This window comes from Pseudomonas sp. 43(2021) (assembly GCF_017490805.1).
Taxonomy (GTDB): domain Bacteria; phylum Pseudomonadota; class Gammaproteobacteria; order Pseudomonadales; family Pseudomonadaceae; genus Aquipseudomonas.
The window spans coordinates 1-57671 of the sequence record NZ_JAFGYJ010000018.1; the positions used below are offsets into that span (position 1 = coordinate 1).

The following is a 57671-nucleotide window of genomic DNA, read 5'->3' on the forward strand; positions in this document are numbered from 1 at the left end:
ATCCAGAGCATTTTTGTAGTTGTGCTTTGGTCGATTTTTATCCACTTAGGTGGGGGATGACAAAAAAGTAATCCTTATGCTGATTATTAGCCTGGGTTCTAATCGGATTCTTGCAGTGCCTGTTCCGGCCTCTTCGCGGGTAAACCCGCTCCCACAGGGGACCCACAGGTTTTGAGTGCTGCGCAGTACCTGTGGGAGCGGGTTTACCCGCGAAGAGGCCAGTACAGGCAGTAAAGATCTCAGCCCATCTCCACCCGCAGCTGCTCGATCCGCTGGTCCTTCTCCACCCACAACTGGTTCACCCAGGCCTGCACGGTCTGGCGGAACTCGGGATCATTCTCGTAATCCCCCGACCACAGCACCGGGTCAAGCTCCCGTACGCGAATGTCGATAATCACCCGGTTGATGGTGCCATTGAGCAAGTCCCAGAACCCCGGTGCCTTGTTGCCGGGGTACACGATGGTGACGTCCAGCAAGGCATCCAGCTGCTCCCCCAAAGCCGCCAGCACGAACGCCACGCCACCAGCCTTGGGCTTGAGCAGGTAGCGATACGGCGACTGCTGCTGCTGACGCTTGGCTTCGGTAAACCGCGTGCCTTCCAGGTAGTTCACCACAGTCACCGGCTGACGCTTGAACAGTTCACAAGCCGCCTTGGTGATTTCCAGGTCCTTGCCCTTCAGCTCCGGGTGCTTCTCCAGGAAGGCCTTGCTGTAGCGCTTCATGAACGGGTAATCCAGCCCCCACCAGGCCAGGCCCAGCAGCGGCACCCAGATCAGCTCCTTCTTCAGGAAGAACTTGAAGAACGGTGTACGGCGGTTGAGGCTCTCGATGAGTGCCGGAATATCGACCCAGGTCTGGTGGTTGCTGACGGCCAGGTACGAAGTGTCCTTGCGCAGGTTCTCGACGCCGCGGATATCCCACTGGGTAGGGATGCACAAGGCAAAGATGGCTTTGTCGATCTCCGACCAGGTCTCGGCCACCCACATCACCGCCCACGAGGCATAGTCACGCCCACGCCCCGGCAGCACCAGTTTGAGCAGGGCGAAGACCAGCAGCGGGCAGATCAACACCAAGGTGTTGAGCAGCAGCAGGGTAGTTGTGAGGATGCCGGTCAGCAGGCGACGCATAAAGAGACTCTTGTTGTGGGAGATAAACGGTTGGCAATGATAAGCAGGGCCGTGGCCTACGCCAAATTTCCAATGCCCTTCGGCAGGGACAAATGTTTCACATTATGTTGGTTAGGCTTGTGACAGCGAACCTATCCTGCCAGTGCAGTCTAAGCACTGACCTTTCTCAAGGAAGCCTGCCTGTGAAACCTCTGCTTGCCCTGTTGTCGTTGCTGGCGCTGCCGGTGATGGCCGCCGAACCCACTATCTACGGCCGTTACGAGAACATAGCCCTGCCCGAACTGGGCGAAACCCTGAAAGCCAAGATGGACACCGGTGCCTTCACCGCGTCGCTGTCGGCCAAGGATATCGAGCTGTTCACCCGCGATGGCGACGAGTGGGTACGCTTCCGCCTGGCGACCAAGGACTCGGACGGCAAGGTTTACGAGCACAAGGTCTCGCGCATCAGCAAGATCAAGGGCCGTGCCGATGAAGAGGAGGAAGGCGATGCGCCGGAAATCTCCAAACGCCCGGTGGTCGACCTGGAGCTGTGTCTGGGGGACGTGAAGCGCACCGTGGAGGTCAACCTGGTGGACCGCAGCAGCTTCAACTACCCGCTGCTGGTGGGCTCCAAAGCGCTGCGCGAGTTCAAGGCGGCGGTCAACCCGGCCAAGAAGTTTACCGCTGGCAAGCCTGACTGCTGATTTCGGCTGGCTTTACTGGCCCTTTCGCGGGCAAGCCCGCTCCCACAGGTATCGCGCAAGTCTAAAGCTGTGCGCCGTATCTGTGGGAGCTGGCTTGCCGGCGATGGCGGCCTTTCAGGCTACTGGAGAGGTAGCGACCATCGATGGCCGCTTGACCACCTCGGCATACCACGCCGCCAACCCAGGCTGGCGCTCACGCCAGCCGAACTCCGGCTGGCGCAAATCCAGGTACCCAAGCGCGCAGGCCACGCCAATCGCCGCCAGGTCGAACCCGGACATCAACTCGGGCAAATGCTCCTGCTCCAGGTTGGCCAGGCTACGGCGAATCTTGTCGCCCTGCGCCTGCAACCAGCCATCCCAGCGTTTCTCCTCGGGCCGCAGGAAGCTTTCATAGCGCGACAACACCGCCGCATCCATGATCGCATCAGCCTGCGACACCAGCGTCATGCGCCGCCAGCGCGCCGAGCCTTCGCGCGGCAGCAGCGGCAGGCCGACGTGCTGCAGGTCGAGGTATTCGCAGATCACCCGGCTGTCGTGCAGTATCGTGCCGTCTGCCAGGCGCAGGGCCGGGATCTTGCCGATCGGGTTGTCCTGGTTCAGTTGCGGGTCGCCGCTGATCGGGCTGATGTTCACCGGCTGCAGCTGCACACGCTCAAGCTGGCCGGTCTCGTGCAACACCACCATCACCTTGCGCACGAATGGTGAAAATGGCGAGTGGAACAGGGTCATCGTGCTCATGCGTCAGTTACCCTGCAGGCTTGGTGGCAGGCACACGCCGGTACCGCCGATGCCGCAGTAGCCGTCCGGGTTCTTGGCCAGGTACTGCTGGTGGTAGGCCTCGGCGAAGTATACGGTCGGTGCCTGGTCGATCTCGGTGGTGATCTCGCCGAAGCCGGCCTTGGTCAGCTCAGCCTGGAACGCGTCGCGGCTGGCCTTGGCCTGTTCCAGCTGTTCAGGGCTGGTGCAGTAGATGGCCGAGCGGTACTGGGTGCCGATGTCGTTGCCCTGGCGCATGCCCTGGGTCGGGTTGTGCAGTTCCCAGAACATCGCCAGCAGCTCGCGGTAGCTGACCTTGTCCTTGTCGAATACCACCAGCACCACTTCGGTATGGCCGGTCAGGCCCGAGCAGACTTCCTCGTAGGTGGGGTGGGGGGTGAAGCCGCCGGCGTAGCCGACCACCGTGCTGACCACGCCTTCACGCTGCCAGAAGCGGCGTTCGGCACCCCAGAAGCAACCCAGGCCGAAGATGGCGAAGTCGATGGCGCCCTCGAAGAAGGGCCCGAGCAGTGGCGTGTCTTTGAAGACATAATGGAACTCGGGCAGGCTCATTGGCGTTTCGCGGCCAGGCAGGGCCTGTTCCGCGGTAGGCATGACGTTTTTGTTCACCAGGATTTCCGAACGCAGGACCATGGCCGTTCCTCTGTAGATCTTTGAGATGGGGGCTGGGGCATTCGCGGGTAAACCCGCTCCCACAGGTCCTGCACAGATTTCGAATATTGTGGTGTACCTGTGGGAGCGGGTTTACCCGCGAAGGGGCCCGTATGAGCGCTATAGTGCCCGAGGTTTATGCGGCTGTCAGGCCACAGGACCACGCGGGTAGCGCTTCAGTCGTTCGGCCAGCTCCCGCCCCGGGATCGGCCGGTCGAACAGGTAGCCCTGGCCCACGTCACAGCGGTGCCGGCGCAGGAACGCCAGTTGCTCCGGCGTCTCGATACCCTCGGCCACCACTTTCAGCTTGAGGTTGTGGGCCATGGCCACCACCGCCGAGGTGATTTCCATGTCGTCCTGGTTGTCCGGGATTTCATTGATGAAGCTGCGGTCGATCTTGAGGATGTCGATCGGAAACTTCTTCAGGTAGCTCAGCGACGAATAACCGGTGCCGAAGTCGTCCATGGCCAGGGTCAGGCCCAAGTCCTTCAGCTCATCCAGCTGGCGGTGGGTATCTTCGGTGGCCTCCAGCAGCAGGCCTTCAGTCAGTTCCAGCTCCAGCAGGTGCGGGGGCAGGGCTTCTTCCTTGAGAATGGTGCTGATCGACGCCACCAGGTCCGGGTCGGAGAACTGCTTGGGCGACAGGTTGATGGCCACATGCAGGTTGCCCATGCCGGCCTCGCGCAGCTGCTGGCTCATGCGGCACGACTGGCGTACCACCCATTTGCCGATGGGGATGATCAGGCCGGTCTCTTCCGCCACGCTGATGAACTGGTCCGGGCGGATCATGCCGCGCTCGGGGTGGTTCCAGCGCAGCAGTGCTTCCAGCCCCAGCAGGCGGCCGCTGCGCAGGCACAGCTTGGGCTGGTAGAACACCTCCAGCTCGTTCTGGGTCAGGGCACGACGCAGGTTGTTCTCGACGAACAGCTTGTAGCTGGCTTCGGCATTGAGCACTTCGGTAAACACCTGCACCTGGTGCTTGCCGTTGGCCTTGGCCTTGTGCAGCGCGAGGCCGGCGTTCTTCATCAGGCTGGCCGGGTCGGCACCGTGCAGTGGCGCGCAGGCCAGGCCCACCGAGGCGGTGACGTTGATCAGCTGGTTATCGACGAACATCGGCTTGTCGAGGGTGCGCAGCAATTGCTGGGCGACGCCCTGGCCATCTTCCAGGCTGGTGTCGTCGAGCAGCACGGCGAACTCGTTACTGGCAAAGCGCGCCAGGATACCGCCGGTGTGCAAGCTGTTGCGCAGGCGCCGGGCCAGGCTGATCAGCAGCTTGTCGCCGGTCTGGTGGCCGAGGCTGTCGTTGATGCGCTTGAAGTTGTCGATGTCCACCAGCAGCAGGCACATCGAGTTCTCACCATCGCGGGCAAAGCGCTCGTCCAGGCTGCGGATGAACGCCGGGCGGTTGCCCAGGTTGGTCAGGTTGTCGGTGTAGGCCAGGCGCTCGATGCGCTGCTGGGCCAGCTTGGTCTGGGTGACGTCTTCGTAGATGCCGATATAGTGGGTCAGCTCACGGTTGTCGCCGTAGACCTTGGAAATCGACAACTGGCCCCAGTAGGGCTCGAGGTTCTTGCGCCGGCTCTTGAACTCGCCCTGCCAGCTGTTGCCCATGGCCAGGCTCGACGGCGAGTCGAACAGCAGCTCGCTCAGGTTTTCCAGCGCCGGCAGCTCGCCCAGGTGGCGGCCTTGCACTTCCTCGGTGCTGTACTGGGTGATGGCGGTAAAGCTGGGGTTGACGTACTCCACCACGCCGTCGCGGTTGACCAGCAGGAAGGCGTTGGCGCTCTGCTCGACGGCACGCTGGAACAGGTGCAGGGCGCTGGCGGCGGTGCGCCGGTTGTGGTTGGTGATGACCTGGGCGAACTGGTCGGCCAGCTCGCCGGCAAAGGCGATTTCGTCCGATTGCCAGGCCCGTGTCTGGCCGGTCTGCTCCAGGCACAGCACGCCGACTACCTGACCATCGACGCGAATACTGGCATCCAGCATCGCCTTGTTTTCCGGGTACAGGCTTTGTGCCAGGGCGCGGGTGCGCGGGTCGTGGCCGGCATTGTGAGCGTCGATGGCGCGGCTGGCGTGCAGCGCGTCGAGGTAGTCGGGGAAGCGGCTGGCATCGATGGCTTTGGGCTGGCGGTACTCCTGCGCTTCCCGGTACCAGGCGGTGATCGGCTCCAGGCGCTGGTCTTCCAGGTGCCAGATGCTGGCAATATCGACCTTGTAGATCTCGCAGGCGCTGCGGGTAATCAGCTGGGCGGCTTCCCGCAGCGAGTTACCGGCGCTGTAGCGCTGACGGGCCAGGCGCAGGATCAGGTCCTGCTGGCCGCGTACCCGTTCCAGATGCTCGAATTGTTCCTGCTGCGCGCGCTGGTTCAGTTGCAGTGCCAGTTGCAGGCGGTTGTTGCGCGACTCCAGGTCGCTGGCACCGGCCTCGCCGGTATCCTCGGGCTGCTCGTCGAACACGCTCAGGTAGCCGCGTAACAGGTGGCGGTTGTGCTGCTTGTAGGCTTCACCAGCTTCCAGCAGGCGTAGCGATGCAGCTGGCGTGTGCAGGGTGTAGCGCACGCGGTAGTAGCCGCGCTGGGCCAGTTGCAACTGGATCTCGTCGTGCAGCCGGTAGCGGGCCTCGGGCTCCATCAGGCTGGCATAGGGCGCGTCTACCAGGGCGCACAGGTCGCTGGCGTGCAGGCCGAACTGGCGCTCGCAGGCCGGGTCGAGGTAGAGCATGGACCAGGTGGCTTCGTTGAGCCTTTCGAAACGCAGCATGCCGAGCCGCGAGGGCACGGGTAACTGCGTGACGACCTCGGCCACCACACGGCTGGTGGCATCGGGTTGGCTTTTCATCGAAGACTCGCTTGAAGAGGTGACGCTGCTTTGGGGCGGCGGCGGATCTGGCAAGGTTGCATCATGTCCCGGGGGCTGGCAAGCAGCCATGCGTGATGCTGTGGACGGGTTATCGGCAAATCTTGGATCGCCTTGAGATTTTTGGCGTCTGGGCGGTCGAGCGCCGCCCGCGCGGCGCATCGCGAGCAAGCTCGCTCCTACATCTGTTTCGGGCCAGTCATGCCTGTGACAGGCGCGCGCGACCGCCTTGCTTCTACGACGCGATATCGAGCCATACGCCAAGGGTTCGCGCGCAAATCCCACAGGAAAAATTGGCCAGAAACAGATGTAGGAGCGAGCTTGCTCGCGATGCGCCGCGCGGGGGCGCTCGATTTCGCAGGCGCCAAACCTCTATCGGCAGGTAAAAAAAAGCCCCGCCAATCGACGGGGTTGAGGTACGAGCGTGGCAGCTCGAAAGGGTACTGCCCCTCGCAAGGAGGGGCAGTGTGCTGCCTTACAGCAGCATGGTGCGGATATCGCCCAGCACGTCGCCCAGGCGCTTGGTGAAGCGTGCGGCGGCAGCGCCGTTGATCACACGGTGATCGTAGGACAGCGACAGCGGCAGCATCAGCTTCGGCTGGAAGGCCTTGCCATCCCAGACCGGCTGCATGGTCGCCTTGGAGACGCCCAGGATAGCCACCTCCGGCGCGTTGACGATCGGCGTGAAGCCGGTGCCGCCAATGTGGCCGAGGCTGGAGATGGTGAAGCAGGCGCCTTGCATCTCGTCGGCCGACAGCTTCTTGGTGCGGGCTTTTTCGGCCAGCGCAGCCGCTTCGGCAGCCAGTTGCAGCAGGCTCTTCTGGTCGACGTTCTTGATCACAGGGACCAGCAGGCCGTCCGGAGTGTCCACGGCGAAGCCGATGTGCACGTACTTCTTGCGGATGATGGCCTTGCCGCTTGGCGCCAGCGAGCTGTTGAAGTCCGGCAGTTCCTTGAGCAGGAAGGCGCAGGCCTTGAGCAGCAGTGGCAGCACGGTCAGCTTGACGCCAGCCTTCTCGGCCACGGCCTTCTGCGCAACGCGGAAGGCCTCCAGCTCGGTGATGTCGGCGGAGTCGAACTGGGTGACGTGCGGCACGTTCAGCCAGCTGCGGTGCAGGTTGGCAGCACCGACCTGCATCAGGCGGGTCAGGGCCACTTCTTCCACTTCGCCGAACTTGCTGAAGTCCACGGCAGGGATCGGCGGGATGCCGGCGCCACCGGTTGCACCGGCGGCTGCCGGAGCTTCCTTGGCCTTCTGCATCATCGCCTTGACGTAGACCTGCACGTCTTCTTTGAGGATGCGGCCGTGCGGACCGGTCGCGGCAACCGCGCCCAGGTCGACACCGAATTCACGAGCCAGCTGACGAACCGCCGGGCCGGCGTGAACCTTGGCATTGCTGCCGGCAGCCGGTGCGCTGGCAACCGGTGCAGGAGCAGCAGCCGGGGCTGCAGCGGCAGGTGCGGCGGCCGGAGCAGCCTCAGCCTTGGCCGGGGCAGCAGCAGCGGCAGGTGCCGGAGCGGCAGCCGGCGCAGCGCCTGCAACTTTCAGCTTGAAGATCAGGTCGCCAGTGCCGACTTCGTCTTCCAGCTTGCACAGGACTTCTTCGACCACGCCGGCAGCCGGCGACGGGATTTCCATGGAGGCCTTGTCGGACTCCAGGGTAATCAGCGACTGGTCGGCTTCGACGGTGTCGCCGACCTTGACCAGCACTTCGATGATCTTGGCCTTGCCCGACGAACCGATGTCCGGTACGTGGATGTCCTGCACGCTGGCGGCAGCCGGCGCTGCTGCCGGCGCAGGGGCAGCTTCGGCGGCAGGCGCTGGTGCAGCAGCTGGAGCCGGAGCGGCAGCCGGGGCCTCAGGGGCCGCAGCAGCGGCGCCCTCGGCTTCCAGAACCAGCAGCTCGTCGCCTTCTTTCAGGCGGTCGCCCAGCTTGACCTTCAGTTCCTTGATGACGCCGGCTTTCGGGGCCGGGATCTCCATGGAGGCCTTGTCGGACTCCAGGGTCAGCAGGCTCTGGTCAGCCTCGATACGATCACCGACCTTGACGAACAGCTCGATGATTTCACCTTCACCGCTGCCGATGTCAGGTACGCGAATGAGTTCGCTCACTTAAAAATACTCCTCAGCAGTCCAGTGGGTTGCGCTTGTCCGGGTCGATACCGAACTTGACGATAGCGTCTGCAACAACCTTGGGTTCGATCTCGCCACGGTCAGCCAGGGCTTCCAGGGCAGCCAGCACCACGAAGTGACGGTCGACTTCGAAGAAGTGACGCAGCTTCTTGCGGCTGTCGCTGCGACCGTAACCGTCGGTACCCAGGACCTTGAATTCTTTGCTCGGCACCCACTGGCGAATCTGCTCGGCGAACAGCTTCATGTAGTCGGTGGAGGCGATGACCGGGCCCTTGCGACCGGTCAGGCACTGCTCGACGTAGGTCTGCTGTGGCTTCTGGCCAGGCTTCAGGCGGTTGGCGCGTTCCACGGCCAGGCCGTCGCGACGCAGTTCGTTGAAGCTGGTGACGCTCCACACGTCGGCACCGACGTTGAACTCTTCACGCAGGATCTTCGCCGCTTCGCGGACTTCGCGCAGGATGGTGCCGGAGCCCATCAGCTGCACGTGGTGCGCGGCTTCGCGGGTGTCTTCTTCCAGCAGGTACATGCCCTTGATGATGCCTTCCTCGACACCGGCCGGCATGGCTGGCTGCTGGTAGGATTCGTTCATCACGGTGATGTAGTAGAAGATGTCCTGCTGCTCTTCGGTCATCTTCTTCATGCCGTCCTGGATGATCACCGCCAGCTCGTAGCCGTAGGTCGGATCGTAGGTGCGGCAGTTCGGGATGGTGCCCGCCATCATGTGGCTGTGACCGTCTTCGTGCTGCAGGCCTTCACCGTTGAGGGTGGTACGGCCGGCGGTACCGCCGATCAGGAAGCCACGGGTGCGGCTGTCGCCAGCGGCCCAGGCCAGGTCGCCAATGCGCTGGAAGCCGAACATCGAGTAGAAGATGTAGAACGGCAGCATCGGCTGGTTGTGGCAGCTGTACGAGGTACCAGCAGCGATGAACGACGACATGGCGCCGGCTTCGTTGATGCCTTCCTCGAGGATCTGGCCCTTCTTGTCTTCGCGGTAGAACATCACCTGGTCTTTATCGACTGGCTCGTAGAGCTGGCCGACCGACGAGTAGATGCCCAGCTGGCGGAACATGCCTTCCATACCGAAGGTACGGGCTTCGTCCGGGATGATCGGGACGATGCGCTGGCCGATTTCCTTGTCCTTGACCAGCTGCGCCAGAATACGCACGAAGGCCATGGTGGTGGAGATTTCGCGGTCGCCCGAGCCGTCCAGGATCGCTTTCAGCGTTTCCAGTGGCGGGGTCGGTACGCTGAAGCTCTTGGCGCGGCGCTGTGGCACGAAACCGCCCAGGGCAGCACGGCGCTCGGCCAGGTACTTGGCTTCGGCAGAACCTTCTTCCGGCTTGAAGAACGGCAGGTTCTCCAGGTCGGCATCCTTGACCGGGATGTCGAAGCGGTCACGGAAGTGACGCAGGCTGTCGACGTCGACCTTCTTGGTGTTGTGTGCGGTGTTCTTGGCTTCGCCGGCACCGGTACCGTAACCCTTGATGGTCTTGGCCAGGATGACGGTAGGCTGGTCCTTGTGGTTGACCGCCTGGTGGTACGCCGCGTAGACCTTGTACGGGTCGTGGCCGCCACGGTTGAGCTTCCAGATCTCTTCGTCGGACAGGTCTTCGACCATGGCCTTGAGCTCTGGGGTGTTGAAGAAGTTCTCACGAACGTACGCGCCGTCTTTGGCTTTGTAGTTCTGGTACTCGCCGTCGATGACTTCGTCCATGCGGCGCTGCAGGGCACCGTTGGTGTCCTTGGCGAACAGTGGGTCCCAGAAGCGGCCCCAGACGACCTTGTTGACGTTCCAGCCACCGCCACGGAACACGCCTTCGAGTTCCTGGATGATCTTGCCGTTGCCGCGAACCGGGCCGTCGAGGCGCTGCAGGTTGCAGTTGATGACGAAGATCAGGTTGTCCAGCTTCTCGCGGCCGGCCAGGGCGATTGCGCCCAGGGATTCCGGCTCGTCGCACTCGCCGTCGCCCATGAAGCACCAGACCTTCTGCTTGCCGGCCGGGATGAAGCCGCGGGCTTCCAGGTACTTCATGAAGCGTGCCTGGTAGATGGCCTGGATCGGGCCCAGACCCATCGATACGGTCGGGAACTGCCAGAAGTCAGGCATCAGCCATGGGTGCGGGTACGAAGACAGGCCGTTGCCGTCCACTTCCTGACGGAAGTTGTTCATCTGGTCTTCGCTGATGCGGCCTTCCATGAAGGCACGGGCGTAGACGCCTGGCGAGGCGTGGCCCTGGAAGAAGATCAGGTCGCCGCCGTGTTCTTCGGTCGGTGCCTGGAAGAAGTAGTTGAAGCCGATGTCGTACAGGGTGGCGCTGGAGGCGAAGCTGGAGATGTGTCCGCCCAGGTCCGAGTCTTTCAGGTTGGTACGCATGACCATGGCCAGGGCGTTCCAACGCACCATCGAGCGAATGCGGCGTTCCATGAACAGGTCGCCAGGCATGCGTGCTTCGTGGGTGACAGGGATGGTGTTGCGGTATGGCGTGGTGATCGCATACGGCAGCTGGGAGCCACTACGGGTGGCCAGCTCGCCCATACGGGTCATCAGGTAATGAGCGCGGTCTTCGCCTTCTTTGTCGAGGACCGACTCCAGGGCATCCAGCCATTCCTGGGTTTCGATTGGATCGAGGTCTTGCATGGCTTGCTCCAGGGCGGAAAGGCAACCAGAATCGATTGCCTGAAGTTGCGACTGGCCTTATGGGCAGACGTCGTGAATTCTTGGATTACCGGGGTGTCCTCCGGCGCCGTGTAGTTTTACTACATTTGCTTTCGCATTTCATGCTTTTACACGACACGGGTAGTAGTAAAACTACATTTGTGCGACGTTTCGTCGCATGCTGGCTTGTGAGGAAAAACGTTCATGTTGGTTGGCGTTGTGTCGCGAGCGGGTAATTCTTGATGGTTGTTGCCATTTTTTCGTTCATTTCAGCTATTTCCAACTTTTGTACGACAGTCCAACCGTGGTCCGGCTTCCCCTTGGCCGCTTCTTCCCCTCTATTTCACGCCGATCAAGGATAGACCATGCGCCTACCTTTGCCGTCCGATCTGCCCGCTACCCTGCAACCACTGGTCGCGCGCAACCAGCAATTCATCAGCGATGCCGTGGCTGCCCACCCGGAACTCGACCTGCAGGCCTGGAGCCCGCTGCACCGGCAACAGTTCGACCAGGTTGCCGCCGCCAGTGACTTCGTGCTCGGCCTGGCCCGGCGCGAGCCGGCCATGTTGTTCGGCCTGCTGGCCAGTGGCGAGCTGGACCGGCGTTACGCCGCAGGCGAACTGCGCGGTCACATCGCGGCAGCCGCCCAGGCGGCGCAGAGCGAGGACGAGCTGGCACGCAACCTGCGCCGCGAGCGCAACCGCCAGCAGATGCGCATCATCTGGCGCGACATCACCCGCCAGGCCGCGCTGGGCGAAACCTGCCGCGACCTGTCCGATCTGGCCGATGCCGCCATCGACGAAGCCTACCAATGGCTGTACCCGCGCCACTGTCAGCAGTTCGGTACGCCTGTCGGCAACCGCAGCGGCCAGCCGCAGCACATGGTGGTGCTGGGCATGGGCAAGCTGGGCGCGGTGGAGCTGAACCTGTCGTCGGACATCGACCTGATCTTCGCCTTCCCCGAAGGCGGCGAAACCGAAGGGGTGAAGCGCTCGCTGGACAACCAGGAGTTCTTCACCCGCCTGGGCCAGCGCCTGATCAAGGCACTGGACCCGGTCACCGTCGACGGCTTCGTGTTCCGTGTCGACATGCGCCTGCGCCCGTACGGCTCGGCCGGCGCGCTGGTGCTCAGCTTCAATGCCCTGGAGCAGTACTACCAGGACCAGGGCCGTGACTGGGAACGCTACGCGATGATCAAGGCGCGGGTGGTGGCCGGTGATCAGGCGGCCGGTGCGCAGTTGCAGGAGATGCTGCGGCCGTTCGTGTACCGCCGTTACCTGGACTTTTCCGCGATCGAAGCGCTGCGCACCATGAAGCAGCTGATCCAGCAGGAAGTGCGGCGCAAGGGCATGGCCGACAACATCAAGCTGGGTGCCGGGGGCATTCGCGAGGTGGAGTTCATCGCCCAGGCCTTCCAGCTGATCCACGGCGGGCGCGACCTCAGCTTGCAGCAGCGGCCTTTGCTGAAAGTGCTGGCCACCCTTGAAGGCCAGGGCTACCTGCCACCGGCCGTGGTTGCCGAACTGCGCGAAGGTTATGAATTCCTGCGTTATGCCGAGCACGCCATCCAGGCCATTGCCGACCGTCAGACGCAGATGCTGCCGGACAGTGAGACCGATCAGGCGCGGGTGGCTTACATGCTCGGTTATGCCGACTGGCAAAGCTTCCATGACCAGCTGACGCACTGGCGTGGCCGCATTGACTGGCACTTCCGCCAGGTGATCGCCGACCCGGATGATGAAGACGGCGAGGGCGAACTGGTGGTGGGGGGCGAATGGTCGCCGCTGTGGGAGCAGGCGCAGGATGAAGATGCCGCTGGCCGCCAGCTGCAAGAGGCCGGTTTCCAGCAGCCCGCCGAAGCCCTGCGGCGCCTGGCCGCGCTGCGCTCCAGCCCGCAGCTGCGTTCCATGCAACGGATCGGGCGTGAACGCCTGGACGCCTTTATCCCAAGGCTGCTGGCCCAGGCTGTGGAACATGACAACCCCGACCTGGTGCTCGAGCGCGTGCTGCCGCTGGTCGAGGCCGTGGCACGGCGTTCTGCCTATCTGGTGTTGCTCACCGAAAACCCCGGCGCCTTGCGCCGCCTGCTGACCCTGTGCGCCGCCAGCCCGTGGATTGCCGAGCAGATTGCCCGTTACCCGCTGCTGCTCGACGAACTGCTCAACGAAGGCCGCCTGTTCAGCCCGCCACTGGCGCCGGAGTTGGCCAGCGAGCTGCGCGAGCGCCTGACGCGCATTCCCGAGGACGACCTGGAACAGCAAATGGAGGCGCTGCGCCACTTCAAGCTGGCCCACAGCCTGCGCGTGGCCGCCTCGGAAATCAGCGGCAACCTGCCGTTGATGAAAGTCAGCGACTACCTGACCTGGCTGGCCGAAGCCATCCTCGACCAGGTGCTGGCCCTGGCCTGGCGCCAGACCGTGGCTCGCCACGGGCAGCCCAAGCGTAGCGACGGCAGCCTGTGTGACCCAGGCTTCATCATCATCGGCTACGGCAAGGTGGGCGGCCTGGAGCTGGGCCACGGTTCTGACCTGGACCTGGTATTCATCCACGATGGCGACCCGCAGGCGGAAACCGACGGCGCCAAGCCCATCGACAGTGCGCAGTTCTTCACCCGGCTGGGCCAGCGCATCATTCACCTGCTGGCCACTCAGACCAACTCGGGCCAGCTGTATGACGTGGACATGCGCCTGCGCCCGTCGGGGGCCTCGGGCCTGCTGGTGAGCTCGCTGGGCGCGTTCGAGCGCTACCAGCAGAACGAAGCCTGGACCTGGGAGCATCAGGCCCTGGTGCGCGCCCGGGTACTGGTGGGCTGCAAGCAGGTGGGCGCTGCATTCGAAGGCGTGCGCGCCAAGGTGCTGGGCCAGGCCCGCGACCTGGAAAAGCTGCGCAGCGAAGTGAGCGAAATGCGCGCCAAGATGCGCGATAACCTCGGCACCAAGGCTACCGCTGCCGGTACCGCGGCCAATGCCTTCGAGGCCGGTGTACCGTTCGATATCAAGCAGGATGCGGGCGGTATCGTCGATATCGAATTTATGGTGCAATACGCCGCTTTGGCCTGGTCTCACGACCATCCGGCCATACTTCGATGGACCGATAACATCCGCATTCTGGAAGAGCTGGAGCAGGCAGGGTTGATGCCGGCCAGTGACGCGGTGCTGTTGCGTGAAGTGTACAAGGCGTTCCGCTCGGCCTCGCACCGCCAGGCCCTGCAAAAGCAGGCCGGGGTGATCGATGCGGCGCAGTTTGCCGATGAGCGCCGCGAAGTGCGGCGGATCTGGGGTGAACTGGGCCTTACCTGAAGGCCCCGCCAACCCTGTGGGAGCGGGTTCACCCGCGAAGAAGGCCACGCGTTGCCTGGCACCGGCTTCGCCGGTGTTCGCGGGTAAACCCGCTCCCACAGGGTCTGCAATCAGCGACGGATATGCCTGAGTGGTACACTGTCCGCCACATAGCCTGAATATAAAGAGGGGAGGCCAGGCTGTACCGCAGCCTGCAGCCTCCCCGAGCGTTTCTGGACTAAGCATGAGAATACTGATCATTGGCCCCAGCTGGGTCGGCGACATGGTGATGGCGCAGACCCTGTTCCAGTGCCTGAAACAGCAGCACCCCGACTGCGTGATCGATGTGCTGGCCCCCGAGTGGAGCCGGCCGATCCTCGAACGCATGCCCGAGGTCCGTCAGGCCCTGAGCTTCCCGCTCGGCCACGGCGCGCTGGAACTGGCCACGCGGCGACGCATCGGCAAGTCCCTGGCCGGCCAGTACGACCAGGCCATCCTGCTGCCCAACTCGCTGAAGTCGGCGCTGGTGCCGTTCTTCGCCGGTATCCCCAAGCGTACTGGCTGGCGCGGCGAAATGCGCTTCGGCCTGCTCAACGACGTGCGCAAGCTGGACAAGGCCCGCTACCCGCTGATGATCGAGCGCTTCATGGCCCTGGCCTACGCGCCCGGCGCCGAGCTGCCGCAGCCGTACCCGCGCCCCAGCCTGCAGATCGAAGCGCAAAGCCGTGATGCTGCCCTGGCCAAGTTCGGCCTGGAGCTGGACCGCCCGGTGCTGGCGCTGTGCCCCGGTGCCGAGTTCGGCGAGGCCAAGCGCTGGCCGGCCGAGCACTACGCCACCGTGGCCGATGCGATGATCCGCCAGGGCTGGCAGGTGTGGTTGTTCGGCTCGAAGAACGATCACCCGGTCGGTGAGCAGATCCGTGATCGGCTGATCCCGGGCTTGCGTGAAGAATCGTCCAACCTGGCCGGCGAAACCTCGCTGGCCGAGGCCATCGACCTGATGTCCTGCGCCCATGCCGTGGTGTCCAACGACTCCGGGCTGATGCACGTGGCCGCCGCGCTGAACCGCCCGCTGGTGGCGGTGTACGGCTCGACCTCGCCAGGCTTCACCCCGCCGCTGGCCGAGCACGTGGAGGTGGTGCGCACCGGCATCGAGTGCAGCCCGTGCTTCGACCGCACCTGCCGCTTCGGCCACTACAACTGCCTGCGCCTGCTGGAACCGGGCAAAGTCATTGCCGCCCTGCACAGCCTGAGCGGGCCGGACCTGATCGATACCGTGGCCGAGGTCGACTAAGTGCGGGTACTGATCATCAAGACTTCGTCGCTGGGTGATGTGATCCACACCTTGCCGGCGCTTACCGATGCCGCCCACGCTATCCCGGGCATCCGCTTCGACTGGGTGGTGGAAGAAGGCTTCGCGGAAATCCCCGGCTGGCACCCGGCGGTCGACCAGGTGATCCCGGTGGCCATCCGCCGCTGGCGCAAGAACCTCTGGCAAACCATCAAGAGTGGCGAGTGGAAGGCGTTCAAGCAGCGAGTACGCGAGCGCAAGTACGACCTGGTGATCGACGCCCAGGGCCTGGTCAAGTCGGCCTGGCTGACCCGCTACGTGAAGGCGCCGGTAGCTGGCCTGGACCGCTACTCGGCCCGTGAAGGCTGGGCCAGCCGCTTCTATGACCGGCGCTTGTCGGTTGCCACCGGGCAGCATGCGGTGGAGCGGGTGCGCCAGCTGTTCGCCATGGCCCTGGCCTACGACCTGCCGGAAGGCATCGGCAACTACGGCCTCGACCTCGAGCGCCTGCAATTACCGCCAGCCGCCCCCTATGTGGTGTTCCTGCATGGCACCACCTGGGCGACCAAGCACTGGCCCGAAGCCTACTGGCGCGAACTGGCCGAACGCATGGGCCGGCGCAAGCTGGAGGTGCGCCTGCCGTGGGGTAACCCGGCCGAAAAGGCTCGGGCCGAGCGCATCGCCCAGGGCTTGAACAATTGCCAGGTACTCCCCAAATTGAACCTTGCCGGCGTCGCTCGCGTGTTGGCGGCGGCAAAAGCCTGCGTGGCGGTCGATACCGGCCTTGGCCACCTGGCGGCGGCACTCGATGTGCCCACCATTTCGCTGTTCGGCCCGACCAACCCGGGCCTGACCGGCGCCTACGGACGGACCCAGATACACCAGGCCAGTGACTGGCCCTGCGCGCCCTGCCTGCAGAAGAAGTGCACCTACAAACCGAGCGCCGACGACCTGCGCCGGTTCGATCTCAAACGCGAGTGGCCGCTGTGCTTCACTCGCCTGAATCCCGAGCATGTGGCGAGCCGCTTGAGCGCGTTGCTGCTGGCTGAGGATGTCCGTTGATGCAACTGGCTTTCGTGCTTTACAAGTATTTCCCCTTCGGCGGGCTGCAGCGCGATTTCATGCGCATTGCCCTGGAATGCCAGAAGCGGGGCCACCAGATTCGCGTGTACACGCTGATCTGGGAGGGTGACATTCCGCCGGGCTTCGAAGTGCTGGTGGCGCCGGTGAAGGCGATTTTCAACCACCGCCGCAACGAGAAGCTCAGCGCCTGGATGGCCGCCGACCTGGCCAAGCGCCCGGTCGACCGCCTGATCGGCTTCAACAAGATGCCCGGGCTGGACGTTTACTACGCCGCCGACGGCTGTTTCGAGGACAAGGCGCAGACCCTGCGTGGCGGCCTGTACCGCCGCTGGGGCCGCTACCGGCACTTTGCCGAGTACGAACGTGCGGTGTTCGCCAAGGACGCCCATACCGAAGTACTGATGATTTCCGAAGTGCAGCAGCCGCTGTTCATCAAGCACTACGGCACCCCTGTGGAACGTTTCCACTTGCTGCCACCGGGCATTTCCCAGGACCGCCGCGCGCCGGCCAACGCCGGCGAAATCCGCGCCGAGTTCCGCAAGGAATTCAACCTGGGCGATGACGACCTGCTGCTGGTGCAGATTGGCTCGGGCTTCAAGACCAAGGGCGTGGACCGCAGCCTCAAGGCCCTGGCCGCACTGCCATCGGCCCTGCGCAAGCGCACCAGGCTGATGGTGATCGGCCAGGATGACCCCAAGGTGTTCCAGCTGCAAAGCGCTACCTTGGGCCTGGGCGAGCAGGTGCAGTTCCTCAAGGGCCGCAGCGACATCCCGCGCTTCCTGCTGGGTGCCGACTTGCTGATTCACCCGGCGTACAACGAGAACACCGGCACGGTGCTGCTCGAAGCGCTGGTGGCTGGCCTGCCGGTGCTGGTCTCCAAGGTGTGTGGCTACGCCCACTACATTGCCGAGGCCGACAGCGGCCTGGTGCTGGACGAGCCGTTCGAGCAGGAACAACTCAATGGCTATCTGCAGCGTATGCTCGAAGACCAGCAGGCCCGCGCCAGCTGGTCGCGCAACGGCCTGGCGTTTGCTGAAACCGCCGATCTGTACAGCATGCCGCAACATGCTGCCGACGTGATCCTGGGGCAGGAGTCTGCATGAAGCTGATACTGGCCGAACCGTTCAAGCGCCTGTGGGCCGGGCGTGATGCCTTCGACGCCGTGGAGGCGTTGCAAGGCGAGGTCTATCGCGAGCTGGAAGGGCGTCGCACGCTACGCACCGAGGTCGCTGGCGAGGGCTTCTTCGTCAAGATCCACCGCGGCATCGGCTGGGGTGAGATCTTCAAGAACCTGCTAACCGCCAAGCTACCGGTGCTCGGCGCCGGCCAGGAATGGCAGGCCATCCAGCGCCTGCACCAGGTTGGCGTGCCGACCATGACTGCCGTCGCCTATGGCGAGCGGGGCAGCAACCCGGCCGCTCAACACTCGTTCATCATCACTGAGGAACTGGCGCCGACCATCAGCCTGGAAGACTTCAGCATCGACTGGGTCAGGCAGCCACCCGAGCCACGCCTGAAGCGTGCGCTGATCGCCGAGGTGGCGAAGATGACCGGCGGCATGCACCGCGCCGGGGTCAACCACCGCGACTGCTACATCTGCCATTTCCTGCTGCACACCGACCGCCCGGTGACGGCGGAAGATTTCAAACTGTCGGTGATCGACCTGCACCGCGCGCAGACCCGGGCGAAAATCAGCCGCCGCTGGCGCGACAAGGACCTGGCCGCGCTGTACTTCTCGGCGCTGGATATTGGCCTGACCCAACGCGACAAGCTGCGCTTCCTGCGCGGCTACTTCCAGCGCCCGCTGCGGCAGATCCTGAAAGAGGAAGCCGCGCTGCTCGCCTGGCTGGAGCGCAAGGCGCAGAAACTCTACGACCGCAAGCAACGCTATGGGGATGCACTCTGATGGCGGGGTGGACACTGGCGCCGGGCTACGAACACCTGGCGGCGGACTTCGGCAGCCTCGATGCGGTATTTGCCCTGCAAGGCGAACGCCTGACCCGCGACCCGCTCAGCGAGGTGGTGCGGATCACGCGTGAGGGGGTCAATTACTACGTCAAGCGCTACACCGGGGCCGGCAAGCACATGCGGCGCTACCTGGGGCGGCCGCGAATCAAGGCCGAATGGCAGAACCTCAAGCAGTTCCACAAGTGGGGCATCCCCACGGCCGAGGTGGTGGCCTGGGGCCTGGAGCGCAATGGCCTGGCCTTTGGCCGGGGCGCGATGATCACCCGCGAACTGCCGCGCACCGAAGACCTGTCGGCACTGGCCGAGCGCAACGATGCACGCCTGGCCGACCGTGCCTGGGTCGGGCATGTCAGCAGCCAGCTGGCGCGCCACACCCGGATCATGCACCAGCACCATTTCGCCCATAACGACCTGAAGTGGCGCAACCTGCTGGTCGACGATCAGGGCACGCTATTCTTCATCGACTGCCCCACCGGCGATTTCTGGCGCGGCTTCATGTGGCGGCACCGGATGATCAAGGACCTGGCCTGCCTGGACAAAGTGGCCAAATACCACCTGTCGGCAACCCAGCGTCTGCGTTTCTACCTGCAATACCGCGGCCGCGACCGGTTGAATGTGCGTGACAAGAAGCGCATTCGCCAGGTGGTGGGCTTTTTCGAGGGAAGGGAATGACCGATTACCTGGCCAGCGCGGACCTCGCGCTGCTCAAACGCCATGGCCTGGACGACTTCGAGGCGCTGTGGGCGCTGCAACTGGATGCCGTGGACGAACCGAACACCGGTCGCGGTGGCTGGAGCAGCGTGTTTCGCCTGGAGCTCGAAGGCAAGGGCTACTACCTCAAGCGCCAGAGCGACTACCTGACCCGTACCCTGCACCGGCCGTTCGGCGAGCCGACCTTCGCCCGCGAATTCCGCAACATCAGCCGTTACCAGAAGCTGCACATTCCGGCGTTGCAGGCGGTGTTCTACGGCGAGCGCAAGCAAGGCGGCACGCACCGGGCGATCCTGATGACCCGCGCCCTGGACGAATGGGCCGACCTCGACAGCCTGCTGGCCCGGTGGCCACAACTGAGCGATGCTGAACGCAACGGCGTGCTGCAGGCCTGCGGCCAGCTGGCGCGCACCCTGCACAGTGCCGGCCAGGTGCATGGCTGCTTCTACCCCAAGCACATCTTCCTGCGCCAGCGCCGCGATGGCTGGGACGCGCAACTGATCGACCTGGAAAAGACCCGACCCCTGCTGTTCGGCATGCGTGACCGCCTCAAGGACCTGGAGCCGCTGCTGCGTCGCGCCCCGGCCTGGAGCGAAGGCGATGTGCGTACATTGCTGGCCAGCTACCTGGCGCAGCCGGCCGATGGCACGCTGGTCGATACCTGGCTGCAACGCCTGACGCAACGCCGTCGTGAAAAAGAGGCCCGCTGATGCGTTTGTTTGAATTGAAAGAGGCCGGGCGCAACCCCTCGTTGCCCCTGAGCATCACCCTGGCCGATGCCGCCGGCACGGCTGACCTGCAATTGCTCAGCCTGCTGCGCGTGCTGCCGGGCCAGCGCTATGTGGGCGCCGGCGTTTGGCGCGGGACCCCAGTGCTGGCCAAGCTGCTGGTCGGTGGTAACGCTGCCCGGCATTTCCAGCGCGAACTGCAAGGCGTGAAGCTGCTGGCCGAGCAGGGCCTGACCACGCCGAAGCTGTTGGCCGACGGCCTCAAGGAAGGCGAAGGCGGCTGGCTGTTGTTCGAGTTCCTCGACGGTGCCGAAAGCCTGGCCGATGCCTGGGCGGCAGTGGAAAACCTGCCGGTGCTTGCCGACGAGCAGCACCTGGTGCTGGGCGAAGCGCTCACTGCGGTGGCGCACATGCATGCCCAGGGCCTGTGGCAGGAAGACCTGCACCTGGACAACCTGCTGCGCCACGGCGGCAAGCTGTACCTGATCGACGGCGCCGGGATCAAGGCCGAAACACCTGGGCAGCAGCTGTCGCGCCCGCGTGTGCTGGAAAACCTTGGGGTGTTCTTCGCCCAGCTACCCAAGCGCCTGGAGCCGTTCATCGAAGAACTGCTGGTGCACTACCTGCTGGCCAACGCCGAGCATGCGTTGCCGCTGGAAGCCTTGCAGAAGCAGGTGGACAAGGTGCGCAGCTGGCGCCAGAGGGACTACCTGGAAAAGGCTGGCCGTGAATGCAGCCTGTTCAGTGTCGAGCGCAGCCTTTCCGGCCTGCGGGCGATCCGCCGCAACGAGGTCGAAGCCATGCTGCCGGTGCTGGAGCAGGCCGACGCATTGATCGACCAGGGCCACCTGTACAAGACCGGTGGTGCGGCCAGTGTGGCGCGCATCGAGGTTGGCGGGCGCACGCTGGTGCTCAAGCGTTACAACATCAAGAACACCGCACATTGGTTCAAACGCTTCTGGCGCCCGAGCCGTGCCTGGCATTCATGGATCGAAGGCCACCGCCTGGAATTCCTCGACATCGCCACGCCGCGTCCGCTGGCAGTGCTGGAGCAGCGGGTGATGGGTTTGCGCAGCCGTGCCTACCTGGTCACCGAGTATGTCGATGGCCCGGACCTGGCCGAGTGCTTCGCACCCTACGTGGACAACGGTGATGCGCCCGAGGAGCAGGTGGATGCCTTGGTGCATGTGATGCAGCAACTGATTCGCGAGCGCATCAGCCATGGCGACTTCAAGGGCCACAACCTGTTCTGGCACAACGGCCAGTGGTCACTGATCGACCTCGATGCCATGTGCCAGCACGCCACCCAGCTCAGCTTCGCCCCGGCCTACGCCCGTGACCGGGCGCGGCTGCTGCGCAACTGGCCGAGTGGCAGTGCCTTGCATCAGCGGCTGGACCGGTTGCTGCCCAAGCTGGCCGAGTAGTCCGCCGGCAGTGCCAGCCAGTCGCTGCTGCGGCCGGGTTGGCGCACGCGGATGCGCCACTGGCCATCCTGCTGGCGCAGCACGGCCCAGGCCTTGACCGTGCTCAGGGCCTGCCCGGCGATTTGCAGGTGATAGTGGCCGGCCAGCAGATGCCGGCGCACCGGCAGCTGATTGTCGGCCAACTGCAGGTAGAGCTGGCCGTTGGCGTCGAACAGGTCTGCTTCACTTTCGACTGGCACACCTTCGCGCGGTGGGGCCAGGCGGCAGTCCGCTAACAACTGCTCGATGTCGGGCAAGCCGTCGTACCAGAGCACGGGCGAATCGACCACCCAGGAACCGTCGGCCAGGCGTTTGACTGGCAGCTGTACGTAGGCGTCAGGCTGTCGCGGGTCGAGTGCACGCCAGCGCTGGCCGTCGAAATGGACGTTGTACACCCGGCCTTGGCTGTCCTTCACGAAGTACCGATCGGGCCCGGGTGTGGCACTGATGTACTCATAGACCTGTTCGCCATGTACCCCCTCTATCCGGTAGCGCAGCTTGGCCAGGTCGACGGTTGCCGCATGGGTTTGTGGCAATGGCCTGGGCGGTTGTGGCGGCAAACCACGAAGGGCCCGGCGCATCAAGGTAGAGCCGGCAAAACTGTTGAGACCGTCGCTGGCATGGCTGAGCGCCGCGATGGCGTGGTGCAGGGTTGCCTCATGGTCGTTCTTTTCCATGGCCTCGAAGCCGTCCCATATGGAAATGCCCATGCGTCCGAACGCCAGCGCCGACATGGCAGGTGCCGGCAGTACCAGGCTGACCAGGTCGAGTATGAGGCGTAGCGTGGCCAGGCCGAACTCGCCCAGCACTTCTCGATTGCTGCGGCTGTTGGTGTCCGCCTCGGCGATCAAGGCATGTACCTCTGCCCGGTAAAGGGCATTGAACAGATTGCCGGGGATGATCGGCCTTTGCACATGCGGCCCCAGGCGCCCCTTGCTGAACAGCGTTTCAAGGCGCCTGGCATCGGCGCCAGGGGCGCGCTGGATGAAATACTGTTGCAGTGCGGGGTTGCCACGCACTGCCCGCAGCATGTCGCGGGCATTGCGGAATTCGCGCCAGGCACGCCGGTCTGGTGCATCCGGCGTGTAGATCACCAGCGAAGGTTGATTGGGGCTTTCGGCATTGAGCAGCAGCACGCCTTGCAGCGTATGCCCGTCCACAACCAGCTGGCGAACGACGATGTGCTGCCCGTCGATGGGCGGGCGGCTGCTGCTGTCGGGGTAGTCGACAACTGCCTTGGCCCAGTGGTAACCCTGCTCCTGCTGGCCGGGCAGGAAGTGCCCGACGTAGCGAGCCTTGGCCGCCTCGGCGCGCATGCGTGCCCGGTTGATGTTGCCGTGGGCCTCCATTCGCCAGTTGGCCGATGGGGAGTCCAGCAGGTGTGTGCGCAGGTAGCGCTCATAGCCGCTGCCGGCATCGAGCTTGCGCACCAGTGTCCTGACCTGTTCGGGGGACAGGTTCGCCAGTGGGGCGCCAGTGTCGTCGTGTACCCGGGCCGTCAGCCAGTAATCCACGTCGAACCAGCTGATGTTGAGCAAGGCCAGTTCGTCCAGGCGGTAAGTGACCGCCACCATTTCGACGGTGTCGCCCACTTGCGGGCGGGCGGCGGCGGCGATGTAGCTGGACGGTGACAGGGGATTGAGCAAAGGCCCGCGCCGACGAGCCAGGGTGACACTGATGCAGATGCGCTGCGGCGGTATGCTGATGGCCAGTGTTCGTGCCAGCTGTTTGGCGAGCCGCGCACGCACCCAGGCCTGCAAGTGGTGGCGTTCGCGAAACTGGTCCAGGGTCAGCAGCCCTGGTGCGGCGGCCTGGGTGATAGCCCCGGCCAGTTCCTGCATGGTTTGCATGATATGCGCCAGGCCTTGTGGGGGCGTATTGCGCAGCCATGCTGGCAGGTGCTTTTCGAGCAGCAGGGCGTAACGTGTAGCCAGGGCGTGCTTGCTGCTCATCAAGCCGGTGAGCGACTGCTGGCTGGCCAGCGTTGCTCCGAGCTTGTCCAGGTCAGGTAGCTGGGCATGTTGCCATGCGGCTTGCCAGGCCAGTGTCAGCCGCTGGTGCTGGCAGTCTGTCAGGTCGCGTACCTGCTGCGCCACCAGATCGTCGGCAAACCACTCATAGCGCAAGCGGTCGGCTTGCATCAGCCATTGCTGGTCCTCCGTGCGTGGCAGCATTTGCAGGAAGGGCTGGATTTGCAGCCAGTCGTCGAGGCGCTCGCAGAGTTCGACATGCAGCTCGGCAAGGCTGTCAAACCCTTCGATGCCGTGGGCGAGGCTGCAGAGCAGCGCCTTGCCGGTGACTTTGCCCGGGATGGCATCGCTACCTTCGGGGCCGTCGGCTACCAATATCAATGTGCCTGGCAGGGCCAGCCTGCGCTGGGGGCTGAGGCTGCTGAATACCGGTCGGTAAGCCTGTGCCTTCAACTCGCTGGGCAAATGTGGTCGCTGCCAGGGCAACGGCAATTCGAGGTAGGTGCGCAGCAGGCTGATGTGCTGATAATCCAGGGTCTGGTCGGCCAGGCGCAATTCCAGTTCCGCCAGCAATTGTTCCTGACGCAGCTTGTGTAACCGTTGGCGCCTGCTCTGGCTGCCTTTGGGGGCTTCGTTCCAGAACAACGCCAGGTCGTTGAAGAAACGTTGGCGTAACCGGGCGGGCGCCAGCCCGGCCACAAGGGTGGGTTGCCCGTGGTGCAGTGCACTGATGCTGGCATCCAGGGTTTCGAGGCGTTGCAAAGGGGTCATGGCAGGGCTCCGTGATCAAGGGAGCCAACCATGGCGGCCCGCTGCAACGCAGCGGTGGTAGCGGGCTACCGACGCGGCAGCAAGCCTTTGAGGCCCAACCCCGCCGAGACGCCAAGACCAAGCCAGGCGAGGCTGTCCCACAGGCCGTCGCCTAGCAAGGCGGCGAACAACCCCGTGAAGCTGAGCAGGGCGATCAGTGTGGGCCAGGCGAAAATGTGCCGAGAGGATCGTGACCGGTGGCTCATGCCCTTGCCTCCCGGGGTTTGCGCTGTTTGCCCCACCACAGGTAGAGCCCGCTGCCGAGCACGATGATGGTGAGCACGTCGAGCACTGCCCAGAGGATTTGCATCGGTCTACCGCCGTAGTCGCCGAAGTGCAGCGGTTGCGAAAGGCCCATGGCGTCCATGTACCAGGGGCGTTCGCCGACGGCTGTAACCGCCAGGGTGCGGGCATCGATCAGAACCGGTGTGAACAGGTGCGAACTCAGGTGCGTGGCGCCGTTCATGAACACTGCATAGTGGTGCTCGCTGGAGAAGCGCGTGCCGGGGAAGGCGATGAAGTCCGGGCGCATGCCTGGGGCGGCCTGTTCGGCAATCTCCAGCAGGCGTGAGGCTGGTGCGCGCTGGGTGAGCGGTGGCGCGTCGCGGTAAGGCGCGACCATGGCGGCCAGGCTGTCGTTGCGCCAGGCCGCGATGACCAGGTCGGACAGGGCACTGATCACACCGGTTACGCCTACCGTCAATGCCCAGGCCAGGGTCACCACGCCGATCAGGTTGTGCAGGTCGAGCCAGCGCAGGCGACGGGACTTGTCGTGGCGCACCGTGGCGAAGTCCAGGCGGCGCATGAACGGCGCATAGAGCACGGTGCCGGAGATGATCGCCACGACGAACAGCACGCCCATGAAGGCCAGCAGCAGCTTGCCGGGCAGGCCGGCGAACATGTCCACGTGCAGGCGCAGCATCACCATCATGAAGCCGCCATTGGCGGCCGGCATGGCCACCGCCTCGCCGGTACGGGCATCGAGCATGAAGGTGTGCGACAAGTTGGGGTCGGTGCCGGCGGTGGCGGCGGTGATGGCGACCACGCCGTTGGGTTCGTCCTCGTCATAGCCGAAGTACTGCATGACCTCGCCAGGGCGGTGCTGTTCGGCTTTGAGTACCAGTTGCTGCAAGTCGAGATGTGGCGTGCCTGCTGGCATTTCACGCAGTTCGGGTGCGTCGCCGAGCAGGTGTTCGAGTTCGTGGTGGAAGATCAGCGGCAGGCCGGTGACTGCCAGCAACAGCAGGAACAGGGTGCAGACCAGGCTGCTCCAGGTGTGGACCACGGACCAGCGGCGGATGGTTGGGCTTTTCATCACGGTACCGATTAATGCCTGATGGGCACAGGGGCCGCAAAGCGGCCCCCGTTCACTCAGAACTTGTAATTGACACTGGCCACCACGTTGCGCTCGTCGCCGTAGTAGCACCAGTAACCGTCACAGTTGGCCAGGTAGTCCTTGTTGAACAGGTTCTTCGCCTCTACGGCTACCGTCAGGCCTTTCATGCTGTTGTCCAGGCTACCCAGGTCGTAGTGCACCGAGGCGTCATACACCGTGTACGAGCCCACATGGGCCAGTTCGGTGTTGGCGGTATTGCCGTAGGTGTCACCCACGTAGCGCACACCGCCGCCAATGCCGAAGCCGTCCAGTGGCCCGCTGTGCCAGGTGTAGTCGGCCCACAGGGTTGCCTGGTTGCGCGGGATCAGCGCCATGCGATTGCCTTTGTCGTCACCCTTCAGGATCTCGGTGTCGGTATAGGTATACGATGCGATCGCCTTGAGGTTCTCGGTAACCTGGGTGGAGGCTTCCAGTTCCAGGCCGCGAACCTGCAGTTCGCCCACCTGGCGGGTGATGCTGCCTTCCGTGACGCTGACGTTCTGCTGCTTCAGGTCATACACCGCTGCAGTGAGCAGGGTGTCAGTCCCGACGGGCTGGTATTTCACACCCACTTCATACTGACGGCCTTCGGTCGGTTTGAACGACTCCGTGGAGTTGAAGTTGGCACCACTGGCCGGCTGGAACGACTCGGTGTACGAAAAGTACGGCGTAATGCCGTTGTCGAACACGTAACTCAGGCCGACGTTGCCGCTGAAGGCCTTGTCGCGCTGGGTATTGGTGGCGTCGTTGCTGTTATGGAACACAGCGCCGGTGTGAATCCAGTCTTCACGACCACCCAAGGTCAGGCGCCAGTTGTCGAGCGACATCTGGTCCTGGACGTAGGCGCCTGTCTGGTGGGTTTTCTGCTGGAAGTCCTGCATGGCGAAGTAGGTGACGTTCGACAGGTCGGCGCCATACACCGGGCGGTTGACGTTGATCGGTGGCACGCCCATGCCATACAGCCACTGATAGTTGGTATTCGAACGCTGATGGTCCAGGCCCAGCAGCACGGTGTGGCTGATGTCGCCGGTCTGGAAGTCGGCCTGGAAGTTGTTGTCGACGGCGAACTGGCTGATGTCTTCGTTGACGATACCCGACTCGCGGTTGACGTTGCCATCGGCGTCGATGCTGTTGACGGTTGCCACCTGCACGGCCTGGAACGACAGGTCGCTCTTGGTGTAGCGCAGGTTCTGGCGGAACTGCCAGGTGTCGTTCAGGCGGTGCTCGAAGGCATAGCCCAGCGCGTAGTAAGTGCGGTCGTAGAAGTCCCAGTCCGGTTCGCCAAGGTTCTTGTGGTGGGAAATCTTGCCGGTCGGTCCGTCCAGTTTGGTGCCTTGCAGCGGCAGGAACTGGCCGGTGATACCAGTATCGTCCCGGGTGTACTGGGAGATGAAGGTCAGCTTGGTATCGTCATCGATGTTCCAGGTCAGGCTAGGTGCGATGTTGTAGCGCTTGTCCGGGATGTGGTCGACGGATGAGTTGCTGTCACGCACCACACCACTTACGCGGTAGAGAAACTTGCCTTCATCGTCGATCTTGCCGGTGCTGTCGAAGTTGATCTGCTGGTGTTCGTTGCTACCCACCTGGGCTTCGATCTGGTGCGCACTTTCAAATTGCGGCCGGCGGCTGACCATGTCGAGCAGGCCGCCCGGTGGTGTCTGGCCATACAGCGACGACGCCGGGCCGCGCAGCACGGTAATGCGTTCGAGGTTCCATGGCTCGACCTTGGGGTTGGCGAACGAGCCCTTGGGCAGCGGCAGGCCGTCAAGGAACTGGGTCGGCTCGAAACCGCGTATACGCAACCAGTCGGCGCGCGAGTCCGAACCGTAACCGCTGCTTTGCACGCCTGCGGTGTAGCGCAGGGCGTCATTGAGGTTGAGTACCTGGCGATCATCCAGTTGCTGGCGAGTGATGACGGTCATCGAACGTGGGGTCTCGACGATTGGTGTGTCGGTCTTGGTACCCGCGGCAGTGCGTGTGGCCACGTAGCCGCTGGAGGTACCCCAGGCGCTTTCATAGCTGGAAGTCGCATTGATAGCAGTCTCCGGTAGCGCCAGTGTCCCTTCTGGCGTGGCCACCAGGCTGTAGCTGCCCACGCTGCTTTGCTGCAACTGCAGGCCAGTGCCGCGCAGGGCCGCCTGCAGGGCGCCGAGGCCATCGTAATGCCCGCTTACCGGGGCCGAGGTGCGGCCGCTGACCAATGCCGGGTCGATGGCCAGGGCGATGCCGGCCTGGCTGGCGATCTGGTTGAGGGTGGTGGCCAGCGGGGCGCCGGGCAGGTCGTAGGTGCGTGGAGCGGATTGCTCGGCGGCGAACAGGGCAGGGCTGGCCAATGGCGCGGCCACGGCGATGGCCAGGGCCATCAGGCTGGGGCGCAGGATACGATCAACAGCACGGGACATGCAGCGGCTCCTCGACGGATAAGTGCGTTCTGCTTCCTTGCCGAGCGAGATTTGAAAAGTGACAGGGTGAATCTGAAAAAAAGTGAGAATTATTTGAAGTTGGTTTTTGCCTGTACCGGCCCTTTCGCGGGTAAACCCGCTCCCACAGGGATCGCGGAGGCTTTGAGGCTGGTGCAATCCTGTGGGAGCGGGTTTACCCGCCAAGAGGCCGGTGCAGGACTACTTGGGACCGACGGTCACCCACCACTGGGTATGTCGCTCGACCTTCACCGGCAGTGCCGGCACCAGCGACGCCAGCGCCAGGTCGGTGTCGGTCAGCGGGAAGCTGCCGGTGACACGCAAGTCGGCGACCTCGTCGTCTACCCCGAGGTAACCGCTGCGGTACTGGCCAAGCGCGGCCAGCAGGTCGCCCAGGCGCACGTTGTCCACCACCAGCATGCCGCGGGTCCAGGCGTCGGCACCGGCGGGGACCGCGCCGATTCGGCCGAGACCATTGGTGTTCATCAGCACCTGCTGGCCTTCACGCAGCACCTGTTCGTCGCCGCTGTTCAGCGGCATGGCGGCGACCGAGGCTTGCAGCACCTCCAGGCGTGTACCGCCGTCCTCACGGCGCACCAGGAAGCGCGTGCCCAATGGGCGCAGGCTGCCATCCTCGGTGCGTACCAGCAGCGGGCGCGAGTCCTGGTGGCCGGTTTCGACCGAGATCTCGCCCTGGTGCAGCACGATCACCCGTTGCGCGCCTGCGTAGTCGATATCCACGGCAGTGTGGCTGTTCAGGCTCAGCAAGGTGCCGTCTTCCAGGCGCAGGGTACGCAGTTCGCCGGTGGCGGTGCGCTGGTCGGCCAACCAGTAACTGGGTGCCAGCGATGGTGCGCCGACCCAGGCCAGCAGCGAGCCCAGTAGAAACATGCCGGCCAGCCCGCCGCCGACCTTGCCGATACGTCGGCGCAGGCCGGCGCGCGATTGCAGCAGGGCCTGGCGTGCGGGGCCTGCAGCGGCGCTGACGCGCTGGTCCATGGCGCCGAGTTGGCGCCATGCGCGGGCGTGCTCCTCGCTGGCTGCATGCCAGCGCATGAATTCGCTGCGCTCATCAGGTGTACCGCTGCCACTGTCGAGGCTGAGTTTCCAGGCAATGGCGGCTTCCAGTACCCGGGACGAAACCGGTGCACTGCTCACGTCGGCTCCCCGTACAGGGCCACGTAGCACTGGCGCATGCCCTGGGCGATGTACTGGCGCACCCGCGACACCGAAACCCCCAGGCGCTCGGCGATTTCGGCATGGCCCATGCCGTCCAGGCGATTGTGCAGGAATGCTGCGCGGGCCTTGCTCGACAGCTTGCCGAGCAGGCGGTCGATGGCCTTGAGGTCTTCGAGGATCAGGTGCTGCACTTCTGGGGACGGTTGTTCGGCTTCCGGCATCAGTGCCAGTTCGGCCAGGTAGGCCTGTTCCAGCGCGGCGCGGCGGAAGTGGTCGAACATCAGGCCCTTGGCCACTGCGGCCAGGAAAGCACGGGGCTCGCGGGGCCTGACCAGTTGCTCACGGCCGAGCAGGCGCACGAAAGTGTCCTGGCTCAGGTCTTCGGCACGTTGGCGGCAGGCCATGCTGCGTTGCAGCCAGGCAAGCAGCCAGCCGCGGTGGTCGCGGTACAGCGCACCGACCAGATCGGCGTGTGGGCTCTGTGCAGAAGACAAGCAGCGTTCCCCCCGGAACGTAGGTATTAACTAACGATAATTATTCGCGATTGTTGCAGAGGGGAGGGGGTGGGTGCAATGGACGCTTATCGGATGGCTAGCATCCAAGGTCATGCAGATGTGTTGCCTGTGTTGGCCTCTTCGCGGGTAAACCCGCTCCCACAGTATTTCCAGGGTTTCAAAGGTAGTGCAGTCCTTGTGGGAGCGGGTTTACCCGCGAAGAGGCCAGCAAGGGCAGCGCAAAGCTACAGGCCGTGATTGTGCACCTTGCGCCTGCGCCACCCGCGCAAGCGCTGCTCCAGCTGCAACGGGCTGTCCAGCTGTTGGCGCCGGGCCTGGCTGAACAGGATCAGCGCCAGCTCGGCGGTCACCAGGGCATCGGCGCTGGCATGATGGCGCTCCTCCACCTGCAGGCCAAACCGCGTCACCCAGTCATCCAGCCCGGCCTCGCGCAGCACGGTGTCGGGGTTGAGCATCGGCGCCAGCTCGGCAACATCGAGGAAGGGCGACTGCAAGCGATAGCCCAGGCTTTCCTTCAGCGCCCTGGCCAGCATGCGCTGGTCGAACGGTGCATGGAATGCCAGCACCGGGCTATTGCCAATGAAATCGAGCAAATCGAGCAAGGCCTCGGCCGGGTCGCATCCGGCAGCCAGGGCACTCGGGCCCAGGCCGTGGATCAGCACGCTGGCGTTGGTCTTCTGCAAAGGTCGGTGCAGGGTGCGTTCGAACTGTTGGGCAAAATCGATGGCGCCATCTTCGATGGCCACGGCGCCAACCGACAGCACCTGGTCACGGTTGGGGTTCAGGCCGCTGGTCTCCAGGTCGAGCACCACCCAGCGCTGCTCGCGCAGGGTACACACCCCCAGTGGCGCGGCCTTGGGCAGCCGGGCCAGGCGCTGGCGTGTGGCATGGTCCAGTTCGGGTGCACTGGGGCGCAGCCAGGCAAACAGGCTCATAGCTGGTACCGCAAGGCCAGGCTGCTTTGCAGGCGCTGGGCCTGGCGCAGGGACTCGCGCAGGATGCGCCGGTCCAGGTGGTTGAGGCTGTCCGGGTCCAGGCGGTTGGAATAGGGCAGGTTGTCGCGGGTCTGGCGTTGGTGCTGCTGCATGCGGGTTTGCTGGATAAAGTGGTAGGCCTCTTCGTACGCTGCGCCGTCCAGTGCCTCGATCACGCCCTTGGCCACCAGCTGGCGCAGGCGTTCCAGGGTATTGCAGGCACCGATGCCGTTGGCCAGGGCCAGCAGCCGGGCGCCATCGACGAAGGGCGTCAGGCCCTGGACCTTGAGGTCGAGGGTGGCGGCCTTGTCGTTGCCCTGACGGGTCAGCACGAACTCGCGCAGGCGGCCCACCGGCGGGCGTTGGCGCAAGGCGTTGTCAGCCATCATGCGCTGGAAGATGCGGTTATCGGCCACCTGGTCCAGCAGGCCCTGGCGCAGTTGCTCGCAGCCTTGCTCGTCGCCCCACACCACGCGCAGGTCGAAATAGATGCTCGAGCCCAGCAGGTTCTCCGGGCTGGCTTCGCGGACAAAACCGGCAAAACGCCGCGCCCATTCACTGCGCGACAGGCACAGCTCGGGGTTGCCGGCCATGACGTTGCCCTTGCACAGGGTGAAGCCGCACTGGGCCAGGCACTGGTTGATGTATTGCGCCAGCGGCAGCAGGCGGACGCGGATGGCGTCGGCTTCGGCGCTGTCGGCGGCTTCGAAGAGGATGCCGTTGTCCTGGTCAGTGTGCAGGGTTTGTTCACGTCGACCTTCGCTGCCAAAGCACAACCAGCTGAACGGTACGCCCGGGGCACCGCGTTCGGCCAACGCCAGCTCGATCACCCGGCACACGGTGTGGTCGTTGAGCAGGGTGATGATCTGGGTGATCTGTGTGGACGAGGCGCCGTGGGCGAGCATGCGTTCGACCAGCTGGCTGATTTCGCCGCGCAGCGATACCAGGGTGTCCAGGCGTGGCGCATGGCGGATGGTACGCGCCAGGTGCACCAGGTCTACCCGTTGCAGGGAGAACAGGTCGCGCTCCGAAACCACGCCGCACAGGCGCCTGTTTTCAACCAGGCACACGTGGGCGATATGCCGTTCGGTCATGGCCATGGCTGCGTCGAAGGCGCTGGCCTGGGGGCTGAGGTAGAACGGCTGGGCGGTCATGTGCCGCGCGATGGGTGCGCCCAGGTCGGCATCGGCCGCAGCCACCACCTGGCGCAGGTCGCGCAGGGTGAAGATACCGGTGGGGTAGCGCTGCGGGTCGACCACCACGATACTGCCAACCTGCTGCTCATGCATCAGCCGCACGGCATCGCGCAGGGGCGTGTCGGCGCTGCACACCACCGGGTGGCGCATGGCCAGTTCCCCCAATGGCGTGTTCAACGAATACTGGGTGCCGAGGGTTTCCACCGCGCGCTGGCGTACCTGCTGGTTGACCTGGTCGAGCAGGCTGCTGACCCCGCGCAGGGCAAAATCCCGAAACACTTCGGACATCGAGAACACGCGGATGAACGCAGGCTTGTTCAGCTGCAGGCAGAAGGTGTCCTCACCGGCCAGGTGCTCGGTGCGGGTCGCCCGCTCGCCGAGCAGGGCAGCCAGCGGGAAGCATTCGCCGCTGGTAATTTCGAAAGTGGTCTCCACACCAGGCTTGACCAGGTGCTGGCGCTCGCCTACCACGCGGCCCTGCTTGACGATGTAGAAGTGCTCGACCGGCCCGTCGGCAGGTTTGACGATGCTCTCGCCGCTGGCATAGAAGCGCAGCTGGCACTGTTCGACCAGGTAGGCCAGGTGGCTGTGTTCCATCTGGTTGAACGGCGGAAATCGCTGCAGGAACTGCAGGGTGCCCTGGATGTTCTGCAGCACTGCTGTCCTGCCCGCCTGGCTGTAGGCGTCCTTTTTGCTCATGAAACTGACCGTATCGCTGTGCCGAACTATATATATCTATATATAGGTGCCGACCATGTTGTTCTCTGCCTCCATGGTCGGCTTGCAGCGGGGTGGTGCCCATTGGACGTAAGTCTATGAGCGCCCCTGTCAAAAACCCGACAAAAGGCAAACCGGGTTACGCAAGTTCTGTGGTCCTAATGCTGAAGCGGAATTTTTTTGACGAGATGAGCATGCCTGAGCAACGCGACATCCTGAGCGACGCCGAGCGCGAGGCACTGGCCGTGGCGAGCGCGCCCGTGGCTGCCAAGCCGTTGGTGCTGGTGGTGGATGACAATGCGGTGAACCGTGAGGCGTTGATCCTGTACCTGAAAAGCCGGGGGATCGACTGCGTCGGGGCGGATGGGGCCGAGGAAGCCAGGCTGTACCTGCACTACCAGCAACGGATTGGCTTGATGATTACGGATTTGCGTATGCAGCCGGAGGATGGCCTGGACCTGATTCGCAAGATTCGTGAATCAGAGCGGGCGGCGTTGTCGATCATCGTGGTGTCGGGCGACACCGACGTGAAAGAGGCGGTGGACGTGATGCACCTGGGGGTGGTGGATTTTCTGTTGAAGCCGGTGGACCTGGACAAGCTGCTGGAGCTGGTGAAGAAAGAACTGAAGATCGAGTAGGGCAGGAGTGGGGCTGCTTTGCAGCCCTTTCGCGACACAAGGCCGCTCCCACAAGTACCGCGCCAAACCTCAGCCTTGCGCGGTACCTGTGGGAGCGGCCTTGTGTCGCGAAAGGGCCGCAAAGCGGCCCCCTGTCGCAGATGTCGCTTACAACCCGTTACGCGCCTTGAACTCGCGGCGACGGCGGTGCAGTACCGGCTCGGTATAACCGTTCGGCTGCTTGCCACCTTCCACCACCAGCTCCACTGCCGCCTGGAACGCGACGTTGTCGTCGAAGTTCGGGGCCATCGGGCGGTACAGCGCGTCACCGGCGTTCTGCTGGTCAACCACTACAGCCATGCGCTTGAGGCTCTCCAGCACCTGCTCCTGGCTGACCACGCCGTGGCGCAGCCAGTTGGCCAGCAGCTGGGCCGAAATACGCAGGGTGGCGCGGTCTTCCATCAGGCCGACGTTGTTGATGTCCGGCACCTTCGAGCAACCCACGCCCTGGTCGATCCAGCGCACCACGTAGCCGAGGATACCCTGGGCGTTGTTGTCCAGTTCGTTGCGGATCTCTTCGGCCGACCAGTTGGTGTCGGTGGCCAGCGGGATGGTCAGGATGTCGTCCACCGACGCCGGGGTACGCGAAGCCAGTTCACGCTGACGCGCCTGTACGTCCACCTTGTGGTAGTGCAGGGCGTGCAGGGTGGCGGCGGTCGGCGACGGTACCCAGGCGGTGTTGGCGCCGGCCAGCGGGTGGGCGATCTTCTGCTCGAGCATGGCCGCCATCAGGTCCGGCATGGCCCACATGCCTTTGCCGATCTGCGCACGGCCTTGCAGGCCGGTGGCCAGGCCGACGTCGACGTTGTTGTTCTCGTAGGCACCGATCCATTTCTCGTTCTTCATGGCGCCCTTGCGCACCACGGCGCCGGCCTCCATCGAGGTGTGGATTTCATCGCCGGTACGGTCGAGGAAGCCGGTGTTGATGAACACCACGCGCTCGGCTGCAGCCTTGATGCACGACTTGAGGTTGACCGTGGTGCGGCGCTCCTCGTCCATGATGCCGACCTTGACGGTATTGCGCTTCATGCCCAGCAGGTCTTCGACCTGGCTGAAGATCTCGGCGGCGAAGGCGACTTCCTCCGGCCCGTGCATCTTCGGCTTGACGATGTACACGCTGCCGCTGCGGGTGTTCTTGCGGCTGGTGTTGCCGTTGAGGTTGTGCAGGGCGATCAGGTTGGTGAACAGGCCGTCCTGGATACCTTCGGGGATTTCGTTGCCCTGGGCGTCGAGGATCGCCGGGTTGGTCATCAGGTGGCCAACGTTGCGCACGAACAGCAGCGAACGGCCGTGCAGGGTCACGCTGCCACCGTTGGGTGCGGCGTACTCGCGGTCCGGGTTCATGGTGCGGGTGAAGGTCTTGCCACCCTTGGTCACGCTTTCGGCCAGGTCGCCTTTCATCAGGCCCAGCCAGTTGCGGTAGACGATCACCTTGTCGTCGGCGTCGACGGCGGCAACCGAGTCTTCGCAGTCCATGATGGTGGTCAGCGCCGATTCCATCAGGATGTCTTTGACGCCGGCGGCGTCGGTGCTGCCGACCGGGGTGCTGGCATCGACCTGGATTTCGAAGTGCAGGCCGTTGTGCTTGAGCAACACGGCGGTCGGCGCGGCGGCATCGCCGTGGAAGCCGATCAGCTGGGCGTCGTCACGCAGGCCGCTGTTGCTGCCGCCTTTCAGGGCGACGATCAGCTTGCCGCCTTCGATACGGTAGCCGGTGGAGTCGACGTGCGAGCCGGCTGCCAGTGGTGCGGCTTCGTCGAGGAAGGCGCGGGCGAAGGCGATGACCTTGTCGCCACGCACCTTGTTGTAGCCCTGGCCTTTCTCGGCGCCGCCTTCATCGCTGATGGCATCGGTGCCATACAGCGCGTCGTACAGCGAACCCCAGCGGGCGTTGGCGGCGTTCAGGGCGAAGCGGGCGTTCATCACCGGAACGACCAGCTGCGGGCCGGCCATGTGGGCGATTTCTTCGTCCACGTTCTGGGTGGTGGCCTGGAAATCGTCGGCTTGTGGCAGCAGGTAGCCGATTTCCTGGAGGAAGCTTTTGTAGGCTGCGGCGTCGTGGGCCTGGCCTTTGCGTGCCTGGTGCCAGGCGTCGATCTTGGCTTGCAGCTCGTCGCGCTTGGCGAGCAGGGCTTTGTTCTTTGGAGCGAGGTCATTGATGATCTTCTCTGCACCCGCCCAGAACTGCTCGGCGACGATGCCGGTCCCGGGGATGGCTTCGTTGTTCACGAAGTCGTACAGGACCTTGGCGACCTGAAGGCCACCGACTTGAACGTATCCAGTCATTGCTTGCCTCACTCTGCTCAGCTATTTCGCTCTTCTGTATTAAGCCTGTAGCGCTTCTCTAAACACGGCACCAGTGCATGCCCCCGAGTAAAGCCCCGGGCGCGGCTGGGTGCGGCCTGCCAGACCGGCTGGCAGACAGTGTGCGTATTTTCACAGGCGCCTTGGCAGACATCCAAACGACGTTTTGTAGTCCGCGCCACGGGATACTACATGAAGCAGTAGGCGGGGCAAAATCAGACTAAAAGCGCCGTTATGCGACCCGTTGGTCGCGTATGGTCACGCTGGGAGTGAGTATGTTCGCAAAAAACAGGTGGATTGTTCCAGATAAATCTTGAAACAGTACACGATTCGTTGTGTGGATTGCCCTGCGGCAGGTTGCCGCGCCTTGCCTATACTAAGTCGATCCCCCGATTTTCTGCCGCCCGGAAGCGGTCCGACACGAGGAAGGGCTTGTGGATCATCTTGTACTGACAGTGATTGCCCCCGACAAGGCGGGCCAGGTCGAGCGCATTGCCCAGTGCATCGCCGACCACAGTGGCAACTGGCTGGAAAGCCGCATGTCGCGCATGGCCGGGCAGTTTGCCGGCATCCTGCGGGTGGCGGTGCCGGCGGAAAACTACGACGAGCTGGTGGCCTCGCTGCAGGGGTTGGTCCGCCATGACATTCGCGTGCTGATCGCCGAGAGCGGCATCGAGCCGTCGTGCACCTGGAAGCCGATTGCCATGGAGCTGGTAGGGAATGACCGGCCGGGGATCGTGCGTGACATCACCCGCTTGCTGGCCGACCTGGGGGTGAACCTTGAACGGTTTACCACTGAGGTGCGGCCGGCGCCGATGAGCAGCGAGCCGCTGTTCCATGCCGATGCCTTGCTGGCATTGCCGTTGACCCTGTCGCTGGACGACTTGCAGCAGAAGCTGGAGAGCCTGGCGGACGACTTGATGGTGGAGTTGAAGCTGCGGCCGGAGGAGTAATCCGGGATTGCCGGTGAAAGGGCTGCAAAGCAGCCCCCTGCGGTTATCCCGATATCACGGGGAAGGCCCTGTGGATAACCTGGGGGTGTACCTCTCCAGCCCAATAACTGCGCGCCTTCCACAACTTTGCTCAAAAAATGCTCAAAAATCAGCAGCTTGTGCACAAAGTACGGGGACCAGGGTGTGGATAACCTTTGGAGATGTCTCTGCAGGCCACGAATCACATGGCCTGCAGAGGTTTGTTTGTTTTTTGATCAGCTGCGCTTGCGCAAACTCAGCCACGCATCGACGCTGTAAATCGCCAAGCCCGCCCAGATGAACATGAACGCCACCAGGTTGCTCGATGACAGATGCTCATCGAACAGCAGCACCGCCTGCAGCAGCACCAGGGTCGGCGCCAGGTATTGCAGGAAGCCCAGGGTGGTGTACGGCAAGTGGCGCGCAGCCGCGTTGAAGCACACCAGCGGCACCAGTGTCACCGGCCCCGCGGCCATCAACCACAACGCTTCGCTGCTGGTGTAGAACGCGCCCTGGGCACTTGTCGCCGCCGGGTGCAGCAACAGCCAGCCAAGCGCCAGCGGTACCAGCATCCAGGTTTCCACCGCCAGGCCCGGCAGTGCCGCCACCGGTGCCTGCTTGCGAATCAGCCCATAGAAGCCGAAGCTCAGTGCCAGCACCAGCGACACCCAGGGCAGGCTGCCCACCTGCCATACTTGCTGGGCCACACCCACGGCAGCCATGGCCACGGCCAGCCACTGCAGGCGGCGCAGGCGCTCGCCAAGAATCAGCATGCCCAGCAGCACATTGATCAGCGGGTTGATGTAGTAGCCCAGGCTGGCCTCGAGCATGCGCCCGTTGTTCACCGACCAGACGTAGGTCAGCCAGTTACCGGCGATCAGCGCCCCGCTCAGGGCGAGGATGCCCAGCCGGCGCGGATTGTTGCGCAGTTCACGCCACCAACCGGGGTGTTTCCACACCAGTAGCAGCAGCGAGCCGAACAGTGCCGACCACAGTACCCGGTGGACAATGATCTCCACCGCCGGGACGCTCTGGATCGCCTTGAAGTACAGGGGGAACAGGCCCCAGATGATGTAGGCGCTGAGGCCCAGTAGGTACCCGCGACGCGGGTTTGCGGCGTGCATGCAGAATCCTTGCTTAGGTAGCTAAATAAAGCGCAGGGCTATTTCAGCACAGGTTGGCGAGTTGTGCTGGCACTTATGAAACGCGAAAACCAGGGCATGGCCCTGGTTTTCGGCGTCAACGGCACGGGGAGTCTGGCCGTCAAATGCACACCCAACCGATCATTCCCGGTTTATGCGCGCCCTACGCGAATTGTCGCTAGCTTCAACGGATGCATAAAGAGCCAGGAATTTTTCAGCACTGACAAAGGGAATGGGCAGAATCAAACTGGCGTATTGAGGTACGAATTGCCCGTCATGGATCGCCACGATGACAATGTACTCATCGTCCGGCCTGGAAGGGTGTGGCGTGTAGATACCGTCGTCGATTGTGCCATTGCCGACACGCACATGCCATGAGGTTTGTTCCTTTGGTACTTGCTGCTCCGGCCTGCCATTGGGCTTCACCCAGAATTCAAGCTCCACACCTGCTTGCCCCTGCTTTGGCTTCAGCCAATAAGCGCCTTCCATTTCAACAGGCAAGAGTATATGGACGGTCTTGGTGAAAGTCTTACTGCTGACCACTACTTTATCAAGACGCAGTACCGAATCAACTTTGGGCATGCCTTCTTCCCACTCTGGCACCTGTTTGGGGGGGAGGTAGCGTTTGTTTACCTGACCTAGAGGGTCGGGGTCGGGCGCGTCGACCAGGTCACCCAGCCCTTCGACTTTCATGCTGATGTCATTTCTGTTCATTTCGCCAGCGACTATATCGGTATAGGCGTTCAGGTTTACGGTCGCGATGGAGGGGTAGATACTGATACTGGTTCGCAGAACGCTCACCAGTACATGAGAAACCGCACTGCCTATTTGAGCGCTAACGATGACCTTGATGTGACTGCCTTCGAATTGGTCGGCAGCGGGCGCGGAGTAAGTTCCGGTACTCGGGTGGATTGTGCCTGTAGGGTTGTCACCGTTGTAATCAGGGAGGTGACGTACGCTCCATGTTACGCCTCCGCTGGCGGCTTCGGTCTTGAAGGTTATGCTCCCGCCGGGCAGTACGCTGGTTTCACCGTTGTCGATCGGTTTGTCGTCGCTTCTGGTAATTGTGAGCTTGTTTCGCTCAGGCGCCAGTTGACCCAGGGCGGTCACGTCATTCGGCCAATGTGCCGACTCAAGGGTGACTTGCGAGTTGCGGAACAGTAGTGACGAAAGGATGAAGGTGTCTACTTCAGTACTTATACCGGCGAAGGAGTCATTTACACCAAACAGGAAGTCATCGAAGTTTTTCTTCAAGCGCTCTTCAATAAAGTCCCTGATATGTTGGTTTTTATCGTCAAGGGCCTCGTCCAGTTTGTCAGATACGTACCAGTTGAAGGACCCGCTTCCTCCAACTCGCGAAAGAACCAGTTTGTGTCGGCCTTCCTGGTCGTCTACTGAGAATTTATACTGGTGCTGGAAGTTCCAGACTGTGGTCAGTCTGCCGTCAGTTACGCCCGGATTTTCATCATAACCCCAGGTTACTCGTGCATATCTGTCGGTGGTTCCAATCCACTCAATGATCAGTCGGTCTTTATCGTGCTTTATCCTGAGCTTCTCTTTGGTATTACCCTCGGCGGGTGCGATATAGTCAAAGGCTTCCGCATGGAATCTGATGTAGTCCTGGCCGACTTTGCCGTAATTCATTTCGGCAATTTTGAATTTTCCAGCAGCTATGTATTCAATGTTATTCGAGGTGTTGATATGCATGGCTTTCCAGTCAAGCAGGCGAACAGACGAATCGCTAGACTTTAACTTCGGAATTATCAGGTTTGCTATAATGAAATTCGAGTGCAGCAGCACGTTGGCACTGAGGCCCTCCGGTAAAAGATAAGGGAGCTTTCTATTCTCGTCTGGCGGGCTAGCGTCATCACTGTCGAACCCTTCCAGTTCGACAAATAGAACGACAGCACCGTCGCCAAAGCCTTCCGTGTTTACACGTCCTGCTCCGGGGGCACCATGGGTACGTATTGCAAATCTATGTGGCTTTAGTGGAGAGTTCGCCAGATTCGAAAGCTGGCCCAATGTGTACTCGATTCGAGCCCTTTCCTCAGGCGCTTCAGCGTAGTCGTTAAAGAATCGACTGAAATGTTGCCCAAGTTTTTCGATTTCAAATGATGTTACGCCGCCATAAAAGTAATAGTTACTTTTGGTGATAAAGCTGAAATAGGCTCTACCCTCCTTGGAAACCTCTCCCCTATCACTTATCAAGTCGACGTCAAATACCAGAGATGGGCCATTGACAGGTGTTGCCTCCGCCAGTCGCGTAACCCGCCTGCGTGTGCTACCTATCGACTGGCTTAACTGAATCTGTTTGCCTCGCACACTTCGCATCATTAACTTGGCTTTGGAATTACTGAGGTCTGAATTCTCAAATGATAGCCTGGGTTCATCCAGGCAGAAATCCTGAAGCTGGTGATAGGAAAGGCCTGCTTCAATATCAACCTCGCTATTCATCGGGTCCAGAAACAGTCCGCCCGCATACCGCTCGATAAATTCTTGCTTCAATACATGGTTTGCAGTTTTTCGATCAAATGCCACAATTACCGGGTAGCCAAAATTCTTACGTACTTTGGCTAGTTCTTCCAGGAACTGTTCGAGCGACTGTTTTGTAGAGCTGTTCATGAGTTTCTCGCTTGGAAGGGTTTATGAGTTCGAGCGCTATCGCCATGGAATATTGTGATTGGCCATGGTTCACTGGGTTTTGGTGCTCGCATTAATTGCGGTGCCGGGTCGAACTTAATGCTTGAAGTGGACTTTATTGTGATGGAGGGATTTGGCCGGAAGCATGCGCCCGATCAGTACGCCACGGTTTGCTTTATTCATTGCTGAAAATCCCGCATTGCCTCGGGAGTTTTTTTACACCCAGCCTCCCGCCTTGCCTACTGGCAAAAATGCTAGGTTCAGCATGTAAGGAAGTTGCGGGAGAGGGCCGACATTTGCGTTTGCCGGCTTGCGCGATGGGGTGTCTGCCAGGTCGATTCTTTCTGACGCAGAACTTAGAACAACTTCAACGGCGGCTCATCCAGCGCGGCCATCTGTTCGCGCAGGGCAAGAATCTGGTCACCCCAGTAGCGCGGTTGGCCGAACCAAGGGAAGCTGGGCGGGAACGCCGGGTCGTCCCAGCGCCGTGCCAGCCAGGCGCTGTAGTGCAGCTGGCGCAGGGCGCGCAGGGGTTCGATCAGCGCCAGTTCGCGCGGGTCGAAGTCGTGGAATTCGTTATAGCCGTCGATCAGCTCGGCCAGTTGCCCCAGGCGCTCCTCGCGGCTGCCGGCCAGCATCATCCACAGGTCCTGCACCGCCGGGCCCATGCGGCAGTCGTCGAGGTCGACCACGTGGTACACCTCGTCGCGGTGCATCAGGTTGCCGGGGTGCAGGTCGCCGTGCAGGCGAATGAGCTGGTGCGGCGTGCGGGCATAGATGTCCTCCACCCGCTTGAGCAGGTCGCGCGCCACCGATTCGAAAGCCGGCAGCAGCTCGCGGGGGACAAAATCGCCTTCCAGCAAGGTATTCAGCGAGGCGTGGCCGAAGTTGTCCACAGCCAGCGCCTCGCGGTGCTGGAATGGTTTGCTGGCGCCGACGGCATGCAGGCGGCCGAGCAACTGGCCGAGGCGGTAGAGCTGGTCGAGGTTGCCTGGCTCCGGGGCGTGGCCGCCGCGGCGGGGGAACAGGGTGAAGCGAAAGCCCCGGTGTTCGAACAGGGTGCGGCCGTCGTGCTGCATTGGCGCAACCACCGGCACTTCGCAGTCGGCCAGTTCGGCTGTGAAGGCGTGTTCTTCGAGGATGGCCGCATCGCTCCAGCGGCCTGGGCGGTAGAACTTGGCGATCAGCGGTTGCGCGCCCTCGATGCCCACCTGGTAGACGCGGTTCTCGTAGCTGTTCAGCGCCAGCACCCGGGCATCGCTGAGAAAGCCCAGGCTTTCCACTGCGTCCAGGACCAGGTCAGGGGTGAGGGTGTCGAAGGGGTGGGACATGGTGGCTCCGGGGATAGGCGGCGTGGGGGCCATGGTAACGCGTTATGCCTGTACCGGCCTCTTCGCGGGTAAACCCGCTCCCACATGGACGGCGCAGCCGCCAGGGAAACGATGCACCTGTGGGAGCGGGTTTACCCGCGAACCGCGCAAAGCGCGGCCAGGCTATGCAGGAATCCCAAGCAATACATAGGAGGGATGAAACTGAACCCGCACCGAACTGCCAGCTGCCACCTGCTGCCCAGCCAACCAATCCGCCTCGGCAAACGCACACAACGTCTGCCCATTCCCCAACGCCAACCTGACCTCACCAGGCCCATCAGCCTCCGCCAGCACCTCCTCCACCGTCGCCCGCAGGCAATTACTCCCCGCTTCGGCCTCTTCCTCGTCGGCCAACAACCTCACCCACCCCGCCTTGAGCAGCGCCACCACCATCGTGCCCAGGGTCAGCTCAAGCCGCGCGGTGCTGTCGGGGGTGATCAACGCCTCGATCTCCAGCCCACCGCCCAACGCCAGGCTGACACGATCATGCCGACCCTCACGACGCAGGCCGCTGACCTGGCCCTGCAACTGGTTGCGCGCGCTGGTACGCAGCATCAGCCGACCGAGCAGGTCGAGGTCACTGGACTCTTCCGCTGCTTCGAGGATTTGCGCCTGCAGGACCTGCAGCCTCTGATACAGACGCAGTACTCGCTCGCCTTCCGTTGACAGGCGGGCACCACCGCCGCCACGCCCGCCGGTGCTGCGCTCGACCAAGGGCTGGCGAGCCAGATTGTTGAGTTCGTCAATGGCGTCCCAGGCAGCCTTGTAGCTGATGCCCGCGGCCTTGGCGGCGCGGGTGATCGACCCTTCTTCGGCAATGTGCTGCAGCAGCGCAATGCGCTGGGGCCGGCGGGCGATGTGCTGGGTGAGGAGGGGGGGCAGGGACATGGGCATTCAGTCTTGTGGGGCCTGAGGATGGATAGTGTGTAGGAGCAACTGTCTTGCTCAAAATTTAAATGTACATGCGCTCACTCTGGGAGCTGGCCGGCGATGAGGCCCTTGAAATCACAGATAACCCGGCTTGGGCGTACGCGCCAGGCAGTACACATCCACCCGCTGCGCCCCGGCCTTGCGCAGCACTTGGGCAATGGCTTGGGCTGTGGTACCGGTTGTCAGCACGTCATCGACAATGGCGACGTGCTTGCCCGTCAACTCGCCCGTGACCGCAAACGCCTGGCGTAGGTTGCGTCGCCTGGCCTTGGCATCCAGTTGTTGCTGCGCAGGCGTCTCTCGTGTGCGCAGCAGCAACCGCTCGTCGCAACGTACCCCCACGTGCGTCGACAGCCAGCGTCCGAGCATCCCCGCCTGGTTGAACCCCCGCTCCCGTAGTCGACCTTTGGCCAAGGGCACAGGCAACAACAGGTCGGGGCGCGGCAGCCCTTCGGCAAAGCGGTGCAACAGCCCATGCCCGAGCAATTCGGCCATCAGGCGGCCCAAAGGCCACTGGCGGTTGTGCTTGAAACGGCTGATCAGCGTGTCCACCGGAAAGCCGAAATGCCACAGTGCAATCACCTGCTCGAAGGCCGGTGCGCGGCGGCAGCACGGGACGCAGGTCAGGCCGGCCATGGGCAACGGCAGGGCGCAGCGCAGGCACTGGTCGCCCAGCCAGGGCAGTTCCTGCTCGCAGGCGATGCACAGCGGGTAGGGCTGATCGGCAGGCTCATCGCACAGCAAGCACGTTTGATTAATAAGTGAGCACTTGTAAACCAGTCTTTTCAGCTGTGGTTGACAGTTCATAGGCCTTCCATGACTATGCGAGCTATCCGTGATGCGCTGGCGGGCTTTCCTGTCCCGGCGCCAGCTTCAGCCTAAACAAGGAAACGCCAATGAGCGCCAGCACAACTGCAACAACACGTCACGACTGGTCCCTGGCCGAGGTCAAGGCGCTGTTCCAGCAACCGTTCAATGACCTGCTGTTCCAGGCGCAAACCGTGCACCGCGCGCATTTCGACCCGAACCGCGTTCAGGTTTCGACCCTGCTGTCGATCAAGACCGGCGCCTGCCCGGAAGATTGCAAATATTGTCCACAGTCCGGTCACTACAACACTGGGCTGGAAAAACAGAAGCTGATGGAAGTGCAGAAGGTGCTGGAAGAAGCTGCCCGCGCCAAAGCCATCGGTTCTACCCGCTTCTGCATGGGTGCGGCGTGGAAGCACCCGTCGGCCAAAGACATGCCCTACGTGCTGGAGATGGTCAAAGGCGTGAAAGCCATGGGCCTGGAAACCTGCATGACCCTCGGCAAGCTCGACCAGGAGCAGACCAAGGCTCTGGCCCAGGCCGGCCTGGACTACTACAACCACAACCTCGACACTTCGCCGGAGTTCTACGGCAGCATCATCACCACCCGCACCTACAGCGAGCGCCTGCAGACCCTGGCCTACGTGCGCGATGCCGGGATGAAGATCTGCTCCGGCGGCATCCTTGGCATGGGCGAGTCGCTGGACGACCGCGCCGGCCTGCTGATCCAGCTGGCCAACTTGCCCGAGCACCCGGAGTCGGTGCCGATCAACATGCTGGTCAAGGTGGCCGGCACGCCGCTGGCCGAGGAAGAGGACGTCGACCCGTTCGACTTCATTCGCATGCTGGCCGTGGCCCGTATCCTCATGCCCAAGTCGCACGTGCGCCTGTCCGCCGGCCGTGAGCAGATGAACGAGCAGATGCAGGCCCTGGCCTTCATGGCGGGCGCCAACTCGATCTTCTACGGTGAAAAGCTGCTGACCACTGCCAACCCGCAGGCCGACAAGGACATGCAGCTGTTCGCACGCCTGGGCATCAAGCCCGAAGCGCGTGAAGAGCACGCCGACGAAGTGCACCAGGCGGCGATCGAGCAGGCGCTGGTCGAACAGCGCAGCAGCGAGATGTTCTACAACGCCGCGACGGCCTGAGATGGCCTTCGACCTGGCGGCGCGTCTGGCCGAACGGCGTGCTGCAGACCTGTATCGGCAGCGGCCATTGCTGGAAAGCCCGCAGGGGCCGGAAGTAGTGGTCGATGGCCAGCGCTTGCTGGCCTTCTGCAGCAATGACTACCTGGGCCTGGCCAACCACCCTGAAGTAGTCGCTGCCTGGCAGGCCGGCGCCGAGCGTTGGGGTGTCGGTGGCGGTGCCTCGCACCTGGTGATCGGCCACAGTACGCCGCACCATCAGGTGGAAGAGGCCTTGGCCGAGCTCACCGGGCGCCCGCGTGCGTTGCTGTTCTCCACAGGCTATATGGCCAACCTGGGCGCCATCACCGCGCTGGTGGGGCAGGGGGACACGGTGCTTCAGGACCGTTTGAACCACGCTTCGCTGCTGGATGGCGGGCTGCTCAGCGGCGCCCGTTTCAACCGCTACCTGCACAACGACCCGGCCAGCCTGGCCAGTCGCCTGGACAAGGCCGTCGGCAATACGCTGGTGGTGACCGACGGCGTGTTCAGCATGGATGGCGACCTGGCCGACTTGCCGGCGCTGGCCGCTGTCGCCCGCGCCCGCGGCGCCTGGTTGATGGTCGACGATGCTCATGGCCTGGGTACCCTCGGCACCCGGGGCGGCGGTATTGTCGAGCACTTTGGTCTGGGCGTGGATGACGTGCCGGTGCTGATCGGTACGTTGGGCAAGGCCTGCGGTACCGCTGGCGCCTTTGTGGCCGGCAGCGAAGAGCTGATCGAAGCGCTGGTGCAGTTCGCCCGCCCGTACATCTACACCACCAGCCAGCCACCGGCCCTGGCCTGTGCCACGCTCAAGAGCCTGGAACTGCTACGCCGTGAGACCTGGCGCCGCGAGCATCTGGCAGCGCTGATCCGCCAGTTCCGGGAAGGCGCGCAGCAGATCGGCCTGGTATTGATGGACAGCCCGACACCGATCCAGCCAATCGTCATCGGCGACAGCGCGCAGGCCCTGCGCCTGTCACGCATGCTGCGTGAGCGCGGCTTGCTGGTTACGGCCATCCGCCCGCCCACCGTGCCAGCGGGCAGCGCGCGCCTGCGGGTGACATTGAGCGCGGCGCACAGCGAGGCGCAGGTGCAGCTATTGTTGAATGCATTGGCCGAGTGTTATCCACAGTTGGAGAGCGCCGATGCGTAATCGACTTGTTCTGTTGCCTGGCTGGGGCCTGGGCACTGCTTCCCTGGAGCCGCTGGCCGCCAGCCTGCGTGCCCAGGACGCCCGCCTGCAGGTGGAGCTGATGCCCTTGCCGGAACTGCCCCACAGCGATGTGCAGGCCTGGGTCGACCACCTCGACCGCAAGCTGCCGAGCGATGTCTGGCTGGGCGGCTGGTCGCTCGGCGGCATGCTGGCCAGCGCCCTGGCGCACAAGCGCGGCGACCATTGCTGCGGCCTGCTGACCCTGGCCAGCAACCCTAGTTTCGTAGCTCGCCCGGACTGGCCCCACGGCATGGCCGAAGACACCTTCGGCACCTTCCTCGACGGCTGCCGCAACCATACCCAGGTCACCCTCAAGCGCTTCCGCACACTGTGCAGCGATGGCGCCCTGCAACCCCGCACATTGTTACGCCAGCTGGGTGTCGGCGTACCGGATACCGACCCGCTGTACCTGGCCACCGGCCTGGAAGTGCTGGCCAGGCTGGACACCCGCGAAGCCCTGCAGGCCTACGGTGGCCCACAGCTGCACCTGTTCGCCGGCAGCGACGCGCTGGTGCCGGCCGAGGCGGCAAAAGCGCTGAGCGAGCTGCTGCCCGATGTGGAGGTGGGCCTGGTCGAAGACAGTTCCCACGCGTTCCTGCTGGAGTATCCGCAGGAACTGGCGGCGGGCATCAAGAGTTTCCTGCATGAGAGTGGCGATGACTGACCTTTCCCGTCCGACCCTGCCCGGCGCGCTGCCCGACAAGCGCCAGGTGGCGGCCTCGTTCTCCCGCGCCGCGGCCAGCTACGACAGCGTGGCAGCCTTGCAGCGTGCGGTGGGTTCGCACCTGCTGGAGCAGTTGCCGGAAGGCTTGCAGCCGTCACGCTGGCTGGATCTGGGCAGCGGCACCGGTCATTTCAGCCGGGCGCTGGCCGAGCGGTTCACCCAGGCCAGCGGCGTGGCGGTGGATATCGCCGAGGGCATGTTGTGCCATGCTCGCAACGAACAGGGCGGGGCGCACTATCATGTGGCCGGTGATGCCGAGCGTTTGCCACTGCGTGATGCCAGCGTCGACCTGGTGTTTACCAGCCTGGCCGTGCAGTGGTGCGACCAGTTCGCAAGCGTGCTGGCAGAAGTGCTGCGAGTACTGCGCCCGGGCGGCGTGCTGGCCTTCAGCAGCCTGTGTGTGGGTACCCTCGATGAACTGCGCGCCAGTTGGCAGGCGGTGGATGGCCTGGTGCACGTGAACCGCTTCCGCCGTTTCGAGGACTATCAGCGTCTGTGCGCCGCCAGCGGCTTCGAACAGCTTGGGCTGCAGCGCTGCCCGCACGTGCTGCACTACCCGGATGTGCGCAGCCTGACCCATGAACTCAAGGCCCTCGGTGCCCACAACCTGAACCCTGGCCGGCCTTCCGGGCTTACCGGCCGGGCCCGCATGCAGGGCCTGCTGCAGGCCTATGAGGCATTTCGCCAGCCCGAGGGGCTGCCAGCCACCTACCAGGTGGTCTATGGTGTGTTGCGCAAGCCACAGGCGTAAGGGGAGCGAGATGAGTCAGGCCTATTTCATTGCCGGTACCGATACCGATGTTGGCAAGACCACCATCGCTGCCGGGCTGTTGCATGCGGCACGGTCGCAAGGCTTGAGCACGCTGGGGGCCAAGCCGGTGGCCTCCGGGTGCACGATGACGCCGAAAGGCTTGCGCAACAGCGACGCTCAGGCGTTGATCGATGAAAGCTCGATCAAGCTGCCCTACGAGCAGGTCAACCCGTTTGCTTTCGAGCCGGCCATCGCACCGCACGTGGCGGCGCGCGAGGCCGGGGTGACGCTTGCCGTGCCGGAGCTGCTGGCGGCGATGCGCAATGTGCTGCAACAAAATGCCGACTTCACCCTGATCGAGGGGGCCGGTGGCTGGCGCGTGCCATTGTCGGGGCAAGCCAACATGTCCGACCTGGCCATTGCCCTCAAGCTGCCGGTGATCCTGGTGGTGGGGGTGCGGCTGGGGTGCATCAGCCACGCCTTGCTCAGCGCCGAGGCGATTGCCCGTGACGGGCTGCAACTGGCGGGGTGGGTGGCAAACATCATCGAGCCGCGTACTTCGCGCCTGGAAGAGAACCTGGCCAGCCTGGCCGAACGCTTGCCGGCGCCTTGCCTGGGGCGGGTGCCCAAGTTGAAGCAGGCCAGTGCCGACATGGTGGCTGAACACCTTCAGCTGGATCTGCTGGATTAGCCGTTTCCAGGCCTGGCCCTTTCGCGGGTAAACCCGCTCCCACAGGTACTGCACAAGTCTCAGAAAACATGGAGATCCTGTGGGAGCGGGTTTACCCGCGAAGAGGCCGGTGCAGGAATACCCATGGCCTATCAACTGGCACCGGGCCATTAGGGATTTAAACGGGCCTTTTCGCCCCGGGCCTGTTTTAATTGGCCCTGTTCGTCATCCAGCGTCAATGGAGTCCTGACATGGAAATCACCGGTAGCTCCGCCTATTACGCGGGCCTGAGCGCAATCCAGACCGGCCAGAACCGCGTCGATCAGGCCGCCAGCCAGATCGCCAATACCACCGCCGAACGTACCGCCACCAGCCAGTCCAGCGATTTTCAGGCCGAACGCCTGCGCGCGGTCGACCGCAGCCAGCAGATGGACCTGGCCACCAGCACCGTGCAGCTGGCGGTGGGCAAGCTTGAAGTCGAGCTTGGCGCAAAGGTAGTCAAGGCATCCGACGAAATGCTCGGCCGGATCATCGACACCTACGCCTGATACGGCGGCTCTCCCGAACCTGTCGCTATCCCTGTGGGAGCGGGTTTACCCGCGAATGCGTCCGCCCGGACACTTCTGTTTTCCGGGCTGGTCCATTCGCGGGTAAACCCGCTCCCACAGGTGTATGTATCATGGCTTGTCAGTTTTGCCATTTTTCGTGGCGTAAATGGCACCATAGTCCATCCTTGACATCAGGCGGAGCTAAACGTAAGTTTCAAACAACTGTTTGATCGACGACCGCCAAGCGCGGGTCACCTCCACAGAACTCACCTAGAGGTTCATCGCAATGCCTGATTACAAAGCCCCCTTGCGTGATATCCGCTTCGTTCGCGACGAGCTGCTCGGCTATGAGGCGCACTATCAGAGCCTGCCGGGTTGCCAGGACGCCACGCCCGACATGGTCGATGCGATCCTCGAAGAAGGCGCGAAGTTCTGTGAGCAGGTGCTGTCGCCGTTGAACCGCGTGGGTGACCAGGAAGGCTGCACCTGGAGCGAATCGGGCGTGAAAACCCCGACCGGCTTCAAAGAGGCCTACCAGCAGTTCGTCGAAGGTGGCTGGCCGAGCCTGGCGCATGACGTCGAGCACGGCGGCCAGGGCCTGCCAGAGTCGCTGGGCCTGGCCCTGAGCGAAATGGTCGGCGGTTCGAACTGGTCGTGGGGCATGTACCCGGGCCTGTCGCACGGTGCGATGAACACCATCTCGGCGCACGGCACCGCCGAGCAGCAGCACACCTACCTGACCAAGCTGGTATCCGGCGAGTGGACCGGCACCATGTGCCTGACCGAGCCACACTGCGGTACCGACCTGGGCATGCTGCGCACCAAGGCCGAGCCACAGGCCGACGGCAGCTACAAGGTGTCGGGCACCAAGATCTTCATTTCGGCCGGTGAGCACGACATGGCCGACAACATTGTCCATATCGTCCTGGCCCGCCTGCCGGACGCACCGGCCGGCACCAAGGGCATCTCGCTGTTCATCGTGCCGAAGTTCCTGCCCAACGCCGAAGGCGGCGTGGGCGAGCGCAACGGCGTGAGCTGCGGCTCGATCGAACACAAGATGGGTATCCACGGCAACGCCACCTGCGTGATGAACTTCGACGGCGCCACCGGCTACCTGATCGGCCCGGCCAACAAAGGCCTGAACTGCATGTTCACCTTCATGAACACCGCTCGCCTGGGCACTGCGCTGCAAGGCCTGGCCCACGCCGAGGTAGCCTTCCAGGGTGGCCTGAAGTACGCCCGTGAGCGCCTGCAGATGCGCTCCCTGACTGGCCCGAAAGCACCGGACAAGGCCGCTGACCCGATCATCGTCCACCCGGACGTGCGTCGCATGCTGCTGACCATGAAGGCTTTCGCCGAAGGCAACCGCGCGATGGTGTACTTCACTGCCAAGCAGGTGGACATCGTCAAGTACAGCCAGGATGAAGAAGAGCGCAAGAAGGCCGATGCCCTGCTGGCGTTCCTGACCCCGATCGCCAAGGCGTTCATGACCGAAGTCGGCTTCGAAGCCGCCAACCACGGCGTGCAGATCTACGGCGGCCATGGCTTCATCGCCGAGTGGGGCATGGAGCAGAACGTGCGCGACAGCCGCATTTCCATGCTGTACGAAGGCACCACCGGTATCCAGGCCCTGGACCTGCTCGGCCGCAAGGTGCTGATGACCCAGGGCGAAGCGCTGAAGGGCTTTACCAAGATCGTGCACAAGTTCTGCCAGGCGCAGGAAGGCAACGAGGCGGTCAAAGAGTTCGTCGAACCGCTGGCAGCGCTGAACAAGGAGTGGGGCGAGCTGACCATGAAAGTGGGCATGGCCGCCATGAAGGACCGTGAAGAAGTGGGTGCGGCCTCGGTCGATTACCTGATGTATTCCGGCTACGCCTGCCTGGCCTACTTCTGGGCCGACATCGCCCGCCTGGCGGCCGAGAAACTGGCTGCCGGTACCAGCGAAGAGGCGTTCTACACCGCCAAGCTGCAGACCGCGCGCTTCTACTTCCAGCGCATCCTGCCGCGTACCCGTACCCATGTGGCGACCATGCTGTCGGGTGCCAACAACCTGATGGCGATGGACGAAGAGAACTTCGGCCTGTCGTACTGATCCTACCGCTGTACGCGAAACCCGCCTGCCTTCACCGGCAGGCGGGTTTTTTGCATTCTGGGGTGGGCACAATTCCCGTGTTTTACACGATCATTGTGGGAGCGGGTTTACCCGCGAAGAATGCGACACGGTATATGGCACCGGCTTTGCCGGTGTTCGCGGGTAAACCCGCTCCCACACTGATCGCGTGCAACCCGGAATTTCGTGTTCACTCCATCCGCATATTCAACTGTTCATGTGCACTGCCGATGAAGTAAGGGCACAATGCCATTATTGATCTGCCGGGTCGGAGATTACCCTTGTTTCGTCTTAACGCTGTTCGCGCAAGCCACTTCCTGCCGTCGCTGTTCTTGTTGCTGGCAGGGCTCGCCGCAGCCTATGTGAGAGACCTCAGTGTCTTTTTCACATCGCTGTTCAATGTCCTGCCTACCTTGGTCCTGCTGCTGGGCGGCGCCTATTGCGCGGTGTATCGCCGCCAGCGCGAGCTGTTCCTGATGCTCACGGTGTATATCGCCTACTTCCTGCTCGATACCCAGACCGACTTCTACCGTGACCATGGCCGCGTGCGCGAAGACGCGGCGGTGATCTTCCACTTGGTGTGCCTGCTGCTGCCCGCCCTGTTCGGGTTGTATGGCGCCTGGCAGGAGCGCACCCATCTGCTGCAGGACCTGGTCGCCCGTGGCGCCGTGCTGTTTGCCGTCGGCAGCGTGGCGGTGGCCCTGGAGCAAAGCTACCCCGAGGCGTTGCTGACCTGGTTGGCGGAAATCCGCTGGCCAACCTTGCACGGCCAATGGATGAGCCTGATCCAGATGGTCTACCCACTGTTCCTCGGCGTGTTCATCCTGCTGGTGGTGCAATACCTGCGCGCGCCACGGCCGCTGCACGCAGCGTTGATCACAGGGCTGCTGGGCATCTTCTGGATGCTGCCGCAAACCTTCATCCTGCCGTTCACCCTGAACATCATGTGCAGCCAGGTAATGCTGATGATCGCTGCGGCGGTGGCGCACGAGGCCTACCAGATGGCCTTCCGCGACGAGCTGACCGGCCTGCCGGGGCGCCGTGCGCTGAACGAGCGCATGCAGCGCCTGGGCCGCAACTATGTGATCGCCATGACCGATGTCGACCACTTCAAGAAATTCAACGACACCCACGGCCACGATGTGGGCGACCAGGTGCTGCGCCTGGTCGCCAGCCGCCTGTCCAAGGTCACCGGCGGTGGCCGGGCCTACCGCTATGGCGGCGAGGAGTTCGCCCTGGTGTTTGCCGGCAAGACCGCCGAGGAATGTGTGCCGCATGTGGAAGCCGTGCGCGAAGTGATCGCCAACTACGTGATGCACCTGCGCGACCAGCACAACCGCCCGCAGGACGATACCACCGGGCGCCAGCGGCGAGCGGGTAGCAGTGGCGGCACGGTATCGGTCACCATCAGCATTGGCGTGGCCGAGCGCCAGACCGATCATCGTAACCCCGAGGCCGTGTTGAAATCCGCCGACCAGGCGCTGTACAGCGCCAAGGGCGCGGGGCGCAATTGTGTCATGGTACATGGGCAACAATCGCAGCGTGGGGCAGTGCGCACGGCGTGACCGGAATAGACTATATAGTCTAGTGATGACCCTATGTCTCGTAAAAGTTGTTCGGTTACACTGCCTGTAACCCAGTGTCGCGGTTCCCCGAGACCGCCCCGACCCGACTAGCGAGAGGTTGTCATGGCTGAATATAAAGCGCCCCTGCGCGACATGCGCTTCGTACTGAATGAAGTCTTCAACGTGGCCGAGCAGTGGGCGCAGTTGCCCGGGCTGGGCGAGGTTGTCGATGCCGACACGGCCATGGCGGTGCTGGAAGAAGCCGGCAAGGTCACTGCCAGGTCCATTGCGCCGCTCAGCCGCGCTGCGGATGAAGAGGGCTGCCACTGGGACAACGGCGCAGTACGCACACCGGCCGGTTTCATCGAGGCCTACAACACCTACGCCGAAGGCGGTTGGGTCGGCGTGGGCGGTGATCCGCTGTTTGGCGGCATGGGCATGCCCAAGGTCATTTCGGCCCAGGTCGAGGAAATGGTCAACGCCTCCAGCCTGTCCTTCGGCCTGTATCCGATGCTGACCGCCGGCGCCTGCCTGTCGATCAATGCCCACGCCAGTGAAGCGCTGAAGGAAAAGTACCTGCCGAACATGTACGCCGGCGTGTGGGCCGGTTCCATGTGCCTGACCGAGCCGCACGCCGGTACCGACCTGGGCATCATCCGCACCAAGGCCGAGCCCCAGGCCGACGGCAGCTACAAGGTCAGCGGCACCAAGATCTTCATCACCGGCGGCGAGCACGACCTGACCGAGAACATCATCCACCTGGTGCTGGCCAAGCTGCCGGACGCACCGGCGGGGCCGAAAGGCATTTCGCTGTTCCTGGTGCCGAAGTTCCTGGTTAACGAAGACGGCAGCCTGGGCGCACGCAACCCGGCCACCTGTGGCTCGATCGAGCACAAGATGGGTATCCAGGCTTCGGCCACTTGCGTGATGAACTTCGACGAAGCGGTCGGCTACATCGTCGGTGAGCCGAACAAGGGCCTGGCGGCCATGTTCACCATGATGAACTACGAGCGCCTGGGCGTTGGTATCCAGGGCCTGGCCTCGGCCGAGCGCTCCTACCAGAACGCCGTTGAGTACGCCCGCGACCGCCTGCAGAGCCGTGCCCCAACCGGGCCGCAAGCCAAGGACAAGGTCGCTGACCCGATCATCGTCCACCCGGACGTGCGCCGCATGCTGCTGACCATGAAGGCGCTGATCGAGGGTGGCCGCGCCTTCTCCAGCTACGTGGCCATGCAACTGGACAGTGCCAAGTTCAGCGAAGATGCCAGCGTGCGCAAGCGCAGCGAAGAGCTGGTGGCACTGCTGACGCCGGTGGCCAAGGCCTTCCTCACCGACCTGGGCCTGGAGTGCGCGGTGCACGGCCAGCAGGTGTTCGGCGGGCATGGTTACATTCGCGAGTGGGGCCAGGAGCAACTGGTGCGCGATGTGCGCATTACGCAGATCTACGAGGGCACCAACGGCATCCAGGCCCTCGACCTGATGGGGCGCAAGGTGGTGGCCAGCGGTGGTGCGTACTATCGGCTGTTCTCCGACGAGATTCGCCAGTTCATTACCAGCGCGGGTAGCGAACTGGATGAGTTTGCCAAGCCGTTGGCGGCCAGCCTCGACCAGCTCGACGGGTTGACCGAGTGGGTACTGGAACAAGCCAAGGGCAACCCGAATGAAATTGGCGCGGCTTCGGTCGAATACCTGCATGCCTTTGGTTATGTTGCCTATGGCTACATGTGGGCACTGATGGCGCGGGCGGCCAAGGCGGGTGAGGGGGACGAGGCGTTCTACTCGGGCAAGCTGGGTACGGCGCGGTTCTACTTTGCGCGGTTGCTGCCGCGGGTGGATTCGCTGGTGGCCTCGGTGAAAGCGGGGAGTGAGTCGCTGTACCTGCTGGATGCCGAGCAGTTCTGACGGATTTAGGGGCCGCAAAGCGGCCCCAATTCCAGGCACATCTGGAAGTGAATCCTCCTGTGTAAGCTTTTTCCTACACAACGTGGTGACTTTTCACCACTGTTCTCAGATTGGATCCACGGTTAATCTTTACCACATGGACGTTGCGCAGGAAGCGCAAAGGACAGATCAAGGATGACGACGAAGGACACCTGCCAGGATGGCGGGGCGATACGGATGTCACAGGGAAACAGTCTGGAAAACCCCGCTTCGGCGGGGTTTTCTTTGTGCGCGTGTTTTTTCAGCCCAGCACATCCAGCGGCGATGCGCCCAACAGGCGAGCGTCCGTCTCTTCCTCCAGCAGCGTGCGCAGCAGCTCCACAGAGGCCTGCTGGCGCTGGGCATCGCGGAATACCAGGCCAACCTTCAGCGGTACCCGCGGCTCGCTCAATGGCTTCCACAGCAGCCCCTGATCATCCTCGGCGGCCTCCTTGGCCCGCCCCGGCAGGATGGTGGCCAGCGCGGTATGGGCCAGGCTGTCGAGAATCCCCGCCATGTTGTTCATCTCGGCCTGCACCTGCGGCCGACGCCCCTGGCTGGCCAGCTGCGCCTGCCAGATCTGGCGGATCTGGAATTCCTCGCCCAGCATCAGCATGGGCAGCTCGGCGGCCTGGCGGATGGATACCTTCTTGAAGTCCTTCAGCGGGTGGGTAGCGGGGATGACCAGTTGCAGCTCGTCTTCGTACAGCAGCAGGCCATGCAGCCCCGGCTGGCGTGGTGGCAGGTAGCTGATACCGATGTCCAGGCTGCCGTTGAGCAGGCGCCGTTCGATCTCCAGCCCCGACAATTCGTAGATCTGCACCACGAGGTGCGGCTGTGCCCTGCGCAGGCGTTCCAGCAACTGCGGCACCAGGCTCGGCCGCACGGTCTGCAGCACGCCGATGGCCAGTGTACGCAGGGACTGGCCCTTGAAGTTGCGCATGGCCTCGTGGGCGCGCTGCAGGCCGTCGAGCAGCGGCAGGGCATGGTTGTACAGGGTATGAGCGGCCAGGGTCGGCAGCAGGCGTTTGTTGCTGCGCTCGAACAGGCTCAGATCGAGGCTGTGTTCCAGCTGGCGGATCTGCTGGGAAAGCGCCGGCTGGGACAGCGACAGGCGCTCGGCGGCGCGGCCCACGTGGCCTTCTTCATACACCGCGACGAAATAACGCAGTTGGCGGAAATCCATAAGTAACACTTATCGAAAATGCTGGAAAAACGAAATGGTCGAAAACCTTCGCGAGGCCTAGTCTATCGCCGTATTCCAGCGGGTTACAGCGATGAATCGATCGATTGTTACCACGGATGAAAAACACTTTTGATAGGCAAGGCAAAATATCGAGTGCCGGCACCCAGACCGCACCGTGGCCGCCCTTTACCGTGATTGGTTGGAGCCCTGATGAACCTGTTCAACCTGCGCCGCCCGGCCCCTGCCGCCGTCGCCGAGCCCAAGCGTGCGCCGGTGATCGTGCCGGAAGCGCCGCAGCTGTCGCGTGAGCGCCTGATGCCCAGCACCGAACGCGCAGCGCAAGTGTTCGTGCGTGGCCAGGGCTCCTGGTTGTGGGACAACGAAGGGCACGCCTACCTGGACTTCACCCAGGGCGGTGCAGTCAACAGCCTGGGGCACAGCCCCAGCGTGCTGGTGAAAGCGCTGGGCAACCAGGCCCAGGCGCTGATCAACCCGGGCTCGGGCTACCACAGCCGTGGCCTGCTGGGGCTGGTCAACCGCCTGTGCCAGAGCACCGGCAGCGACCAGGCCTACCTGCTCAACAGCGGTGCCGAAGCCTGCGAAGGCGCGATCAAGCTGGCGCGCAAGTGGGGCCAGCTGCACCGCAACGGCGCCTACCACATCATCACCGCCAGCCAGGCCTGCCATGGCCGCAGCCTGGGGGCGTTGTCGGCGTCCGACCCGCTGCCGTGCAACCGCTGCGAGCCGGGCCTGCCGGGCTTCAGCAAGGTGCCGTTCAACGACCTGGCGGCGCTGCACGCCGAGGTGGACTCGCGCACCGTGGCAATCATGCTCGAGCCGATCCAGGGCGAGGCGGGTGTGATCCCGGCCACGCAGGAGTACCTCAAGGGTGTGGAAACGCTGTGCCGCGAACTGGGCATCCTGCTGATCCTCGACGAGGTGCAGACCGGCATCGGCCGCTGTGGCGCGCTGCTGGCTGAAGAAACCTACGGCGTGCGCGCCGACATCATCACCCTGGGCAAGGGCCTGGGCGGTGGCGTGCCGCTGGCAGCCTTGCTGGCCCGGGGCACGGCGTGCTGCGCCGAGCCTGGCGAACTGGAAGGTAGCCACCACGGCAACGCGCTGATGTGCGCCGCCGGCCTGGCTGTGCTGGATACCGTGCTGGAGCCTGGTTTCTTCGCCCAGGTGCAGGACAACGGCCGCCACCTGCGCGAAGGCCTGAGCCGGCTGGCCGGGCGTTACGGCCAGGGCGAAGTGCGCGGGCAAGGCCTGCTGTGGGCCCTGCAGCTGAAAGAAAACCTGGCCCGCGAGCTGGTGGCGGCGGCCCTGGACGAAGGCCTGCTGCTTAACGCACCGCAGGCGGATGTGGTGCGCTTTTCGCCGGCGCTGACCGTGAGCAAGGGCAACATCGACGAAATGCTGCTGCGCCTGGCCCGCGCCTTCGCCCGCCTGCACACCCGGCAGCAGGCCCGCCGGGAAGTACCGGCCTGATCCGAATTTTACGAACCGTCTGGCGTTCCTGCGCATCGCCCCTGGCCTGTTTCATTCGGCCCGGGGCGTTTTTTTTTGCCAGTGGAACCTCTGCCACGTGGGTCTAGTCTGTGAAGTAACCCCTTCAGGAGAGACTCGCATGGACTTCATTCGCATCATCATCGCCATCATCCTGCCGCCGCTCGGCGTGTTCCTGCAGGTGGGGTTTGGCGGGGCGTTCTGGCTGAATATCCTGCTGACCTTGCTGGGGTACATTCCGGGGATCGTGCATGCGGTGTACATCATCGCCAAGCGGTGACATTGCTGGGGCTGCTCTGCAAACACATAAATAATTGAGTTAGCAGGGCTCTGTGGGAGCGGGCGTGTCGAGGCGTCGAACCGCCGCGAACACCGGCGGAGCCGGTGCCATACACCGGGTTGGCCGTTTCGCGGGCGCGCCCGCTCCCACAAGGGAATGTGACACGCTCTCGAACATTGTTCCCTGTGCGACAGCGCAGCCCAAAATCTCAGCTCCCCAACACCCGGCAATAGAATTTCCATTCTTCTTCCAGCGCATGCGCCAGGTTCTCCGCCTTGCGGAACCCATGCCGCTCCCCGGCATAGAAGTGCCCTTCGGCCTCGATCCCGTTAGCCTGCAGCGCCGCCAGCATCGACCGTGTCTGCTCCGGCACTACCACTGCATCCAGCTCGCCCTGGAAGAAAATCACCGGCACCTTGATCTGCCCCGCATGCAGCAGCGGCGTACGCTGGCGATAGCGCTCGGCGTCCTGCAGCGGGTCGCCGATCAGCCAGTCCAGGTAGTCCCCTTCGAACTTGTGCGTGGCCCGGCCAAGGGCAAGCGGGTCGCTGACCCCGTACAGGCTGGCGCCCGCGCGGAACACATCATGGAACGCCAGGGCGCACAGGGTGGTGTAGCCCCCC

General features: G+C 63.4%; 44 protein-coding genes (1 of these 44 running past the window's edge). 22 read left to right on the top strand and 22 right to left on the bottom strand.

Annotated elements, in window-relative coordinates:
* Positions 1-239: 239 nt before the first annotated feature.
* Positions 240-1127 (bottom strand): acyltransferase, encoded by an 888-nt coding sequence (locus J5M71_RS16485; protein ID WP_207833907.1) that lies wholly within the window; start codon positions 1125-1127, stop codon positions 240-242.
* A gap of 182 nt (positions 1128-1309) precedes the next feature.
* Between J5M71_RS16485 and J5M71_RS16490 the strand changes: the two genes are divergently transcribed.
* A complete protein-coding gene (locus tag J5M71_RS16490; protein ID WP_003257529.1) occupies positions 1310-1810 on the top strand; it encodes an ATP-dependent zinc protease in 501 nt (166 codons plus the stop codon).
* Positions 1811-1924: 114 nt separating this feature from the next.
* On the opposite strand, the gene J5M71_RS16495 is transcribed toward J5M71_RS16490, so the two are convergent.
* From J5M71_RS16495 to aceE, 5 genes are all read right to left on the bottom strand, one after another.
* Positions 1925-2548 (bottom strand): glutathione S-transferase, encoded by a 624-nt coding sequence (locus J5M71_RS16495; RefSeq protein ID WP_063914526.1) that lies wholly within the window; start codon positions 2546-2548, stop codon positions 1925-1927.
* Positions 2549-2551: 3 nt separating this feature from the next.
* Positions 2552-3220 (bottom strand): peptide-methionine (S)-S-oxide reductase MsrA, encoded by a 669-nt coding sequence (gene msrA, locus J5M71_RS16500; protein WP_207833916.1) that lies wholly within the window; start codon positions 3218-3220, stop codon positions 2552-2554.
* Positions 3221-3385: 165 nt separating this feature from the next.
* Entirely contained in the window at positions 3386-6076 is a 2691-nt protein-coding gene (locus J5M71_RS16505; RefSeq protein WP_207833924.1) for an EAL domain-containing protein, read from the bottom strand.
* 493 nt (positions 6077-6569) lie between these two features.
* Positions 6570-8207, bottom strand: coding sequence for a dihydrolipoyllysine-residue acetyltransferase (gene aceF, locus J5M71_RS16510; protein ID WP_207833926.1), 1638 nt, complete (start codon positions 8205-8207; stop codon positions 6570-6572).
* A gap of 13 nt (positions 8208-8220) precedes the next feature.
* Entirely contained in the window at positions 8221-10866 is a 2646-nt protein-coding gene (gene aceE, locus J5M71_RS16515) for a pyruvate dehydrogenase (acetyl-transferring), homodimeric type (protein WP_207833928.1), read from the bottom strand.
* 383 nt (positions 10867-11249) lie between these two features.
* On the opposite strand from aceE, the gene glnE reads away from it, so the two are divergent.
* The 8 genes from glnE to J5M71_RS16555 all read left to right on the top strand — a co-directional run bounded on the left by glnE (position 11250) and on the right by J5M71_RS16555 (position 21367).
* On the top strand, positions 11250-14183 hold the full coding sequence (gene glnE, locus J5M71_RS16520; protein WP_207833944.1) for a bifunctional [glutamate--ammonia ligase]-adenylyl-L-tyrosine phosphorylase/[glutamate--ammonia-ligase] adenylyltransferase: 2934 nt from the start codon (positions 11250-11252) through the stop codon (positions 14181-14183).
* 223 nt (positions 14184-14406) lie between these two features.
* Positions 14407-15456 carry a lipopolysaccharide heptosyltransferase II gene (waaF, locus tag J5M71_RS16525; RefSeq protein ID WP_063914530.1) on the top strand — a complete coding sequence of 350 codons (1050 nt, stop codon included), beginning with the start codon at positions 14407-14409 and terminating at the stop codon, positions 15454-15456.
* Entirely contained in the window at positions 15457-16515 is a 1059-nt protein-coding gene (waaC, locus tag J5M71_RS16530) for a lipopolysaccharide heptosyltransferase I (protein WP_207833956.1), read from the top strand.
* Entirely contained in the window at positions 16515-17639 is a 1125-nt protein-coding gene (locus J5M71_RS16535; RefSeq protein ID WP_013970538.1) for a glycosyltransferase family 4 protein, read from the top strand. The genes waaC and J5M71_RS16535 overlap by 1 nt, the downstream gene beginning before the upstream one ends.
* A complete protein-coding gene (gene rfaP, locus J5M71_RS16540; RefSeq protein ID WP_207833964.1) occupies positions 17636-18442 on the top strand; it encodes a lipopolysaccharide core heptose(I) kinase RfaP in 807 nt (268 codons plus the stop codon). The genes J5M71_RS16535 and rfaP overlap by 4 nt, the downstream gene beginning before the upstream one ends.
* Positions 18442-19176 carry a lipopolysaccharide kinase InaA family protein gene (locus tag J5M71_RS16545; RefSeq protein ID WP_207833967.1) on the top strand — a complete coding sequence of 245 codons (735 nt, stop codon included), beginning with the start codon at positions 18442-18444 and terminating at the stop codon, positions 19174-19176. Before rfaP ends, J5M71_RS16545 begins: the two co-directional genes overlap by 1 nt.
* Positions 19173-19925 (top strand): lipopolysaccharide kinase InaA family protein, encoded by a 753-nt coding sequence (locus J5M71_RS16550; RefSeq protein WP_207833974.1) that lies wholly within the window; start codon positions 19173-19175, stop codon positions 19923-19925. Before J5M71_RS16545 ends, J5M71_RS16550 begins: the two co-directional genes overlap by 4 nt.
* Complete coding sequence (locus J5M71_RS16555; RefSeq protein ID WP_207833976.1) at positions 19925-21367, top strand: lipopolysaccharide kinase InaA family protein; 1443 nt, start codon at positions 19925-19927, stop codon at positions 21365-21367. The genes J5M71_RS16550 and J5M71_RS16555 overlap by 1 nt, the downstream gene beginning before the upstream one ends.
* On the opposite strand, the gene J5M71_RS16560 is transcribed toward J5M71_RS16555, so the two are convergent.
* The 8 genes from J5M71_RS16560 to J5M71_RS16595 form a co-directional block, all read right to left on the bottom strand.
* Positions 21328-24147 (bottom strand): DUF6543 domain-containing protein, encoded by a 2820-nt coding sequence (locus J5M71_RS16560; protein WP_207833978.1) that lies wholly within the window; start codon positions 24145-24147, stop codon positions 21328-21330. The two genes, J5M71_RS16555 and J5M71_RS16560, sit on opposite strands and share 40 nt — an antisense overlap.
* A 65-nt stretch (positions 24148-24212) precedes the next feature.
* Positions 24213-24392, bottom strand: a complete 180-nt coding sequence (locus J5M71_RS16565) for a hypothetical protein (RefSeq protein ID WP_063914538.1) — start codon at positions 24390-24392, stop codon at positions 24213-24215.
* Positions 24389-25501, bottom strand: coding sequence for a PepSY-associated TM helix domain-containing protein (locus tag J5M71_RS16570; RefSeq protein ID WP_207833980.1), 1113 nt, complete (start codon positions 25499-25501; stop codon positions 24389-24391). Before J5M71_RS16570 ends, J5M71_RS16565 begins: the two co-directional genes overlap by 4 nt.
* Before the next feature lie 56 nt (positions 25502-25557).
* Positions 25558-27963, bottom strand: coding sequence for a TonB-dependent siderophore receptor (locus J5M71_RS16575; protein WP_207833983.1), 2406 nt, complete (start codon positions 27961-27963; stop codon positions 25558-25560).
* A 219-nt stretch (positions 27964-28182) separates the two neighbouring features.
* Positions 28183-29139 carry a FecR family protein gene (locus tag J5M71_RS16580; protein ID WP_207833990.1) on the bottom strand — a complete coding sequence of 319 codons (957 nt, stop codon included), beginning with the start codon at positions 29137-29139 and terminating at the stop codon, positions 28183-28185.
* Positions 29136-29654: an RNA polymerase sigma factor gene (locus J5M71_RS16585; protein ID WP_063914542.1), complete on the bottom strand. Its 519-nt coding sequence runs from the start codon at positions 29652-29654 to the stop codon at positions 29136-29138. Before J5M71_RS16585 ends, J5M71_RS16580 begins: the two co-directional genes overlap by 4 nt.
* A 245-nt stretch (positions 29655-29899) precedes the next feature.
* Positions 29900-30610 carry a 3'-5' exonuclease gene (locus J5M71_RS16590; protein WP_207833992.1) on the bottom strand — a complete coding sequence of 237 codons (711 nt, stop codon included), beginning with the start codon at positions 30608-30610 and terminating at the stop codon, positions 29900-29902.
* Positions 30607-32544, bottom strand: a complete 1938-nt coding sequence (locus tag J5M71_RS16595) for a putative nucleotidyltransferase substrate binding domain-containing protein (protein WP_207834002.1) — start codon at positions 32542-32544, stop codon at positions 30607-30609. The genes J5M71_RS16590 and J5M71_RS16595 overlap by 4 nt, the downstream gene beginning before the upstream one ends.
* Before the next feature lie 116 nt (positions 32545-32660).
* Here J5M71_RS16595 and J5M71_RS16600 point away from each other — a divergent pair, with 116 nt between their 5' ends.
* Complete coding sequence (locus J5M71_RS16600) at positions 32661-33200, top strand: response regulator (protein ID WP_207834010.1); 540 nt, start codon at positions 32661-32663, stop codon at positions 33198-33200.
* A 147-nt stretch (positions 33201-33347) separates the two neighbouring features.
* On the opposite strand, the gene J5M71_RS16605 is transcribed toward J5M71_RS16600, so the two are convergent.
* Entirely contained in the window at positions 33348-35525 is a 2178-nt protein-coding gene (locus J5M71_RS16605; RefSeq protein ID WP_207834012.1) for a malate synthase G, read from the bottom strand.
* A gap of 452 nt (positions 35526-35977) precedes the next feature.
* Between J5M71_RS16605 and J5M71_RS16610 the strand changes: the two genes are divergently transcribed.
* The gene (locus J5M71_RS16610; protein ID WP_207834021.1) at positions 35978-36496 is read left to right on the top strand and encodes an ACT domain-containing protein; all 519 of its coding nucleotides are present in this window, start codon (positions 35978-35980) and stop codon (positions 36494-36496) included.
* 254 nt (positions 36497-36750) lie between these two features.
* Here the strand turns inward: J5M71_RS16610 and rarD are convergent, their stop codons facing one another.
* From rarD to J5M71_RS16635, 5 genes are all read right to left on the bottom strand, one after another.
* Positions 36751-37638: an EamA family transporter RarD gene (gene rarD, locus J5M71_RS16615; protein ID WP_207834024.1), complete on the bottom strand. Its 888-nt coding sequence runs from the start codon at positions 37636-37638 to the stop codon at positions 36751-36753.
* A gap of 159 nt (positions 37639-37797) precedes the next feature.
* Entirely contained in the window at positions 37798-40278 is a 2481-nt protein-coding gene (locus tag J5M71_RS16620) for a hypothetical protein (RefSeq protein WP_207834026.1), read from the bottom strand.
* Between the two features lie 374 nt (positions 40279-40652).
* Positions 40653-41627, bottom strand: coding sequence for a serine/threonine protein kinase (locus J5M71_RS16625; RefSeq protein ID WP_207834044.1), 975 nt, complete (start codon positions 41625-41627; stop codon positions 40653-40655).
* 162 nt (positions 41628-41789) lie between these two features.
* Positions 41790-42554, bottom strand: coding sequence for a TOBE domain-containing protein (locus J5M71_RS16630; protein WP_207834053.1), 765 nt, complete (start codon positions 42552-42554; stop codon positions 41790-41792).
* A gap of 117 nt (positions 42555-42671) precedes the next feature.
* Positions 42672-43403 carry a ComF family protein gene (locus tag J5M71_RS16635; protein ID WP_207834055.1) on the bottom strand — a complete coding sequence of 244 codons (732 nt, stop codon included), beginning with the start codon at positions 43401-43403 and terminating at the stop codon, positions 42672-42674.
* An 89-nt stretch (positions 43404-43492) separates the two neighbouring features.
* On the opposite strand from J5M71_RS16635, the gene bioB reads away from it, so the two are divergent.
* The 9 genes from bioB to J5M71_RS16680 all read left to right on the top strand — a co-directional run bounded on the left by bioB (position 43493) and on the right by J5M71_RS16680 (position 54055).
* Positions 43493-44551 carry a biotin synthase BioB gene (gene bioB / locus J5M71_RS16640; RefSeq protein WP_013970556.1) on the top strand — a complete coding sequence of 353 codons (1059 nt, stop codon included), beginning with the start codon at positions 43493-43495 and terminating at the stop codon, positions 44549-44551.
* A 1-nt stretch (position 44552) separates the two neighbouring features.
* Positions 44553-45725, top strand: a complete 1173-nt coding sequence (gene bioF, locus J5M71_RS16645) for an 8-amino-7-oxononanoate synthase (protein ID WP_207834057.1) — start codon at positions 44553-44555, stop codon at positions 45723-45725.
* Positions 45718-46449, top strand: a complete 732-nt coding sequence (locus tag J5M71_RS16650) for an alpha/beta fold hydrolase (RefSeq protein ID WP_207834059.1) — start codon at positions 45718-45720, stop codon at positions 46447-46449. Before bioF ends, J5M71_RS16650 begins: the two co-directional genes overlap by 8 nt.
* Positions 46442-47260 (top strand): malonyl-ACP O-methyltransferase BioC, encoded by an 819-nt coding sequence (gene bioC / locus J5M71_RS16655; protein ID WP_207834061.1) that lies wholly within the window; start codon positions 46442-46444, stop codon positions 47258-47260. The genes J5M71_RS16650 and bioC overlap by 8 nt, the downstream gene beginning before the upstream one ends.
* 10 nt (positions 47261-47270) lie before the next feature.
* Positions 47271-47951, top strand: coding sequence for a dethiobiotin synthase (gene bioD / locus J5M71_RS16660; protein WP_207834063.1), 681 nt, complete (start codon positions 47271-47273; stop codon positions 47949-47951).
* 230 nt (positions 47952-48181) lie between these two features.
* Positions 48182-48478, top strand: coding sequence for a hypothetical protein (locus J5M71_RS16665; protein ID WP_025337434.1), 297 nt, complete (start codon positions 48182-48184; stop codon positions 48476-48478).
* Between the two features lie 286 nt (positions 48479-48764).
* Complete coding sequence (locus J5M71_RS16670) at positions 48765-50570, top strand: phenylacyl-CoA dehydrogenase (protein ID WP_133970035.1); 1806 nt, start codon at positions 48765-48767, stop codon at positions 50568-50570.
* 299 nt (positions 50571-50869) lie between these two features.
* A complete protein-coding gene (locus J5M71_RS16675) occupies positions 50870-52153 on the top strand; it encodes a GGDEF domain-containing protein (RefSeq protein WP_207834072.1) in 1284 nt (427 codons plus the stop codon).
* A 123-nt stretch (positions 52154-52276) separates the two neighbouring features.
* On the top strand, positions 52277-54055 hold the full coding sequence (locus J5M71_RS16680) for an acyl-CoA dehydrogenase C-terminal domain-containing protein (RefSeq protein ID WP_207834074.1): 1779 nt from the start codon (positions 52277-52279) through the stop codon (positions 54053-54055).
* A 280-nt stretch (positions 54056-54335) separates the two neighbouring features.
* On the opposite strand, the gene J5M71_RS16685 is transcribed toward J5M71_RS16680, so the two are convergent.
* Positions 54336-55259 (bottom strand): LysR family transcriptional regulator, encoded by a 924-nt coding sequence (locus J5M71_RS16685; protein ID WP_004375209.1) that lies wholly within the window; start codon positions 55257-55259, stop codon positions 54336-54338.
* Positions 55260-55469: 210 nt separating this feature from the next.
* Between J5M71_RS16685 and J5M71_RS16690 the strand changes: the two genes are divergently transcribed.
* Positions 55470-56750, top strand: coding sequence for an aminotransferase class III-fold pyridoxal phosphate-dependent enzyme (locus J5M71_RS16690; RefSeq protein WP_207834076.1), 1281 nt, complete (start codon positions 55470-55472; stop codon positions 56748-56750).
* A 139-nt stretch (positions 56751-56889) separates the two neighbouring features.
* Entirely contained in the window at positions 56890-57048 is a 159-nt protein-coding gene (locus J5M71_RS16695) for a YqaE/Pmp3 family membrane protein (protein WP_009681539.1), read from the top strand.
* A gap of 208 nt (positions 57049-57256) precedes the next feature.
* Here J5M71_RS16695 and J5M71_RS16700 read toward each other — a convergent pair whose 3' ends face one another.
* Positions 57257-57671, bottom strand: the final stretch of a protein-coding gene (locus tag J5M71_RS16700; protein WP_207834078.1) for a S9 family peptidase. It continues 1409 nt past the right edge of the window; only the last 415 of its 1824 coding nucleotides appear in the window; its start codon lies off the right edge, out of view — the gene reads right to left on this strand; the stop codon is at positions 57257-57259.

Coding starts and splice junctions, on each gene's coding strand:
- J5M71_RS16485 (WP_207833907.1), bottom strand. CDS start 1,127: ATGCGTCGCCTGCTGACCGGCATCCTCACAACTACCCTGCTGCTGCTC.
- J5M71_RS16575 (WP_207833983.1), bottom strand. CDS start 27,963: ATGTCCCGTGCTGTTGATCGTATCCTGCGCCCCAGCCTGATGGCCCTG.
- J5M71_RS16680 (WP_207834074.1), top strand. CDS start 52,277: ATGGCTGAATATAAAGCGCCCCTGCGCGACATGCGCTTCGTACTGAAT.
- J5M71_RS16595 (WP_207834002.1), bottom strand. CDS start 32,544: ATGAGCAAAAAGGACGCCTACAGCCAGGCGGGCAGGACAGCAGTGCTG.
- bioD (WP_207834063.1), top strand. CDS start 47,271: ATGAGTCAGGCCTATTTCATTGCCGGTACCGATACCGATGTTGGCAAG.
- J5M71_RS16570 (WP_207833980.1), bottom strand. CDS start 25,501: ATGAAAAGCCCAACCATCCGCCGCTGGTCCGTGGTCCACACCTGGAGC.
- J5M71_RS16605 (WP_207834012.1), bottom strand. CDS start 35,525: ATGACTGGATACGTTCAAGTCGGTGGCCTTCAGGTCGCCAAGGTCCTG.
- rfaP (WP_207833964.1), top strand. CDS start 17,636: ATGAAGCTGATACTGGCCGAACCGTTCAAGCGCCTGTGGGCCGGGCGT.
- J5M71_RS16695 (WP_009681539.1), top strand. CDS start 56,890: ATGGACTTCATTCGCATCATCATCGCCATCATCCTGCCGCCGCTCGGC.
- J5M71_RS16560 (WP_207833978.1), bottom strand. CDS start 24,147: ATGACCCCTTTGCAACGCCTCGAAACCCTGGATGCCAGCATCAGTGCA.
- J5M71_RS16590 (WP_207833992.1), bottom strand. CDS start 30,610: ATGAGCCTGTTTGCCTGGCTGCGCCCCAGTGCACCCGAACTGGACCAT.
- J5M71_RS16630 (WP_207834053.1), bottom strand. CDS start 42,554: ATGTCCCTGCCCCCCCTCCTCACCCAGCACATCGCCCGCCGGCCCCAG.
- aceE (WP_207833928.1), bottom strand. CDS start 10,866: ATGCAAGACCTCGATCCAATCGAAACCCAGGAATGGCTGGATGCCCTG.
- J5M71_RS16665 (WP_025337434.1), top strand. CDS start 48,182: ATGGAAATCACCGGTAGCTCCGCCTATTACGCGGGCCTGAGCGCAATC.
- J5M71_RS16565 (WP_063914538.1), bottom strand. CDS start 24,392: ATGAGCCACCGGTCACGATCCTCTCGGCACATTTTCGCCTGGCCCACA.
- J5M71_RS16495 (WP_063914526.1), bottom strand. CDS start 2,548: ATGAGCACGATGACCCTGTTCCACTCGCCATTTTCACCATTCGTGCGC.
- J5M71_RS16650 (WP_207834059.1), top strand. CDS start 45,718: ATGCGTAATCGACTTGTTCTGTTGCCTGGCTGGGGCCTGGGCACTGCT.
- J5M71_RS16685 (WP_004375209.1), bottom strand. CDS start 55,259: ATGGATTTCCGCCAACTGCGTTATTTCGTCGCGGTGTATGAAGAAGGC.
- J5M71_RS16690 (WP_207834076.1), top strand. CDS start 55,470: ATGAACCTGTTCAACCTGCGCCGCCCGGCCCCTGCCGCCGTCGCCGAG.
- J5M71_RS16625 (WP_207834044.1), bottom strand. CDS start 41,627: ATGTCCCACCCCTTCGACACCCTCACCCCTGACCTGGTCCTGGACGCA.
- J5M71_RS16635 (WP_207834055.1), bottom strand. CDS start 43,403: ATGAACTGTCAACCACAGCTGAAAAGACTGGTTTACAAGTGCTCACTT.
- msrA (WP_207833916.1), bottom strand. CDS start 3,220: ATGGTCCTGCGTTCGGAAATCCTGGTGAACAAAAACGTCATGCCTACC.
- bioF (WP_207834057.1), top strand. CDS start 44,553: ATGGCCTTCGACCTGGCGGCGCGTCTGGCCGAACGGCGTGCTGCAGAC.
- rarD (WP_207834024.1), bottom strand. CDS start 37,638: ATGCACGCCGCAAACCCGCGTCGCGGGTACCTACTGGGCCTCAGCGCC.
- J5M71_RS16535 (WP_013970538.1), top strand. CDS start 16,515: ATGCAACTGGCTTTCGTGCTTTACAAGTATTTCCCCTTCGGCGGGCTG.
- J5M71_RS16600 (WP_207834010.1), top strand. CDS start 32,661: ATGAGCGCCCCTGTCAAAAACCCGACAAAAGGCAAACCGGGTTACGCA.
- J5M71_RS16555 (WP_207833976.1), top strand. CDS start 19,925: ATGCGTTTGTTTGAATTGAAAGAGGCCGGGCGCAACCCCTCGTTGCCC.
- bioB (WP_013970556.1), top strand. CDS start 43,493: ATGAGCGCCAGCACAACTGCAACAACACGTCACGACTGGTCCCTGGCC.
- J5M71_RS16505 (WP_207833924.1), bottom strand. CDS start 6,076: ATGAAAAGCCAACCCGATGCCACCAGCCGTGTGGTGGCCGAGGTCGTC.
- J5M71_RS16620 (WP_207834026.1), bottom strand. CDS start 40,278: ATGAACAGCTCTACAAAACAGTCGCTCGAACAGTTCCTGGAAGAACTA.
- waaF (WP_063914530.1), top strand. CDS start 14,407: ATGAGAATACTGATCATTGGCCCCAGCTGGGTCGGCGACATGGTGATG.
- bioC (WP_207834061.1), top strand. CDS start 46,442: ATGACTGACCTTTCCCGTCCGACCCTGCCCGGCGCGCTGCCCGACAAG.
- J5M71_RS16545 (WP_207833967.1), top strand. CDS start 18,442: ATGGCGGGGTGGACACTGGCGCCGGGCTACGAACACCTGGCGGCGGAC.
- J5M71_RS16550 (WP_207833974.1), top strand. CDS start 19,173: ATGACCGATTACCTGGCCAGCGCGGACCTCGCGCTGCTCAAACGCCAT.
- glnE (WP_207833944.1), top strand. CDS start 11,250: ATGCGCCTACCTTTGCCGTCCGATCTGCCCGCTACCCTGCAACCACTG.
- J5M71_RS16670 (WP_133970035.1), top strand. CDS start 48,765: ATGCCTGATTACAAAGCCCCCTTGCGTGATATCCGCTTCGTTCGCGAC.